The 49,487-nt window shown below is 70.1% G+C and carries 40 protein-coding genes and 1 tRNA gene (1 of these 41 cut by a window edge); 19 read left to right on the forward strand and 22 right to left on the reverse strand.

All coding sequences use genetic code 11. The features are described 5' to 3' along the window. A protein-coding gene (locus tag AC068B_RS39625) for an acyltransferase domain-containing protein (RefSeq protein ID WP_478676353.1) crosses the window boundary here: on the reverse strand, positions 1–554 show its 5' portion. It extends 346 nt beyond the left edge of the window; 554 of the gene's 900 nt are visible here — the first part of the coding sequence; its start codon is at positions 552–554; its stop codon lies beyond the left edge, outside the window. A gap of 129 nt (positions 555–683) precedes the next feature. On the opposite strand from AC068B_RS39625, the gene AC068B_RS39630 reads away from it, so the two are divergent. Further along, entirely contained in the window at positions 684–956 is a 273-nt protein-coding gene (locus AC068B_RS39630) for a DUF6343 family protein (protein ID WP_478676354.1), read from the forward strand. Positions 957–968: 12 nt separating this feature from the next. On the opposite strand, the gene AC068B_RS39635 is transcribed toward AC068B_RS39630, so the two are convergent. The 4 genes from AC068B_RS39635 to AC068B_RS39650 all read right to left on the reverse strand — a co-directional run bounded on the left by AC068B_RS39635 (position 969) and on the right by AC068B_RS39650 (position 3,469). Next, positions 969–1,334, reverse strand: a complete 366-nt coding sequence (locus AC068B_RS39635) for a tetratricopeptide repeat protein (RefSeq protein ID WP_468560372.1) — start codon at positions 1,332–1,334, stop codon at positions 969–971. A gap of 97 nt (positions 1,335–1,431) precedes the next feature. Beyond that, complete coding sequence (locus AC068B_RS39640; protein WP_478676317.1) at positions 1,432–1,815, reverse strand: hypothetical protein; 384 nt, start codon at positions 1,813–1,815, stop codon at positions 1,432–1,434. An 86-nt stretch (positions 1,816–1,901) separates the two neighbouring features. Then, on the reverse strand, positions 1,902–2,507 hold the full coding sequence (gene coaE, locus AC068B_RS39645) for a dephospho-CoA kinase (protein ID WP_478676318.1): 606 nt from the start codon (positions 2,505–2,507) through the stop codon (positions 1,902–1,904). Positions 2,508–2,530: 23 nt separating this feature from the next. After that, positions 2,531–3,469, reverse strand: a complete 939-nt coding sequence (locus AC068B_RS39650; RefSeq protein ID WP_478676319.1) for a PAC2 family protein — start codon at positions 3,467–3,469, stop codon at positions 2,531–2,533. 243 nt (positions 3,470–3,712) lie between these two features. Here AC068B_RS39650 and AC068B_RS39655 point away from each other — a divergent pair, with 243 nt between their 5' ends. After that, entirely contained in the window at positions 3,713–4,684 is a 972-nt protein-coding gene (locus AC068B_RS39655; RefSeq protein WP_478676320.1) for a right-handed parallel beta-helix repeat-containing protein, read from the forward strand. Between the two features lie 197 nt (positions 4,685–4,881). On the opposite strand, the gene rpsA is transcribed toward AC068B_RS39655, so the two are convergent. Next, on the reverse strand, positions 4,882–6,399 hold the full coding sequence (gene rpsA, locus AC068B_RS39660; RefSeq protein WP_055554894.1) for a 30S ribosomal protein S1: 1,518 nt from the start codon (positions 6,397–6,399) through the stop codon (positions 4,882–4,884). 356 nt (positions 6,400–6,755) lie between these two features. On the opposite strand from rpsA, the gene AC068B_RS39665 reads away from it, so the two are divergent. Continuing rightward, positions 6,756–7,577, forward strand: a complete 822-nt coding sequence (locus tag AC068B_RS39665; RefSeq protein WP_478676321.1) for a class I SAM-dependent methyltransferase — start codon at positions 6,756–6,758, stop codon at positions 7,575–7,577. A 4-nt stretch (positions 7,578–7,581) separates the two neighbouring features. Beyond that, positions 7,582–10,107 (forward strand): ATP-dependent helicase HrpB, encoded by a 2,526-nt coding sequence (gene hrpB / locus AC068B_RS39670; protein WP_478676322.1) that lies wholly within the window; start codon positions 7,582–7,584, stop codon positions 10,105–10,107. A gap of 24 nt (positions 10,108–10,131) precedes the next feature. Here the strand turns inward: hrpB and pgfA are convergent, their stop codons facing one another. The 5 genes from pgfA to polA all read right to left on the reverse strand — a co-directional run bounded on the left by pgfA (position 10,132) and on the right by polA (position 17,458). Then, positions 10,132–11,130 (reverse strand): cell envelope lipid trafficking protein PgfA, encoded by a 999-nt coding sequence (gene pgfA / locus AC068B_RS39675; RefSeq protein WP_478676323.1) that lies wholly within the window; start codon positions 11,128–11,130, stop codon positions 10,132–10,134. Between the two features lie 20 nt (positions 11,131–11,150). Further along, positions 11,151–11,285, reverse strand: a complete 135-nt coding sequence (locus tag AC068B_RS39680) for an SPW_0924 family protein (protein WP_107098168.1) — start codon at positions 11,283–11,285, stop codon at positions 11,151–11,153. A gap of 171 nt (positions 11,286–11,456) precedes the next feature. Continuing rightward, positions 11,457–13,229 (reverse strand): lytic transglycosylase domain-containing protein, encoded by a 1,773-nt coding sequence (locus AC068B_RS39685; RefSeq protein ID WP_478676324.1) that lies wholly within the window; start codon positions 13,227–13,229, stop codon positions 11,457–11,459. Between the two features lie 219 nt (positions 13,230–13,448). After that, on the reverse strand, positions 13,449–14,414 hold the full coding sequence (locus tag AC068B_RS39690; protein WP_478676325.1) for a serine hydrolase: 966 nt from the start codon (positions 14,412–14,414) through the stop codon (positions 13,449–13,451). 290 nt (positions 14,415–14,704) lie between these two features. Further along, on the reverse strand, positions 14,705–17,458 hold the full coding sequence (gene polA / locus AC068B_RS39695) for a DNA polymerase I (RefSeq protein WP_478676326.1): 2,754 nt from the start codon (positions 17,456–17,458) through the stop codon (positions 14,705–14,707). 122 nt (positions 17,459–17,580) lie between these two features. On the opposite strand from polA, the gene AC068B_RS39700 reads away from it, so the two are divergent. The 9 genes from AC068B_RS39700 to AC068B_RS39740 all read left to right on the forward strand — a co-directional run bounded on the left by AC068B_RS39700 (position 17,581) and on the right by AC068B_RS39740 (position 27,404). Then, positions 17,581–19,860, forward strand: a complete 2,280-nt coding sequence (locus tag AC068B_RS39700; protein WP_478676327.1) for an FdhF/YdeP family oxidoreductase — start codon at positions 17,581–17,583, stop codon at positions 19,858–19,860. 49 nt (positions 19,861–19,909) lie between these two features. Next, entirely contained in the window at positions 19,910–20,404 is a 495-nt protein-coding gene (locus tag AC068B_RS39705) for a PaaI family thioesterase (protein ID WP_478676328.1), read from the forward strand. A 75-nt stretch (positions 20,405–20,479) separates the two neighbouring features. Further along, the gene (locus AC068B_RS39710) at positions 20,480–20,860 is read left to right on the forward strand and encodes a hypothetical protein (protein WP_478676329.1); all 381 of its coding nucleotides are present in this window, start codon (positions 20,480–20,482) and stop codon (positions 20,858–20,860) included. Continuing rightward, the gene (locus AC068B_RS39715; RefSeq protein ID WP_478676330.1) at positions 20,851–21,444 is read left to right on the forward strand and encodes a Tat pathway signal sequence domain protein; all 594 of its coding nucleotides are present in this window, start codon (positions 20,851–20,853) and stop codon (positions 21,442–21,444) included. The genes AC068B_RS39710 and AC068B_RS39715 overlap by 10 nt, the downstream gene beginning before the upstream one ends. Positions 21,445–21,735: 291 nt before the next feature. Further along, the gene (locus tag AC068B_RS39720) at positions 21,736–22,986 is read left to right on the forward strand and encodes a branched-chain amino acid ABC transporter substrate-binding protein (RefSeq protein WP_478676331.1); all 1,251 of its coding nucleotides are present in this window, start codon (positions 21,736–21,738) and stop codon (positions 22,984–22,986) included. A gap of 98 nt (positions 22,987–23,084) precedes the next feature. Continuing rightward, a complete protein-coding gene (locus AC068B_RS39725) occupies positions 23,085–24,014 on the forward strand; it encodes a branched-chain amino acid ABC transporter permease (RefSeq protein WP_478676332.1) in 930 nt (309 codons plus the stop codon). A gap of 5 nt (positions 24,015–24,019) precedes the next feature. Next, positions 24,020–25,864, forward strand: coding sequence for a branched-chain amino acid ABC transporter permease (locus tag AC068B_RS39730; RefSeq protein WP_478676333.1), 1,845 nt, complete (start codon positions 24,020–24,022; stop codon positions 25,862–25,864). 2 nt (positions 25,865–25,866) lie between these two features. After that, positions 25,867–26,691, forward strand: coding sequence for an ABC transporter ATP-binding protein (locus AC068B_RS39735; protein ID WP_478676334.1), 825 nt, complete (start codon positions 25,867–25,869; stop codon positions 26,689–26,691). Beyond that, a complete protein-coding gene (locus AC068B_RS39740) occupies positions 26,688–27,404 on the forward strand; it encodes an ABC transporter ATP-binding protein (protein WP_055566306.1) in 717 nt (238 codons plus the stop codon). Before AC068B_RS39735 ends, AC068B_RS39740 begins: the two co-directional genes overlap by 4 nt. An 89-nt stretch (positions 27,405–27,493) precedes the next feature. Here AC068B_RS39740 and AC068B_RS39745 read toward each other — a convergent pair whose 3' ends face one another. Beyond that, entirely contained in the window at positions 27,494–28,150 is a 657-nt protein-coding gene (locus tag AC068B_RS39745; protein WP_306333976.1) for an ANTAR domain-containing response regulator, read from the reverse strand. 102 nt (positions 28,151–28,252) lie between these two features. On the opposite strand from AC068B_RS39745, the gene AC068B_RS39750 reads away from it, so the two are divergent. Together AC068B_RS39750 and AC068B_RS39755 are read left to right on the forward strand one after the other, a co-directional pair. Then, a tRNA-Leu gene (locus tag AC068B_RS39750) sits at positions 28,253–28,327 on the forward strand. A 106-nt stretch (positions 28,328–28,433) separates the two neighbouring features. Next, the gene (locus AC068B_RS39755) at positions 28,434–29,096 is read left to right on the forward strand and encodes a hypothetical protein (RefSeq protein ID WP_478676335.1); all 663 of its coding nucleotides are present in this window, start codon (positions 28,434–28,436) and stop codon (positions 29,094–29,096) included. A gap of 13 nt (positions 29,097–29,109) precedes the next feature. Here AC068B_RS39755 and pyk read toward each other — a convergent pair whose 3' ends face one another. Then, positions 29,110–30,546, reverse strand: coding sequence for a pyruvate kinase (gene pyk / locus AC068B_RS39760; RefSeq protein WP_478676336.1), 1,437 nt, complete (start codon positions 30,544–30,546; stop codon positions 29,110–29,112). Between the two features lie 153 nt (positions 30,547–30,699). Continuing rightward, the gene (locus AC068B_RS39765) at positions 30,700–31,434 is read right to left on the reverse strand and encodes an SIMPL domain-containing protein (RefSeq protein ID WP_478676337.1); all 735 of its coding nucleotides are present in this window, start codon (positions 31,432–31,434) and stop codon (positions 30,700–30,702) included. A gap of 142 nt (positions 31,435–31,576) precedes the next feature. Between AC068B_RS39765 and AC068B_RS39770 the strand changes: the two genes are divergently transcribed. Continuing rightward, a complete protein-coding gene (locus tag AC068B_RS39770; RefSeq protein WP_478676338.1) occupies positions 31,577–33,382 on the forward strand; it encodes a bifunctional metallophosphatase/5'-nucleotidase in 1,806 nt (601 codons plus the stop codon). Between the two features lie 11 nt (positions 33,383–33,393). On the opposite strand, the gene AC068B_RS39775 is transcribed toward AC068B_RS39770, so the two are convergent. Further along, a complete protein-coding gene (locus tag AC068B_RS39775; RefSeq protein ID WP_478676339.1) occupies positions 33,394–34,584 on the reverse strand; it encodes a GDSL-type esterase/lipase family protein in 1,191 nt (396 codons plus the stop codon). Between the two features lie 104 nt (positions 34,585–34,688). Here AC068B_RS39775 and AC068B_RS39780 point away from each other — a divergent pair, with 104 nt between their 5' ends. Beyond that, the gene (locus tag AC068B_RS39780) at positions 34,689–35,081 is read left to right on the forward strand and encodes a hypothetical protein (RefSeq protein WP_478676340.1); all 393 of its coding nucleotides are present in this window, start codon (positions 34,689–34,691) and stop codon (positions 35,079–35,081) included. Here AC068B_RS39780 and AC068B_RS39785 read toward each other — a convergent pair. The 5 genes from AC068B_RS39785 to AC068B_RS39805 all read right to left on the reverse strand — a co-directional run bounded on the left by AC068B_RS39785 (position 35,071) and on the right by AC068B_RS39805 (position 42,156). Next, entirely contained in the window at positions 35,071–36,510 is a 1,440-nt protein-coding gene (locus tag AC068B_RS39785) for a lysine N(6)-hydroxylase/L-ornithine N(5)-oxygenase family protein (protein WP_478676341.1), read from the reverse strand. The genes AC068B_RS39780 and AC068B_RS39785 overlap by 11 nt on opposite strands. Next, a complete protein-coding gene (locus AC068B_RS39790; protein WP_478676342.1) occupies positions 36,507–37,958 on the reverse strand; it encodes a pyridoxal phosphate-dependent decarboxylase family protein in 1,452 nt (483 codons plus the stop codon). Before AC068B_RS39790 ends, AC068B_RS39785 begins: the two co-directional genes overlap by 4 nt. A gap of 246 nt (positions 37,959–38,204) precedes the next feature. Further along, positions 38,205–40,739 (reverse strand): aminopeptidase N, encoded by a 2,535-nt coding sequence (gene pepN, locus AC068B_RS39795; protein WP_478676343.1) that lies wholly within the window; start codon positions 40,737–40,739, stop codon positions 38,205–38,207. Between the two features lie 92 nt (positions 40,740–40,831). Continuing rightward, positions 40,832–41,236 carry a chorismate mutase gene (locus tag AC068B_RS39800; protein ID WP_478676344.1) on the reverse strand — a complete coding sequence of 135 codons (405 nt, stop codon included), beginning with the start codon at positions 41,234–41,236 and terminating at the stop codon, positions 40,832–40,834. Positions 41,237–41,247: 11 nt separating this feature from the next. After that, positions 41,248–42,156, reverse strand: a complete 909-nt coding sequence (locus AC068B_RS39805) for an AraC family transcriptional regulator (RefSeq protein ID WP_478676345.1) — start codon at positions 42,154–42,156, stop codon at positions 41,248–41,250. A gap of 141 nt (positions 42,157–42,297) precedes the next feature. Here AC068B_RS39805 and AC068B_RS39810 point away from each other — a divergent pair, with 141 nt between their 5' ends. Continuing rightward, positions 42,298–44,043 carry a glycoside hydrolase family 35 protein gene (locus AC068B_RS39810; RefSeq protein ID WP_478676346.1) on the forward strand — a complete coding sequence of 582 codons (1,746 nt, stop codon included), beginning with the start codon at positions 42,298–42,300 and terminating at the stop codon, positions 44,041–44,043. Positions 44,044–44,106: 63 nt separating this feature from the next. Here the strand turns inward: AC068B_RS39810 and AC068B_RS39815 are convergent, their stop codons facing one another. Together AC068B_RS39815 and AC068B_RS39820 are read right to left on the reverse strand one after the other, a co-directional pair. Beyond that, entirely contained in the window at positions 44,107–47,223 is a 3,117-nt protein-coding gene (locus AC068B_RS39815) for an endo-alpha-N-acetylgalactosaminidase family protein (protein WP_478676347.1), read from the reverse strand. 200 nt (positions 47,224–47,423) lie between these two features. Next, a complete protein-coding gene (locus AC068B_RS39820; protein ID WP_478676348.1) occupies positions 47,424–48,221 on the reverse strand; it encodes a S1 family peptidase in 798 nt (265 codons plus the stop codon). Between the two features lie 238 nt (positions 48,222–48,459). Here AC068B_RS39820 and AC068B_RS39825 point away from each other — a divergent pair, with 238 nt between their 5' ends. Next, positions 48,460–49,398 carry a zinc ribbon domain-containing protein gene (locus AC068B_RS39825; protein ID WP_478676349.1) on the forward strand — a complete coding sequence of 313 codons (939 nt, stop codon included), beginning with the start codon at positions 48,460–48,462 and terminating at the stop codon, positions 49,396–49,398. Positions 49,399–49,487 lie beyond the last annotated feature (89 nt).

The raw sequence follows: 49,487 nt of genomic DNA on the forward strand, positions 1-49,487 counted from the left end.
GTCAACGCGCCCCGGAAATCGGTGATGTGGACGTTCAGGCAGGGGTCTCCGGGGCCTGCCCGGTGCCCGGCCGCCGCCGTCGCGCCGCCCATGCGCTCGCCCAGCACGGCACGCTGGAACTGCAGCCGCCCCAACTGGTAGAGCTCGCCCCGGAAGTGCAGGCCGATCCAGTCCGGCACGAGGAGGCCCCGGCTGCCGCGCGCCCTGCGGTGCACCGCCATGTGGCGCCCGAGGTCGGCAAGGGTGCGGCGCGAGACGTCGTCGGGGATGCCGCGGTCGCGGTGGTACGCCCGCACGTGCTCCAGCGCCGCCACGTACACGTACACGAAGAAGCAGCGCCCGAGCTCTCCCCACGCCTCGGGCAGCAGCGGGAGGCGGCAGCCGCCGACCCTCCCCATGTCGCGCACGACGGAGTCCACACAGCGGTCGAGCAGCCAGCGCGCCTCCGGGTCCGCCCACAGACGGCCGCGCAGCGCCACGAGGGGGTTGATGTCCTCGTGCGGCACGGCGAGGTCGAGGAGCACGTCCGGCAGCTCGTCGGCGTCCGGAAGCACCGCCGCGGCCCGCGGCTCCCCCGCGCCCTCCAGCTCGCCCAGCCACGCGGCGAGCCTTTCGTCGGACCTGAGCGCTTCCAGCACGTTCCCACCCTCTTTATCCTGTGAAGGAGGAGATGACCTCCCATGATGCGCACAGGCAGTGAACCGGTGACCGCACGCAGTCCCCTGCGGATGCGGTTCTGGTTCGGCGTATGGGGCCTGATCTGGGCCGCCTTCGGCACCGTGGCCTTCGCGCTCACCGGCCGGACGGGCTGGGCGGCGGCGTGCGGAGCCCTGCTGATCGTGGTCGTCGCCGACCTGGCGTGGGTCGTACACCGAATCCGGCAGGGCCCGCACTACCAGCCGGGCAGGGACGTCCCTCCGTACGAACCGCCGCACGAACCACCGGACGCCCCTTAGGACGCTGCTCGGCTACTCCTCGTCGAAGCGGGCCGCCGCCAGGTAGTCCGGCTGCGGATCGAGGGCGGCCGCGAGCCGGAAGTGGCGCCGCGCCTGGTCGGGCCGCGAGCCGCGCTCGTAGGTACGGGCGAGGGCGAAGTGCGCGAACGCGTTGTCCGGCTCGCGCTCCAGGACGATGCTGAACTCCAGCTCGGCGGCGCGCAGTTGCGCGGCGGCGAAGAAGGCGCGCGCCCGCAGCAGACGGGCCGCGGTGTTCTCGGGGTGGGCGGCGATGACGTTGTCGAGCAGCTTCACCGCGCCGCGCGGATCCCGGGCGGCAAGAAGCTGCTCAGCCGCCCGGAAATCGATGACATGGGTCTCCGGGGTGGTTTCGGGCACGCCGGACTCCTTCCCTCGCTCCCCCGTGTCAACGCCCGCCGCACACCCGCCTATTCCGCACGGACGTGAAACCGCACCCCACGCGCGCGGGACGGCCTCACCGCACCGCGACGGCGAGGACGGCGCCCAGCACCACGAGGGCCGCGCCCGCGCCGACGAAGGCCCGGTCGAGGCCGGTGCGCTCGCCGCCGATCAGCACGGTCTCGCGCGGATCCCCGATGTCGTACGCGATCCCGACCCGGTCCCCGGCGGCGAGCGGCCTGCGACGGCTCGGCGGCACGGGCGACACCACCTCGACGACGCGTCCGTCGCCCGTCTCGAACTGCAGCGTGGGCCGTTCGGCGCCGGGCAGCGCCGCCTTCACCAGGGCCTGGGTGACGGCTCCCGCGGTGGTGATGCGCCGCGTCTGCCGCAGCCCGTACGCACCGGCAAGCGCCGCGACGAGACCTCCCAGAACCGTGAACGCCGCCAGAACGACCACTGCCCCGCCCTCCCCGAGCGTGCGCGCCCCGCACCGAGGCGCAAGCCCCATCCGCATGCGCCTGCCGCATGCGTCACCCGCGGCTTCTACCGCTGGCCGCGCGCCCTGCGCGCGAGGTCGGCCCAGACCTCTCCGACCCGCTCCGCCAGACCCTCCAGCGGGCCGTCGTTGTCGATCACGATGTCCGCGATCTCCAGACGCTTCTCGCGGGTGGCCTGCGCGGCCATCCGCGCGCGGGCGTCCTCCTCGCGCATGCCGCGCAGCCGCACCAGACGGTCCAGCTGGGTCTCGGGGCTCGCGTCGACGACGACCACGAGGTCGTACAGCGGCGCGAGGCCGTTCTCGGCGAGGAGGGGCACGTCGTGGACGACGACGGCGTCGCCGGACGCGGCCTTTTCGAGCTCGGCGGAGCGGGCGCCCACGAGGGGGTGCACGATCGCGTTCAGGGCGGCCAGCTTCTCCGCGTCCGCGAAGACGACCGCGCCGAGCTTCGGCCGGTCCAGCGAGCCGTCCGACGCGAGGACCTCCCGCCCGAAGGCGTCGACGACGGCCGCGAGACCGGGAGTTCCGGGCTCCACGACCTCACGCGCGATCTTGTCCGCGTCGATCAGAACGGCACCGGACGCGACGAGCAGCCGCGACACTTCACTCTTGCCGGCGCCGATTCCGCCGGTCAGGCCAACCTTCAGCATGACCGGAAGCTTAGGCCCTGGCGTTACGCGTCGCCCTCCCGCTCGGCAAGGAACCGTTCGAAGTCACGGCCGATCTCGTCGGCCGACGGGATGTCCAGCGGCTCGGCGAGCATGTTGCCCCGCTCCTGCGCGCCCGCCGCCGCGTCGTACTGGTGCTCAAGTCCCTGGACGAGCGCGACGAGTTCCTCGTCGCCCTCCTGGATCTGCCGGTCGATCTCGGTCTGCGTCCGGTGCGCCTCGGTGCGCAGTCCGTGGGCGACGGTGGGCAGCACCAGACCGGTCGCGGCCGTGATGGCCTCGAGGACCGTGAGGGCGGCGTCGGGGTACGCGGAGCGCGCGATGTAGTGCGGCACGTGCGCGGCGACGCCGAGCACGTCGTGGCCCGCCTCCAGGAGGCGGTACTCCACCAGGGCGGCGGCGCTGCCCGGCACCTGCGCCTCGTCGAAGGGGCTGCGGTGGCCCGGCACCAGGTCGGTGCGGTTGCCGTGCGGTGTGAGGCCCACGGGGCGCGTGTGCGGTACGCCCATGGGGATGCCGTGGAAGTTCACGGAGAGCCGCACGCCGAGCCGCTCCACTATCTGTTGGACGGCCGCGGCGAACCGTTCCCACTCGATGTCGGGCTCGGGCCCGGAGAGCAGCAGGAAGGGCGCGCCGGTCGCGTCCTGGACGAGGCGGACGTCGAGCGTCGGCACCTCGTAGTCGCTCCAGCGGTCGCGCCGGAAGGTGAGCAGCGGGCGGCGGGCGCGGTAGTCGACGAGCCGGTCGTGGTCGAACGTGGCCACCACCTGCCCGGGGAGGCTGTCCGTGAGCCGCTCGACGATCTGGTCGCCGGTTTCGCCCGCGTCGATGTATCCGTCGAAGTGGTAGAGCATGACAAGTCCGGCCGACTCCTGGGCAAGCGCCATGTCGACGACGGCGAGGCCCTTCGGCTCCCATGCGTACAAACCCTGCGGATCAAGCACTGTGACCGCTCCTCCTCGTGTTCGTAGTGAAGAACACGCGCAGCGTCACGAGCATTCCCGGCCGACCCTTCACAGCCACGGAGTTGAAGAGCTGGTCCATACCTTGACGCGGACATGCCCCAGCTCTACGTTCATAGGCACATCCAGAGTTCATGTACAAGAACACAGAAGTGCCGTGTACACCAAGAACGCCCACTGGACCCACCGGACCCACCGGACCCACCGACGGGAAGGCCACCCCCCATGCGCACCCGACGACCCCTGCTCACCGCCCTGTTCGCCGCGACGGCCGCCACCGGAGGCCTGACCACGGCCTCGGTCGCGACCGCCTCCACCGCACCGGCGCGGACCATCGAGGTCTCCACGGCCGCCGAGCTGAAGACGGCGCTCGCCGACGCCTCCCCCGGCGACACGATCCATCTCGCCGACGGAACGTACTCCGGGAACTTCAAGACCACCGTGGCGGCGAGCGCCAACTCCAGGATCACGCTGACCGGTTCACCGAAGGCCGTGCTCACGGCGGACGGCGGCTACGGCCTGCACCTCAACGGCGCCGCGTACTGGACGGTGAAGGGCGTCACCGTCACCGGCGGCCAGAAAGGCATCATGATCGACTCCGCGAGGGGCGTCGTCGTCGACACCGTCACGGTCCACGGCCTCGACATGGAGGGCGTCCACTTCCGGAAGTCGAGCAGCGACGGCGTGATCAAGAACTCGCGGATCTACGACACCGGGAACGACGACCGCGGCATGGGAGAGGGCGTCTACGTCGGCTCCGCCAACACGCTCTCCGACAAGAGCGACAACGTGCAGATCCTCGGCAACACCATCGGCCCGGACGTGGGCGGCGAGGCGGTCGACCTCAAGGAGGGCACCACGGGCGGCAAGGTCTCGGGCAACACGTTCGACGGCAAGGGCCTGACCGGCAACAACTACGACGACTCGTGGATCGACGTGAAGGGCAACAACTACGTCGTCGAGAACAACACGGGCAAGAACACCACGAACAACGGCTACGAGACCCACTCCCAGCAGTCCGGCTGGGGCTGCGGCACGGTCTTCCGCGGCAACAAGTCGACCTTGACGGGCGCGACGGGCGACAAGCAGCTGGCGATCAACGTGACGAACCACAGCGGCAGCTGCAAGACGACGGTCTACGCGAGCAACACGGTGACGGGCGGCAAGGGCCTGACGAACATAACGGTGACGCCGTAGAAGCGGGTCCCGAAGGGACAAGCTTCTAGGGGCGCGGGGAACTGCGCGCCCAGCCCCCACCGAACCCGCACCCGATCCCGCCCTCGATCCCGATCCCGCACTCGATTCCGCACCCGAAAACAAAGAAGCGGGCCCGCACCTCCGAAGAGGTACGGGCCCGCAACGTTCAACTACCGCCTAGAGAGAGCGACGCGAGGTCAGCTCTGACCGCCGGCAAGCTTCTCACGAAGCGCGGCAAGCGCCTCGTCCGAAGCAAGGGCGCCGGAGTTGTCGTCCGACTCCGAGGAGTACGAACCGCCGCCGCCGCCACCGCCGGTGCCGGCGGCCGGAGCCGCGCCACCGGGCGCAGCCGCACCCTCGGCCTCGGCCTGAGCGTCGGCCTCGCGGGACTTGATGACCTGGGCCTGGTGCTGCTCGAAGCGCGTCTGCGCCTCGGCGTACTGACCCTCCCAAGCCTCACGCTGGGTCTCGAAGCCCTCGAGCCAGTCGTTCGTCTCGGGGTCGAAGCCCTCGGGGTAGATGTAGTTGCCCTGGTCGTCGTAGGACGCGGCCATGCCGTACAGGGTCGGGTCGAACTCGACGGCCGACGGGTCGGCGCCGAAGGACTCGTTGGCCTGCTTCAGGGACAGCGAGATCCGGCGACGCTCGAGGTCGATGTCGATGACCTTGACGAAGATCTCGTCGTTGACCTGGACGACCTGCTCCGGGATCTCCACGTGGCGCTCGGCCAGCTCGGAGATGTGGACCAGGCCCTCGATGCCCTCGTCGACGCGCACGAACGCACCGAACGGAACGAGCTTGGTGACCTTACCGGGAACGACCTGCCCGATCTGGTGCGTGCGGGCGAACTGCTGCCACGGGTCTTCCTGCGTCGCCTTGAGCGACAGGGAGACACGCTCGCGGTCCATGTCCACGTCGAGAACCTCGACGGTGACTTCCTGGCCGACCTCGACAACCTCGGAGGGGTGGTCGATGTGCTTCCAGGACAGCTCGGACACGTGCACGAGACCGTCGACGCCGCCGAGGTCCACGAACGCACCGAAGTTGACGATCGAGGAAACGACGCCGGAGCGGACCTGGCCCTTCTGCAGGGTCGTGAGGAAGGTCTGGCGGACCTCGCTCTGGGTCTGCTCGAGCCAGGCACGGCGGGACAGGACCACGTTGTTGCGGTTCTTGTCCAGCTCGATGATCTTGGCCTCGAGCTCCTTGCCCACGTAAGGCTGGAGGTCGCGGACGCGGCGCATCTCGACGAGGGAGGCCGGCAGGAAGCCACGGAGGCCGATGTCGAGGATGAGACCACCCTTGACGACCTCGATGACGGTACCGGTGACGATGCCGTCTTCTTCCTTGATCTTCTCGATCGTGCCCCAGGCACGCTCGTACTGAGCGCGCTTCTTGGACAGGATCAGACGGCCTTCCTTGTCCTCCTTCTGGAGAACCAGGGCCTCGATCTCGTCACCGACGGCGACGACCTCGTTCGGGTCGACGTCGTGCTTGATGGAGAGCTCGCGGCTCGGGATGACGCCTTCGGTCTTGTAACCGATGTCGAGCAGGACCTCGTCCCGGTCGACCTTCACGATGACGCCGTCGACGATGTCGCCGTCGTTGAAGTACTTGATCGTCTCGTCGATCGCGGCGAGGAAGGCTTCCTCGTTACCGATGTCGTTGACCGCTACCTGCGGAGTGGTGGCGGTGGTCTCGGTGCTGCTCGTCATGTGGGTAAGGGCTCCGGTACGGACATTGAAGTCGTAGGTACTGCAACGCGCCGGAGCCGATTTCGCTCTGAAGAAGCCGGACAGCCTAGGAAGCGCGACCCCCGCGAAACGGAAGGCGCCTCGACAACCGAGGGGACATACAACAGACGCGAGCGCAGCCTGCTATGTCTGAGGAGCGCAGGCTCGCAGCGCAACTTGTAGCATACGGGGGCAGCCGGACAGGGTCAATGCGCGAAGGCGCACACCCGGGGCGGATCGCCGCATACCCGGCACAAAACCTGTCGCATGAGGCCACACGGGCCGCACTGCGCCCCCTTCGCGACGAGGTTCAAGGGAAGACACGGAAGATTACGACCATGGAGACGATCATCCAAGACTCCGAGCCGTCCGAGCCCGAGGCCACCAGGCGTGACGCCAACGTCACGGAGAGCAGCCGCGCGAACCGCGGCTGGTGGGACCGGAACGCCGACGACTACCAGATCGAGCACGGCACGTTCCTCGGGGACGACCGCTTCGTGTGGGGTCCCGAAGGGCTCGACGAGGTGGAGGCGGAGCTGCTCGGCCCGCCCGAGGAGCTGAAGGACAAGGACGTCCTGGAGATCGGCGCCGGTGCCGCGCAGTGCTCGCGCTGGCTGGTCTCGCAGGGCGCCAGGCCCGTCGCGCTCGACCTCTCGCACCGCCAGCTCCAGCACGCGCTGCGGATCGGCGGAAACGTTCCGCTGGTGCAGGCCGACGCGGGAGTGCTGCCCTTCAAGGACGGCTCCTTCGATCTGGCCTGTTCCGCCTATGGGGCGCTGCCCTTCGTCGCCGACCCCGTGCAGGTCTTCAAGGAGGTGCGGCGCGTGCTGCGGCCCGGCGGCCGCTTCGTCTTCTCCGCGACGCACCCCATCCGCTGGGCGTTCCCGGACGAACCGGGCCCGGAGGGCCTCTCCGTAGGGGCCTCCTATTTCGACCGCACTCCTTATGTGGAGCAGGACGAGCAGGGCAACGCCGTATATGTGGAGCACCACCGGACGATCGGCGACCGGGTGCGGGACATCGTGGGCGCCGGGCTCCGGCTCGTCGACATCGTGGAGCCGGAGTGGCCCGCCTGGAACACCCAGGAGTGGGGCGGCTGGTCCCCGCTGCGCGGAAATCTGATCCCGGGGACGGCCATCTACGTGTGCGTACGAGACTGAGTACGTGATCGGTCTCCGCAACGAAGCCCTGGATCTGCCGGTACGCGACGCGCTGCCCGCCCTCCGTTCCGCTCTGGAGGGGCCGGGCAGCGCCGTGCTGTGCGCCCCGCCGGGGACGGGCAAGACGACGCTGGTGCCGCTGGCGCTGGCCGGTCTGCTCGATGCCTCCCAGGAGGTGCGTCGCGTCGTCGTCGCCGAGCCGCGGCGGATCGCCGCACGGGCGGCCGCGCGGCGGATGGCGTGGCTGCTCGGCGAGCAGGTGGGCGACAGCGTCGGGTACACGGTGCGCGGTGAGCGCGTGGTGGGTCCACGCGCGCGCGTGGAGGTCGTCACGACCGGTGTCCTGCTGCAGCGGCTGCAGCGGGACCAGGAGCTGGCCGGGGTGGACGTCGTCATCCTCGACGAGTGCCACGAGCGGCACCTGGACGCGGACACCGTGGCGGCGTTCCTGGTGGACGTGCGGGCGGCGCTGCGCCCCGAGCTGCGTCTGGTGGCTGCCTCGGCGACGACCGACGCGGCGGGCTGGGCGCGGATCCTCGGGGACGCGCCCGTGGTGGAGGCTCAGGGAACCGCGCACCCCGTGGAAGTGGTGTGGGCGCCGCCGCCGCGCGCGGTGCGGCCGCCGCACGGGATGCGGGTGGATCCGGCGCAGCTCTCCCACGTCGCGTCGGTGGTGCGGCGGGCGCTGGCCGAGCGGGACGGGGACGTCCTGTGCTTCCTTCCCGGGGTCGGCGAGATCGCGCGGGTGGCCGGGCAGCTGACGGGCCTCGGCGACGTGGAGGTGCTGCAGGTGCACGGGCGGGCCCCGGCCGCGGTGCAGGACGCGGTGCTTGCCGGGTCGGAGCGCCGACGGGTGGTGCTCGCCACGTCCGTGGCCGAGTCGTCGTTGACGGTGCCCGGGGTGCGGGTGGTGGTGGACTCGGGGCTCGCGCGCGAGCCGCGGGTGGACCACGCGCGCGGGCTGAGCGCGCTGGCGACCGTGCGGGCCTCGCAGGCGTCGGGGCGGCAGCGGGCGGGGCGCGCGGGGCGGGAGGCTCCGGGGGCCGTGTACCGGTGCTGGGCCGAGGCCGAGGACGGGCGTCTGCCGCGCTTTCCCGCGCCGGAGATCAAGGTGGCCGACCTCGCCGCGTTCGCGCTGCAGACGGCATGCTGGGGCGATCCGGACGCCACCGGGCTCGCGCTCCTCGACCCGCCGCCGGGCGGCGCGATGGCGGCGGCCCGGGAGGTCCTCACGGCGGTCGGCGCGGTGGAGGCGGGCACGGGCCGGGCGACGGAGCGGGGCACGCGGATGTCCCGGGTGGGCCTGCATCCGCGCCTCGCGCGGGCCCTGCTGGACGCGGCGCCGCGCGTGGGCGCCCGGCGGGCCGCGGAGGCGGTGGCGCTGCTGAGCGAGGAGCCGCCCCGCGAGTACGGCGACGACCTGGCGGGTGCCTGGCGGGCGGCCCGGAGCGGCAGGGACGCCTACGGGGCGCGGTGGCGGGCCGAGGCCAAGCGGCTCGCCTCGTCGGTCACCGGGTCCTCCGGAGGCGGCGGCGGGGAGGGCAGCGACGAGCACGTCGCGGGTCTGGTGGCCGCGCTGGCGTTTCCGGAGCGGGTGGCCCGGAGCGTGGGCGGCGGGACGTATCTGATGGCGGGCGGGACCCGGGCCGAGGTCCGGCAGGGGTCCGCGCTGTCGGGGGCGCGGTGGCTCGCCGTGGCCGTGGCCGACCGGCCGGTGGGCGCGGGGCACGCGCGCGTGCTCCTGGCCGGGCACGTCGACGAGGGCGCCGCGCGCGATGCAGCGGCGCCGCTGCACTCCGAGGGCGACGAGGTGGCCTGGAGCGGCGGCGACCTCGTGGCGCGGCACGTGGAGCGGCTCGGCGCCGTGGAGTTGGCGGTGCGCCCCTTGAAGACACCCGCTCCCGGGCTGGTGCGGGAGGCGCTGCTCACCGGGCTGCGGGAGGAGGGGACGGCGCTCCTGAAGTGGTCACGGGACGCGCGGGAGGTACGGGAGCGGCTCGCGTTCCTGCACCGGCATCTCGGGGCGCCCTGGCCCGACGTAGCGGAGGACGCGCTCCTCGCGCGCGTGGACGAGTGGCTGGAGCCGGAGCTCTCCCGGGCCGTGCGCCGGGCCGATTTGGCGCGGATCGACGCCGGGCAGGCCTTGGGGCGGCTCCTGCCGTGGGCGGGCGGCGAAGCCGGGCGCATGGACGAACTCGCCCCTGAGCGGCTCGAAGTACCGAGCGGGTCCAGGATCCGGATCGACTACGCCGACCCCGAGCAGCCGGTGCTCGCCGTCAAGCTGCAGGAGATGTTCGGGCTCGCCGAGACCCCGCGGATCGCGGACGGCCGCGTACCGGTACTGGTGCACCTGCTGTCCCCCGCGGGCCGCCCCGCGGCCGTCACCGCCGACCTCGCGTCCTTCTGGCAGTCCGGCTACCGCGCGGTCCGGGCGGACCTGCGCGGCCGCTACCCGAAGCATCCGTGGCCGGAGGACCCGGCGACGGCGGCGCCCACTCGCCACACCAACGCCCGCCTGAAGGGGCGCTGAGCACCGGAAAGCGCCGGCTGGGGCTCACGCGTTGACCGGCTCGGGCTCCGGATCCCGCTCCGTCGTCGGGGAGGGGTCGCCGGGGCGGCGGCTGCGGGCCTCCAGCCAGAGGGAGAGGGCCAGCAGGAGGATGCCGAGGCCGAGGAAGCCCCACGGGAGGTAGGAGGTCAGCAGGAGGACCAGGACGCGCTGGGACTTGACCAGGTCGACGGTGTCCTTGATGTAGTCCTCGCGCATCTTCACGTGCCCGGAGAAGACGGTGACCTTGTCGCGGTCGCCCAGGAGGGTGCCGCCGCGCAGTTCGTTGTTCTGGATCTCCTCTCCGTAGACGGGTGCTCCGGTGGTCGGTTCGACCCAGAACTTGCGGACGGTGGTGTACCAGCGGGTGGTGCCCGTCTTGGCGAGGGACTCCGGAGTGATGCCCTTGACGGGCATCGTCTTCGGGAAGGGCACCTTGGTCCAGGGAATGGTCTGCTCGAAGTAGTAGACCTTCAGGCCGCGGAAGTTCTGGGTGCCCTTGTAGTGGATGGGGCGGGTGATGCGGGCCTGCGCGTCGAAGTACTCATAGTCCCGCTTCTCGGTCAGGAAGGGCCACTTGAACTCGATACCCTCGCGTTTGACGGGGTCGCCGTCGACCGATTCGCCGGTGGCGTGCACGGGTTCCTGGCTGTGCGCGTCGAAGATGTAGCGCTCGGGGATCTTGGAGACCATCTTGCCTTCGGCGTCCTGGACGTAGGAGAGCGCGTCCCAGACCACGACGTCGCGGTCTGCGCTCTTCTCGATCTTCTCGGAGGCCTCGACGTTGCCCTTGAGGGTCTGCACGATGGTGACCTTGTCGATCTTCTTGGCCTTCATGGAGCCGTAGTCGATGAGGGTCGGATCGTGCGCCTCGAGGACGGCCTCCTGGTACTGGCTCGGCGGGATCTTCGCGAGCCGCGGGAAGGCGTACCAGCGCATGAGCGGGGACATGGCCGTGAAGAACACGGCGAAGGCGAGCAGGACGAGGCTGGCCTTGCGGCGCATCGCGGCGGCCCTCCCTACGTCTATGGGTGCTTGGGGACAGTGGTGAGGAGCGGCTCGGGGGACGTCTCGCCCGGTGGGGCGCCGATCGCCGTGATCGTCAGGACCAGGGCGAGCGCGACGGCGAGGCCTGCGGCGGCGGCGATGAGGGCGCGCATGCGGGGCCTCCCGATTCGGCGTACGGCCGGAACTGATAGGGCGTCAGGTCGGGCACCGTAGCAACGGACGGGCGAGATGAGAACACGTTGCACAACACAGGACCGCCCCTTCGCCGTGCGTGGCGGAGGGGCGGTCCTGTGGAGTCGCGGGTCGGCCGGACGGCCGCCCGGTCAGGCGCCGGGAGAAGCGCTCGCGGACGCGCTCGTCGAGGCGCTCGGAGAAGCGCTCGGGGAGGCACTGGAGGAGTCCGACGGCGACGGCGTCGCGTCGGGCTCCGGCGCGCTCACCTTCAGTTCGAGGGTCAGCGTGCCGCCGCCCTCCGTGACGATGCGCAGCAGGTACGTGCCCGCCGCGTCGTCCGCGTACATCTTCGGGAGCTTCAGCAGCCCGTTCGGGCCGGTCTTCAGACCCGTCAGGGTGCGGACCGGCTTGCCGTCCGCGCCCTTGAAGTAGGGGCCCTTGTCGTTGGCGGTCGCGTCCGTCGCCGACTTGATCATCGTGGCGGTCGCCACGACGCCGTCCGCGATCTTGCCCTTGTGGGTCGCCTTGACCTCGACCCGCTCGCCGAACTCCTTGCCCGGCTCGCAGACCAGCGGCTTGTCACCGGTCCTGGCGAGCGCGTCGGCCACGCGTGCGACGGTCTGCGCCTCGAAGTCGACACGGGACGAGGCGTGGCCGAGGACCCTGGCCTGCACGACGAAGTCGCCGGGCTTCTGCCCCGCTTCGAGGACCGGCGCGGTGGCCTTGCCATAGGCGTTCGTGGTGACGGTGACACCCCTCGCGCCGCCTTCGAAGCGGGTGTCCGTGTCGCCGGAGACGGTGAACCGCACCTTCACCTTGGGCACGAAGTCGCCCGACTTGGTCAGGGCGCGCACCGCGACGCGCTCGGTGAAGGCGTCGCCCGTCTTCGCGACGAGGTCTCCCGTCCCGGCGTTCGCCAGCGCGTCGACCTCCGAGGGCGCGGGGTCGGGCTTGTGGGAGCCGCCCCCGCCCGGCGGCTTCGGCTTGGTGCTGCCACCGCCATGGCTGCCCGACTCGTTCTTGCCGGGGTCCGGCTTCGGCTTCTTCGAGTGCGACGGGTTCGGGTTCGGGGTCGGGCTCGTGCCGACACCCGGGTAGCGCGTGTCGGTGCGGTCGTCCGGCAGCACGCCCTTGCCGTCGGGAACCTCGTGGGTGCCCTTGCGGTAGTACTCCAGCCACGACAGGACCGTGTTCAGGTACTCCGTGGACCGGTTGTAGCTCAGGATCGCCTTGTGCAGATCGGCCTCGACGGAGAGGTCCCGGTCGTTCGCGCACAGATAGCGGCCCGCGGCGAGCGCCGCGTCGTAGATGTTGTTGGGGTCCTTCTCGCCGTCGCCGTTGCCGTCCTGGCCCCAGGTCGCCCAGGTGGACGGAATGAACTGCATGGGGCCGACGGCACGGTCGTGCGTGCTGTCCCCGTCGTACGCGCCCTTGTCGGTGTCGGTGATCTTCGCGAAGCCGTTGCCGTTCAGGACCGGGCCGAGGATCGGCTTGATCGTCGTGCCGTTCGCGTCGACACGGCCGCCGCGCGCCTGGCCGGACTCGACCTTGCCGATGGCGGCGAGGAGTTGCCAGGGCAGGTTGCAGCCCGGCTGCTCGGTGGTGAGGGAGGCCTCGGCCTTCTTGTACGCGTCGAGGACCGTGGCGGGCAGACCCGCCTCGTCCTCCTTGTCGCCGCCGTTCGGAGCGCCGGTCGGCGGGACGGGGCTCTGCAGGGGCGGCAGGTCGGTGAAGTACGGGGAGTCACCGGTCGCGGAATCGCCGGACGGCGGTGTGGTGTCCGAAGCGCCCGCCGCCTGACCGTCGCGCGGCACGTCCGTCACACCAGGGGCCTGCGACGCGGCGAGGGCCGCCACCGCCGCCGCGGCCACCGCAGCGGTCACCGTTCCTCTGCGCAGCCGCCTGCCGAATACCGGCGCCATGACCGAGCCACCCCTCCCCATTGACCACTGTTGCGCGCCGACCCACCCCCCGGTGCACGCTTTCTTCACTCCTGCGCGCATTCCGGTACGTACACACTTGCCTACGCACGCACGTACTCCCAGTGGACCGACCCAGCCGACACTACGACAACTTCCCGCGCCCAGGCACCCGTTCGTGCCCGGTTTTTACCAGTTGGCCGGGGGTCCGCGACAGGTCTGTTACGCAGTGGGGTCCCAGGTCTCCCCCTCCGGTGGCGCCGAGCCGTCCGGGACCTCGCTGATCTCGCTCTCCGGGGTCAGCCCCTGGCCTGCGGCACGCCCCTTGTTGAGGCCGCGGTGCACGGCCTGGGCGATGCGTTCGATGGTCCGGACCCCGTACGCCATCGAGGGGTTCCCGTGCGAGAGGACGACGATGCGGTACGTCCGGCCGCTGCCGGTGAACACACCGACGCTGTGCACGCGCCAGCCGAGGGTGGCGCGGGGCAGCCAGCCGTTCTTGAGGTGGGCACGGACGCCGCGCGGCATGCCCGCGGGCACCCCCCAGCGCTGGTCGCGCCGCACGTCGGCCATCTGCCGCAGGCCGTACTCGCGCGCACTCGGCTTCAGTACGCCACCTCCGCCACGGGCCCCCGTCAGCACACCGAGCAGCCGCATCTGGTCGGCCGCGGTGGTCCGGGTCAGGCCCCAACGGCCGTACGAGCCGAGCGTGGTGGCCGAGGTGCCGACGCGACGCAGGAAACGGGAGAGGTAGGGGTGGCCGAGGTCGTTCCACAGGCGCCGGGCCGCGTCGTTGTCCGACGCGGTGATCATGGGCCGGATCCTTCGGCGCTCCCAGCCGGTGAGGTCGCGGCGCCAGTCCTGCGCGCGGCGCAGCGCCGCCTCCATCATCAGGACCTTGGTGACGCTCGCCGCGTCGTAACGCTGCTGGCCCGCGAGCTCACAGACGAGGCCGGTGCGGGTGTCGTGGACGGCGACGGAGATGCTGCCCGCCCGGGACGACAGCGCCGCCCGGATGTCCTTGGACATCCGGGCGGCGAGAGTGCGGTCCTGGCCCGCCGTGCAGAGGGCGGCGCTGCCCTGCTGGGGCCGACTGGCTTCGGCGGCGGTTACGGGTATGGGGGCCAGAAGGACCGTCGTGAGCGCCGCGGCGAAGGCTGCGCGGCAGTTCCGCAGGTGAGGAGCCATGCGGTCATCCTGACCCGGGGGGTGGGGCGGGGCGCCCCCTTGGGGGCCAAGTGGGTGTCTTCGGCTGCGGCCGCGTCGTGGCTTGTCGCGCAGTTCCCCGCGCCCCTGGGGAGCCGTGGTGCTCCTGCCCAGGGGCGCGGGACGAACGGGCGGCCTCCGGATGGACGGCTCAGGGGCGCGGGGTACCGCGCGACCAGCCACAGCGGACCCGCACCCGAACCCCCCGCGGAGCGGAGCCCCAGCACCGATTCCCCGCCCGGGAGGGCAGCCCGTTCCCCGGCCCGGGAGGGCTAGTGCGCCGCGGATTCCCAGTCCGGGCCCACGCCCACCGACACATCGAGCGGCGCCCGCAGCGTCACCGCGCCCGCCATTTCCCTGCGGACCAGCTCCTCCACCTTCGCGCGCTCGCCCGGCGCGATCTCCAGGACGATTTCGTCGTGGACCTGCAGCAGCATGCGGGAGTCGAGCTTCGCCTCGGTGAGCGCGCCGTGCACGTTCAGCATGGCGATCTTGACGATGTCCGCTGCCGTGCCCTGGATCGGCGCGTTCAGCGCCATCCGCTCGGCCATCTCGCGGCGCTGGCGGTTGTCGCTGTTGAGGTCGGGGAGGTACCTCCGGCGGCCGAGCATCGTCTCCGTGTAACCCGTGGCGCGGGCCTCGTCGACCGCGCGGCGCAGATAGTCCCGGACACCGCCGAACCGCTCGAAGTACGTGTCCATCAGCGCACGCGCCTCGCCCGCGTCGATGTTCAGCTGCTGGGAGAGGCCGAACGCGGACAGGCCGTACGCCAAGCCGTACGACATCGCCTTGATCTTGCGGCGCATCTCCGCGTCGACGGCCGGACCCGCCACGCCGAACACCTGCGAGGCGACGGTCGTGTGCAGGTCCTCGCCGGACGAGAACGCCTCCAGGAGGCCCTCGTCCTCGGAGAGGTGCGCCATCACGCGCAGTTCGATCTGGCTGTAGTCCGCGGTCATGAGGGACTCGAAGCCCTCGCCGACCACGAAGCCGCGGCGGATCGCCCGGCCCTCGTCCGTGCGGACCGGGATGTTCTGCAGGTTCGGGTCCGTGGAGGAGAGGCGGCCCGTCGCCGCCACCGTCTGGTTGAACGTGGTGTGGATGCGGCCGTCCGCGGCGGTCGTCTTGATCAGGCCCTCGACCGTGACGCGGAGCTTCGCCTGCTCGCGGTGGCGGAGCATGATGACCGGCAGCTCGTTCTCCGTCTGGGCCGCGAGCCAGGCCAGGGCGTCCGCGTCCGTGGTGTACCCGGTCTTCGTCTTCTTCGTCTTGGGGAGGTTCAGCTCGCCGAAGAGGACTTCCTGGAGCTGTTTGGGCGAGCCCAGGTTGAACTCATGGCCCGCCGCCGCGTGCGCCTCCTTCACGGCCTGCTGCACCGCGCCCGCGAACTGCTGCTCCATGGACTGCAGATGCTCGCGGTCCGCCGCGATGCCGTGCCGCTCCAGGCGGGCCAGGAGCACGGACGTCGGCAGCTCGATGTCGGCGAGCAGATCGCTCGCGCCTACCTCTGTCAGCTTCTCCCCGAAGGCGGTGCCGAGGTCGAGGATGGTGCGGGCCTGCGACATCAGGGAGTCGGCCTCGGCCCGGTCGTCCTCCTCCGTACCGAAGGCGAGCTGGCCGTCGGCGGCGGAGGCGGGCGCAAGCTCACGGCCCAGGTACTCCAGGGACAGCGCGTCCAGGGCGAAGGAGCGGCGGCCCGGCTTCACCAGATACGCGGCGAGGGCGGTGTCCATGGTGACGCCGTCCACGGTCCAGCCGTGCTCGGGGAAGACCCGCATCGCGCCCTTGGCGTTGTGCAGGACCTTCGGCTTGGCGGCATCGGAGATCCAGGCCGCGAAGGCGTTCTCGTCGGCCTCGTCCAGCGTCGCCGGGTCGAACCAGGCAGCCGCTCCCCCGGCCGCGGCCAGCGCGACCTCGGTGACCGTGCCCGTGCCGAGCTGCCAGGTGTCGACCGTGGCCAGGCCGAGGACCGCCGCGCCGTGCTCGGCCAGCCACGGCGCGAGCTCGCCCGCGCCGAGGACCGTGCCGTCCAGTTCCACGCCCGGCTCGGCCGGGGTCTGCTCGGCCTCCTCCGCGCCCGGGTCGACGGCGAGCAGCCGCTCCCGCAGCGAGGGGTTACGGATCTCCAGGGTGTCCAGGACCATCGCGAGCGCCGTGCGGTCGTACGGAGCGCGCTCCAAGTCGACGACCGTCTTCGGCAGTTCGACGTCGCGCACCATCTCGGTGAGGCGGCGGTTGAGCTTCACCGACTCCAGGTGGTCGCGGAAGTTCTGCCCGGCCTTGCCCTTGACCTCCTCGGCACGCTCGACGAGGTCGGCGAACGAACCGAACTGGTTGATCCACTTCGCGGCCGTCTTCTCACCGACGCCCGGGATGCCCGGCAGGTTGTCCGACGGGTCGCCGCGCAGCGCCGCGAAGTCGGGGTACTGACTCGGGGTGAGGCCGTACTTCTCCTGGACCTTGTCCGGGGTGAAGCGCGTCAGCTCCGAGACGCCCTTCGTCGGATACAGCACCGTCACGTGGTCGGTGATCAGCTGGAAGGAGTCACGGTCGCCCGTGACGATCAGCACGTCGAAACCGGCCGCCTCCGCCTGCGTGGCCAGGGTGGCGATGACGTCGTCCGCCTCGAAGCCGTCGACCGCGAAGCGCACCGCGTGCATCGCGTCGAGCACCTCGCCGATCAGCTCGACCTGCCCCTTGAACTCGTCCGGGGTCTTGGAGCGGTTCGCCTTGTACTCCGGGAACTCCGTGGAACGCCACGTCTTGCGCGAGACGTCGAACGCCACCGCGAAGTGCGTGGGCGCCTCGTCGCGCAGGGTGTTCGCCAGCATCGACGCGAAGCCGTAGATCGCGTTCGTCGGCTGGCCCGTCGCGGTCGTGAAGTTCTCCGCGGGCAGCGCGAAGAACGCCCGGTACGCCAGGGAGTGCCCGTCCATGAGGAGCAGGCGCGGGCGCTGCTCACCGCCCGGCTTCCCGTCCTTCGTCGCCGCGGTCTCGGACTTCTTCTTCGCTGCTGTTTCTGCCACGTCCCCGATCCTGCCACGCCCCACTGACACTCAGGCCCAACCCTCACCCGCGACGGCTCCGACCGTGCCGCGTGGGAGGATCGAAGACGTAGCTCACGTACGCGCTCGAAGGGGAGCCGACCATGGCAAGCAAGCCGCCCAAGGGCGATCCGGTCCAGGACGCGCCGCAGGTCGCCGAGGCGCAGCACGCGGCCGCGGGACTGCCCGCCATCGGTCACACGCTGCGCATGGCGCAGCAGCAGATGGGCGTGCGCCGCACCGCCCTCACCCTGCTCCGCGTCAACCAGAAGGACGGCTTCGACTGCCCCGGCTGCGCCTGGCCCGAGCCGGACCACCGGCACAAGGCCGAGTTCTGCGAGAACGGCGCGAAGGCGGTGGCCGAGGAAGCCACGCTGCGCCGCGTCACGCCCGACTTCTTCGCCGCGCACCCCGTCGCGGACCTCGCCACCCGCAGTGGGTACTGGCTGGGCCAGCAGGGCCGCCTCACCCACCCCATGTACCTGGCGCAGGACGCGGAGCGCTACGAGCCGGTTTCCTGGGAGCGGGCCTTCGGCATCATCGCCGAGGAGATCGCCGCGCTCGACTCCCCCGACGAGTCCGTCTTCTACACCTCGGGCCGCACCAGCAACGAAGCCGCGTTCCTGTACCAGCTGTTCGCCCGCGAGCTCGGCACGAACAACCTGCCCGACTGCTCGAACATGTGCCACGAGTCGTCCGGCTCGGCGCTCACCGAGACGATCGGCATCGGCAAGGGCAGCGTCCTCCTGGAGGACCTCTACAAATCGGACCTGATCATCGTCGCCGGGCAGAACCCGGGCACGAACCACCCGCGCATGCTCTCCGCCCTGGAGAAGGCGAAGAACAACGGTGCGAAGATCATCACGGTCAATCCGCTGCCCGAGGCGGGCATGGAGCGCTTCAAGAACCCGCAGACCGCACAGGGCATGCTCAAGGGCACCGCCCTCACCGACCTCTTCCTGCAGATCCGTCTCGGCGGCGACCAGGCCCTCTTCCGCCTCCTCAACAAGCTCATCCTGGAGACGGAGGGAGCCGTGGACGAGGAGTTCGTCCGCGAGCACACCCACGGGTACGAGGACTTCGTCGGGGCCGCACGGGCCGCCGACTGGGACGACACCCTTCAGGCCACCGGCCTCGGCCGCGAGGACATCGAGGAGGCACTGCGCCTGGTGCTCGCCTCCAAGCGCACCGTCGTGTGCTGGGCGATGGGCCTGACCCAGCACAAGCACTCCGTGCCGACCATCCGCGAGGTCGTCAACTTCCTGTTGCTGCGGGGCAACATCGGCCGCCCCGGCGCGGGCGTCTGCCCCGTGCGCGGCCACTCGAACGTGCAGGGCGACCGCACGATGGGCATCTTCGAACGGCCCGCGCCCGCCTTCCTCGACGCCCTGGAGAAGGAGTTCGGCTTCGCGCCACCCCGCCACCACGGCCTGGACGTCGTCCGCGCCATCAGGGCCCTGCGGGACGGCGAGGCGAAGGTGTTCTTCGCGATGGGCGGCAACTTCGTCTCCGCATCCCCCGACACCGACGTCACGGAAGCCGCGATGCGCCGGGCCCGGCTCACCGTGCACGTCTCGACGAAGCTCAACCGCTCGCACGCCGTCACGGGCGCCCGCGCCCTGATCCTGCCGACGCTCGGCCGCACCGAGCGCGACCTCCAGGGCAGCGGCGAGCAGGTCGTGACCGTCGAGGACTCCATGGGCATGGTGCACGCCTCACGCGGCCGCCTGGAGCCCGCGGGCAAGCAGCTCCTGTCCGAGCCCGCCATCGTGTGCCGCCTCGCGCGCCGCGTGCTGGGCGAGGCGTCCCGCACGCCGTGGGAGGAGTTCGAGAAGGACTACTCCACCGTGCGCGACCGCATCGCGCGCGTGATCCCCGGCTTCGAGGACTTCAACGCGAAGATCGCCCGCCCCGGCGGCTTCGCCCTGCCGCACGCGCCGCGCGACGAGCGCCGCTTCCCCACGGCCACCGGCAAGGCCAACTTCACGGCGGCCCCCGTCGAGTACCCGGCCGTCCCGAAGGGACGGCTGCTGCTGCAGACCCTGCGCTCCCACGACCAGTACAACACCACGATCTACGGCCTCGACGACCGCTACCGCGGCATCAAGAACGGCCGCCGCGTGGTCCTCGTCCACCCCGAGGACGCCGCGGAGCTCGGCTTCGCCGAGGGGACGTACGCCGACCTCGTCAGCGAGTGGCAGGACGGCGTGGAGCGCCGCGCGCCGGGCTTCCGCATCGTGCACTACCCGACGGCCCGCGGCTGCGCCGCCGCGTACTACCCCGAGACCAACGTCCTGGTGCCGCTGGATGCCACCGCCGACACCAGCAACACCCCTGCCAGCAAGTCCGTGGTCGTACGCCTGGAACAATCGGCCGTCGACTGAGCGTTTGCTCAGCGACAGGTGCGACGACGAACGAACGGAGCCTGGCCCCATGGGTGAGCAGCACGGCGTGAAGTTCCCGCAGGAAGTCATCGACGAGTACGCCTCGCTCGGTGTCGACCTGCCCTCCCTGTTCTCGGCCGGGCACCTCGGCACCCGCATGGGCGTGCAGGTCCTCGAGGCCTCGGCGGAGCGTGTCGTCGGCACGATGCCGGTCGAGGGCAACACACAGCCGTACGGCCTGCTGCACGGCGGCGCCTCCGCGGTGCTCGCGGAGACCCTCGGCTCGGTCGGCGCGATGCTGCACGGCGGCCCGCACAAGCTGGCCGTCGGCGTCGACCTGAACTGCACGCACCACCGCGGCGCCCGCTCCGGCCTGGTCACCGGGGTGGCGACGCCCGTGCACCGGGGCCGCTCCACGGCCACGTACGAGATCGTGATCAGCGACGAGCGGGACAAGCGGGTGTGCACCGCGCGGCTGACGTGCATGCTGCGGGACGCGCCCGCGCAGAGCGATTCGACCGGCTCGGCGGGCGCCGCGGGCTGACCGCTGAAGGACCCGGCGGCGAGGACCGGTGCCCGTGCATTGTCGGAGCGTAAGGCTCCGGTCTAGCGTCTCTGCATGAGGCACCGGATATCGCTCTGTGCGCTCGCCCTTGCCGCAGTCGTCGCCGCCGGATGCGGAAGTTCCGGCTCCGACGAACCGGACGCGGCCCGCAGCCCTTCCCCCGGCACCACGTCCCCCGCCGACCTGTGCACCACGATCATCACCAAGTGGGCCCGGGAGATCTACGACTCGGGCGACACGACCTACGGCGACTACCAGTCGATGGCCCTGTCGAACGGTCAGTACACGATCCTGCGCGACGTCCTGGACGCCACGCGCGCCGAGCGCAGCCGCGAATCGGCCGCTTCGGGACGGAAGTTGATCGGCCATCAGGTCCGCAAGCGGTGCGCCGAGCGCTACCGCGACGGCGGACCGAGCGGCGGGCCGTGGACGTGAACGCCATCGGCCCGGTCGAACCGGGCGAGGACACCTACGACCGCGAGTCCGCGCTCCCCCGAAGAGCCCGGCCGCGCCCGCTCCGCTTCCGCCGCACCACCCTCGCCGCCACCGCGGCCGCGATCATCGGCGCCGCCGGGATCGGCTTCTATCTGACGCGACCGGAACCGCCGCCCCCCGCGCCCCCGTCGTGGCCGTCACAGAGCGTCTCGGTGACGTACGAGGGCGGGATGTCACGGCCCCGGGCCGGGGACCGGACGTTCACCTTCACCGTCGCGTTCACGCAGGAGTCGGGGCCGCCCGCGACCGTCCGGCGGGTCGGTCAGCCCTCCGCGGCCCTTTCGGTCAGCACATCCCCTCTCACCCCTTTCGAGGTCAAATCGGGATCACCCCGGAAGTCGATCATCACGATGCACATTCGCGAATGCGGCGAAGTGTCCCGGAATGCGGGACTCCCTTTCCTGGAAGTAACACTGCGTAATGTGCGCGCAATCGAGAAGCAGAGTTACATCCTGGGTCCGGAATACGCGAATGATCTTTCTGCCGCCCTGACGGCCGCATGCCCGCGAACACCGGTGTCATGAGTAAAACGGCTTTACAGTCCTGCAAGTTGCCCTGGGGATTCTCACCATGCGGATACGTCGAGATCCACCTAACAGGGCCATATTCAGCCTCAACCGCCCCCTGCGTTCCAGCCCGGAATACTCCATGGCATAACAAGAGCGTCACAGCCTTGGTCCGACCACTCCACCAAGAACAAAGGCACCCTTAGAGTCACGGCCAGTCACCGCGCCCACCGGATTCCTGTCAGTTCGGTTCCGCGCTCGACTCGGCATCCCAACAAGGGACAGCCGTGCCAGGGGAAAGGACTGATCGTGCGTCAACGTTCGCTCATAGCCATCACCGCTGCACTCACCGCGGGGGCTCTCACCCTCACCGCCTGTGGCTCGCGCGACGACAAGGACGACGGAGACGAGGCCGGTGGCGGCACCACCGTGGTCATCGGCGTCGACGCGCCACTGACCGGCGAACTCTCCGCGCTGGGCCTCGGCATCCGCAACTCCGTCGACCTCGCCACCAAGCAGGCAAACTCCAAGAACTACGTCGACGGGGTCAAGTTCAAGATCGAAGCCCTCGACGACCAGGGCCAGCCCTCGTCCGGCCAGACCAACGCCACCAAGCTCGTCGCCGACAAGGACGTCCTCGGCGCCGTCGGCCCCCTGAACTCCTCCGTCGCCGAATCGATGCAGAAGGTCTTCGACGACGCGAAACTCGTCCAGGTCTCCCCCGCCAACACCAACCCCGCCCTCACCCAGGGCCCGGACTGGAACGGCGGCAAGAAGGCACGCCCGTACAAGTCGTACTTCCGCACCGCCACCACCGACGCCATCCAAGGCCCCTTCGCGGCCCAGTACCTGTACAACAAGGCCAAGAAGAAGAAGGTCTTCGTCGTCGACGACAAGAAGACCTACGGCGCCGGACTCGCCGCCACCTTCAAGGACGAGTTCACCAAACTCGGCGGCAAGGTCGTCGGAACCGAACACATCAACCCCGACACCAAGGACTTCGGCGCCGTCGCCACCAAGATCCGCAACTCCGACGCGGACCTCGTCTACTACGGCGGCGAATACCCCCAGGCCGGACCCCTCAGCAAGCAGATGAAGCAGGCCGGATCCAAGGCCCCCCTCGTCGGCGGCGACGGCATCTACAGCGCCGACTTCATCAAGCTCTCCGGCAAGCAGGGCGTCGGCGACTACGCCACCTCCGTCGGCCAGCCCGTCGAAGAACTGCCCTCCGCCAAGGAGTTCATCGCCAACTACAAGAAGGCAGGCTTCAAGGAAGCCTACGAAGCCTACGGCGGCTACTCCTACGACAGCGCCTGGGCGATCATCGAAGCCGTCAAGAAGGTCGTCGACGACAACGACGGCAAGCTGCCCGACGACGCCCGCGCCAAGGTCATCGACGCCATGAAGGGCGTCTCCTTCGACGGCGTCACCGGCAAGGTCTCCTTCGACGAATACGGCGACGCGACCAACAAGCAGCTCACCGTCTACCAGGTCAAGTCCACCGACCCCAAGAGCGGCTGGAAGCCCGTCGAGTCCGGCACCTACTCCGGGACCAACTGACACCCGGCACGTAGCCCACGACAACCCGCGCGGGGCGCCGCAGACGAGCGCCCCGCGCGGCGTCGCATCCGTCGCACGAAAGACTCGGAGGACCTGCGGTGCACGAACTGCCGCAACAGCTGGTCAACGGCCTGCTATTGGGATCCATGTACGGCCTCATCGCCATCGGCTACACAATGGTCTACGGCATCGTCCAGCTCATCAACTTCGCCCACGGCGAGATCTTCATGACCGGCGGCTTCGGCGCCCTCACCGTCTGGCTCTGGCTCCCCGCCGGCACCAGCGTCTGGGCCGCCCTGCCCCTCATGCTCATAGGCGCCATCTTCGTCTCCACCACCATCGCCATCGGCGCCGAACGCTTCGCCTACCGGCCCCTGCGCGGAGCACCACGCCTCGCCCCGCTCATCACCGCCATCGGCCTCTCCCTCGCCCTCCAGCAAGCGGTCTGGGCCTGGTACCCCGAGGCCAAGTCCGCCCGCTCCTTCCCCGAACTGCCCGGCGGCTCCATCCACATCGGCTCCGTCACCATGCAGCCCGGCGACGTCTTCCTGCTCATCACCGCCCCCATCTGCATGGTCGCCCTCGGCTACTTCGTCATGAAGACCCGCATCGGCCGCGGCATGCAAGCCACCGCGCAGGACCCCGACACCGCCAAACTCATGGGGATCAACACCGACCGCGTCATCGTCGTCGCCTTCGCCATCGGCGCCGCCTTCGCCGGCATCGCCGCCGTCGCCCGCGGACTCAAATACGGCCAGATCGACTTCCGCATGGGATTCATCCTCGGCCTCAAAGCCTTCACCGCGGCCGTACTCGGCGGCATCGGCAACATCTACGGCGCCATGATCGGCGGCGTCGTCCTCGGCCTCGCCGAATCCATGGCCACCGCCTACATCAACGACGTACCCGGCATGGACAAGCTCGGCGGCCAGTCCTGGGCCGACGTCTGGGCGTTCGTACTCCTCATCGTCGTACTCCTCGTCAGGCCCCAAGGCCTCCTCGGCGAGCGCGTCGCGGACAGGGCGTGACAACCATGACCACACACACCACCACGGCCGACAACGCCCAGCCGCACAAGGAAAAGCCCCCCACCGGGCTCATCCACCTCCCCGTCGGCCCCGCCCGCGCCCTCGCCACCGGCGGCGGAATCCTCACCGTCATCTCCGCGTTCCTCGCCTGGACCTGGACCTCCGCCTTCCCCGGCGACCTCACCGTCTACGGCTACCCCGGCGGCCTCCAATGGCTCGTCCTCATCGCCGGCGCCCTCACCACACTCCTCGGACTCGCCTCCTACGGAGTCAAGGGCATCCGCGCCATCGCCCCCGCCGGAACCGACGCCGCCCTCAAATACTCCGCACTCGCCGCCTTCGCCACCTCCTGGTACACGATCTTCGCCATCAGCAAGAAGCTCGGCGGCCTCGCCAACCTCGAACCCGGCGGCTGGATCGCGGGCGTCGCCACCCTCACCGCCCTCATCGGCGCCCTCGCCCTGCCCTTCAAACGACCCCACACCTACCCGGTCGACGAAGAAGACAGCGCCTGGGAACAGTTCAAACACCGCACCCGCAACGCCAGCACCACCTTCAAGGGCGCCTTCGCCGCGGAAACCCCGCCCCCACCCCGCAAACTCAACTCGTACCTCGAGATCCTGGTCATCATCGCGGCACTCGCCACCGGCCTGCTCGTCTTCACCTACGGCATCGGCACCGAATACGACGAACTCTTCATCGGGTTCCTCATCACCGTCAGCTTCTGCTTCGCCGCACTCGCCAAAGCAGGCCTCGTCGCCCAGGTCTCCACCTACACCGCACGACACCGCCACGTCACCCTCGTCGGCGCCTTCCTCGCCGCCGCCGCATTCCCCTTCACCCAGAACGACGACCAGTACGCCACCATCGGCGTCTACATCCTCATCTTCGCCACCGTCGCCCTCGGACTGAACATCGTCGTCGGCCTCGCGGGACTCCTCGACCTCGGATACGTCGCCTTCCTCGGCGTCGGCGCCTACGCCGCATCCATGGTCTCCGGAACACCCTCCTCACCCTTCGACATCCACCTCCCCTTCTGGGGCGCCATCCTCGTCGGCGCCGGCGCATCCCTCGTCTTCGGCGTCCTCATCGGCGCCCCCACCCTGCGCCTGCGCGGCGACTACCTCGCCATCGTCACCCTCGGATTCGGCGAGATCTTCCGCCTCGCCGCCAACAACTCCGACGGCTCCTCCGGACCCGACATCACCAACGGATCCAACGGCATCTCCTCCATCCCCAACCTCAAGATCCTCGGCTTCGACTTCGGCGTCGAACACACCATCGCGGGCTTCACCATCGGCCGCTTCGCGAACTACTTCTTCCTGATGCTGCTCATCACCCTCGTCGTCGTCCTCGTCTTCCGACGCAGCGAGAACTCCCGCATCGGACGCGCCTGGGTCGCCATCCGCGAAGACGAGACCGCGGCACTCGCCATGGGCATCAACGGCTTCCGCGTCAAGCTCATCGCCTTCGCCCTCGGCGCCTCGCTCGCCGGACTCGCAGGCACCGTCCAGGCCCACGTCACCTACACCGTGACACCCGAGCAGTACCAGTTCGCCAACTCCGTACCGCCCAACTCCGCGTTCCTCCTCGCGGCCGTCGTCCTCGGCGGCATGGGCACCATCAGCGGCCCCCTCGTCGGCGCCGCGCTCCTCTACCTCATCCCCAACAAACTCCAGTTCCTCGGCGACTACCAACTGTTCGCCTTCGGACTCGCGCTCGTACTCCTCATGCGCTTCCGCCCCGAAGGCCTCATCCCCAACCGCCGCCGCCAACTCGAGTTCCACGAGGCCGAACTCAGCCCCGGCGAGACGCCGCCACCCGCAGCCCTCAGCAAGACAGGGGTCTGACCATGACCACCGACACGACCAAAGAGGACCGCACCCCCGCCACCCCGGCAGGCGAGAACGTCCTCGACGCCCGCGGCGTCACCATGCGCTTCGGCGGCCTCACCGCCGTCCGCTCCGTCGACCTCACCGTCAACAGCGGCGAAATCGTCGGCCTCATCGGCCCCAACGGCGCAGGCAAGACCACCTTCTTCAACTGCCTCACCGGCCTCTACATCCCCACCGAGGGCGAGGTCCGCTACAAAGGCAACATCCTGCCCGCCAAGTCCTTCAAGGTCACCGCGGCAGGCATCGCCCGCACCTTCCAGAACATCCGCCTCTTCGCCAACATGACGGTCCTGGAGAACGTCCTCGTCGGCCGCCACACCCGCACCAAGGAAGGCCTCTGGTCCGCCCTCCTGCGCGGCCCCGGCTTCCACCGCGCGGAAGCCGCCTCCAAGGCCCGCGCCATGGAACTCCTCGAATTCGTCGGCCTCGCCGAGAAGGCGGACCACCTCTCGCGCAACCTCCCCTACGGAGAACAGCGCAAGCTCGAAATCGCCCGCGCCCTCGCCAGCGAACCCGGCCTGCTCCTCCTCGACGAGCCCACCGCCGGCATGAACCCCCAGGAAACCCGCGCCACCGAAGAACTCGTCTTCGCCATCCGCGACATGGGCATCGCCGTCCTCGTCATCGAGCACGACATGCGCTTCATCTTCAACCTCTGCGACCGCGTCGCCGTCCTCGTCCAGGGCGAAAAACTCGTCGAAGGATCCAGCGAGACAGTTCAACAGGACGACCGCGTCATCGCCGCATACCTCGGCGAGCCCTTCGAGGAGAACAAATCATGACCGCACTCCTTGAGGTCGAGGACCTCCGCGTCGCCTACGGCAAGATCGAAGCCGTCAAAGGCATCTCCTTCAAAGTCGACGCAGGCGAAGTCGTCACCCTGATCGGCACCAACGGCGCGGGCAAGACCACGACACTCCGCACCCTCTCGGGGCTCCTCAAGCCGGTCGGCGGATCCATCAAATTCAACGGAAAACCGATCCGCAAATACCGCGCCGACCAAATCGTCGCGCAAGGCCTCGCCCACTCCCCCGAAGGCCGCCACATCTTCCCCCGCATGACCATCGAGAACAACCTCCGCCTCGGCGCCTACCTCCGCTCCGACAAAGCAGGCATCGAAAAGGACATCCAACGCGCCTACGAACTCTTCCCCATCCTCGGAGAACGGAAGAAACAGGCCGCGGGCACTCTCTCGGGCGGCGAACAACAAATGCTCGCCATGGGCCGCGCCCTCATGTCCCAGCCCAAACTCCTCATGCTCGACGAGCCCTCCATGGGCCTCTCGCCGATCATGATGCAGAAGATCATGGCGACGATCTCCGAGCTCAAGGCCAACGGCACGACGATCCTCCTCGTCGAACAGAACGCCCAGGCCGCGCTCTCCCTCGCCGACCACGGCCACGTCATGGAAGTCGGCAAGATCGTCCTCTCCGGCACAGGTGGGGACCTCCTGCACGACGAGTCGGTGCGCAAGGCGTACCTGGGCGAGGACTAGGCGCCGCTCGCCCTACCCGCACACACGACGAGGCCCGCACCCCATACCGGGAGTGCGGGCCTCGTCGTACGTCTGTCTCTACTGGGCGCTCAGCCCTTCGACGCCTTCTTCTCCTCGGCGTCCTCGATGACCGCCTCCGCGACCTGCTGCATCGACAGACGCCGGTCCATCGACGTCTTCTGGATCCACCGGAACGCGGCGGGCTCCGTCAGGCCGTACTCCGTCTGCAGGATCGACTTAGCCCGGTCCACGAGCTTCCGCGTCTCCAGACGCAGCGAAAGGTCCGCGACCTCCTGCTCCAGCGCCTTCAGCTCCGTGAAGCGGGACACGGCCATCTCGATCGCCGGGACCACGTCCGTCTTGCTGAACGGCTTCACGAGGTACGCCATCGCACCGGCGTCCCGCGCGCGCTCGACGAGGTCGCGCTGCGAGAACGCGGTCAGCATGAGCACGGGGGCGATGGACTCCTCGGCGATCTTCTCGGCCGCGGAGATCCCGTCCATGACGGGCATCTTCACGTCCAGGATCACCAGATCCGGCTTGTGCTCACGGGCCAGCTCGACGGCCTTCTCACCGTCACCGGCCTCACCGACGACGCTGTAGCCCTCTTCCTCGAGCATCTCCTTGAGGTCGAGCCGGATCAGGGCCTCGTCCTCGGCGATGACGACACGGGTCGTCAGCGGAGGAACGTGCGACTTGTCGTCGTCCGACGCGTCGGTGGGCTGGGGCGACTCGGGGGCGGTCACGGGGGCTCCTCGTTGCGGGCCGGTCAGGTACTGCTCCCCAGAGCCTACCTAGCTGCGGTAAGGTGGTGGCGCGAGGGGGCTAGACTACCCTTCCTTTCGAAGGCCCCAGTACTCCAACTGGTTAGAGAGGCCGCTCTCAAACAGCGGACAGTGTGGGTTCGAATCCCACCTGGGGCACTTTTCCTTCATTTCCAAGGTCACCATTTATAAGCGGATGTTCCCGTTCCCGTGAACATCCGCTTTTTGCTGCGCGCCGAAGTCCGAAGCCCCGCACAGTGAGCCCATGTACGACATGGGCACACGCAAGCGGGCACGGAACGGCTGCGCCCGACCTTGCCCACGGTGTCATGACACTCCAGGCGAGCCGGACGAGCCCGCCGCCTACGCGTACCTCCTGGGCCTGTACCTCGGCGACGGCTGCATCAGCCCTCACCGGCGCGGTGTCCACTCCTTGCGCATCGCTTGCGCGGACGCCTGGCCGGGCCTCATCGACGCCTGCGCGGACGCCATCCGGGCGGTACGCCCCGACAACAAGGTGTGCCGAGTGCGGAGTCAGGGGTGCCAGTACGTCACCTCGTGGAGCAAGCACTGGCCCTGCCTCTTCCCCCAGCACGGCCCCGGCAAGAAGCACGAGCGGGAGATCGCCCTGGCCCCCTGGCAACAGGAGATCGTCGACGCCCACCCGTGGGAGTTCATCCGCGGGCTCATCCACTCCGACGGCTGTCGCACCACGAACTGGACGACCCGCCTCATCGCCGGGGAAATGAAGCGCTACGAATACCCCCGCTACTTCTTCACCAACCGGTCCGCGGACATCATCCGCCTCTTCACCGACACCCTCGACAGGGTCGGAGTCGACTGGAAGGTGGCGAACAGCCGGAACATCTCCGTCGCCCGCAAAGCCTCCGTCGCCCTCATGGATCTCCACGTGGGCCCGAAGCACTGACCGCCCCGGCCCGCTACTTCGGGCTGTCGTCCTCGCCGATGTGGTGGATGCGGACCAGGTTCGTGGAGCCGGGGACTCCGGGCGGGGAGCCTGCCGTGATGACGACCGTGTCGCCCTTCTGGCAGCGGCCGATCTTGAGGAGGAGCTCGTCGACCTGGTCGACCATCGCGTCGGTGGAGTCGACGTGCGGGCCGAGCAGGGTTTCCACGCCCCACGTGAGGTTCAACTGCGCGCGCGTCGCCTTGTCGGGGGTGAAGGCGAGGAGCGGGATGGGTGAGCGGTAACGGGAGAGGCGGCGGACCGTGTCGCCGGACTGGGTGAAGGCGACGAGGAACTTGGCGCCGAGGAAGTCGCCCATTTCCGCGGCCGCGCGGGCGACCGCGCCGCCCTGGGTGCGGGGCTTGTTGCGTTCCGTCAGCGGGGGCAGGCCCTTGGCGAGGATGTCCTCTTCCGCCGCTTCGACGATGCGGCTCATCGTCCTGACGGTCTCGATGGGGTATTTGCCGACGCTGGTCTCGCCGGAGAGCATCACCGCGTCGGTGCCGTCGATGACGGCGTTGGCGACGTCGGACGCCTCGGCGCGCGTGGGGCGGGAGTTGTCGATCATCGAGTCGAGCATCTGCGTGGCGACGATGACCGGCTTCGCGTTGCGCTTGGCGAGTTTGATGGCGCGCTTCTGGACGATCGGGACTTGTTCCAGGGGCATTTCGACGCCGAGGTCGCCGCGGGCGACCATGATGCCGTCGAATGCGGCGACGATGTCCTCGATGTTGTCGACGGCCTGGGGCTTTTCGACCTTGGCGATGACGGGGAGGCGGTGGCCTTCTTCGTCCATGATGCCGTGGACGTCTTCGATGTCGCGTCCGCTGCGTACGAAGGAGAGGGCGATGACGTCGAATCCTGAACGCAGGGCCCAGCGGAGGTCTTCGCGGTCCTTTTCGGAGAGCGCGGGGACGGAGACGGCGACGCCGGGGAGGTTGAGGCCCTTGTGGTCGGAGACCATGCCGCCTTCGATGACGGTGGTCGTGACGCGGGGGCCGTCGACGGCGGTGACCTCGAGGGTCACCTTGCCGTCGTCGACGAGGATGTGTTCGCCGGTGGTGACGTCCTGGGCGAGGCCGTCGTAGGTGGTGCCGCAGATCTGGCGGTCGCCTTCGATGCCGTCTTCGACGGTGATGGTGAACTCGTCGCCGCGTTCGAGTAGTACGGGTCCTTCGCGGAAGCGGCCGAGGCGGATCTTCGGGCCTTGAAGGTCGGCGAGGATGCCGACGCTGCGGCCGGTCTCCTCGGAGGCCTTTCGCACGCGCTGGTAGCGCTCCTCGTGCTCGGCGTAGGTGCCGTGGCTGAGGTTGAAGCGGGCCACGTCCATTCCGGCTTCGACCAGTGCCTTGATCTGGTCGTACGAGTCGGTCGCGGGTCCCAGGGTGCAGACGATTTTTGCTCGGCGCATGGTTCGACCCTAGGCCTTACCCGTGGGTAGAGAATTGGCCGGGGGTGACTACTCAACAACCTTTGCATGAAGGGTTATTGACAAGTGTTGAATTGTGCGGGGCACCGCTCCGATGAGCGTTGCGGGGGTGTCTGGTGGGGGTGTTCGGGTGTTCTAGGACCGTAGGTCCGGTGGGGTCATGGTGAATCGGGCGTTGACGGTTGCGTAGACGTGCTGGCGTTGGGGTTCGAGGTCGAGGGGTGGGGCTTCCGTGAGGTCGGGGGCGCCTCCGTAGGAGACGGCGGAGCGCATGCCGCCGGCGAATCCTCCGTAGCCGGGGGCGGGGGCGTTCTCGGCGCCGAGGTCGGCGAGTTCGACGAGGGCGGCTAGGTCGGTGCCGAGTGCTTCGGCGTATTCGCGGGCGCGTTGGACGGCTTCGCGGACGGCTTGCTGGCGGGCCCGGCGGTGGATGGGCGAGTCGGAGCGCAGGGCCCACCAGGGGCCTTCGACGCGGGTGAGGTCGAGGTCGGCGAGGCGGGTGGTGAGTTCGCCGAGGGCGGTGAAGTCGGTGAGTTCGGCGGTGGTGTGGACGCGGCCGTGGTAGGCGCGGATGCGTTCGCCGCGGCCGTGTTTGGTGAGTTCGGGGCTGATGGAGAAGGCGCCGGTCTCGATTTTTTCGACGGCTTCGCCGTAGGTCTTGATGAGGTCGAGGACGAGGCTGTTGCGGCGGGTGAGGTCGTTGAGGGCGTCGCGTCGGTCGGTGCCGCGGGCGTGGACGGTGATGCCGATGCGGGCGATTTCGGGGTCGACTTCGAGGTGTGCTTCGCCGCGGACGGCGAGGCGGGGTGCGTCGGGGGTGCCGTAGGGCGTGGAGGCGGGGGCCTGGGTGGTGGCCGGGTCTGTGTCCATGGGGTCACTCTCGCATCGCGTGGACGTACCGGACAGTCACCGGATCGCAACCTGCGGGGTCTGTTGCGCGTGTGTGCGGCGGGGACAGAATCTACGCGCGTTAACCATGCATGTTTGACCTTGGCGACCGAGGAGTACAGAGATGCCGTTGAACCGCAGGAAGTTCCTGGGCACGTCCGCCGCCACCGGCGTGGGCGTGGCTGTCACGGGTGCGGCCGTCGCGCCGTCCGCCGCGTCCGCGCACGGCTCCGGGAAGCCGCGGCGCAAGCGTCGGTACTCGTTCACGGTGCTCGGCACGACGGATCTGCACGGCAATGTCTTCAACTGGGACTACTTCACGGACAAGGAGTTCGACGACAAGGACCACAACGACGTGGGCCTGGCGAAGATCTCGACGCTGGTGAACCGGATCCGCAAGGAGAAGGGCCGCGGGAACACGCTTCTGATCGACGCGGGCGACACGATTCAGGGCACGCAGTTGTCGTACTACTACGCGAAGGTCGATCCGATCACCGCGAAGCACGGTCCGGTGCATCCGATGGCGCAGGCGATGAACGCGATCGGGTACGACGCGGCGGCGCTCGGCAATCACGAGTTCAATTACGGCATTCCGGTGCTGCGGAAGTTCGAGGAGCAGTGTGATTTCCCGCTGCTTGGGGCGAACGCGCTGGATGCGAAGACGCAGAAGCCCGCTTTCCCGCCGTACTTCATGAAGCGCATGCGCACGCCGCACGGCCGTGATGTGAAGGTGGCGGTGCTTGGTCTGACGAATCCGGGGATCGCCATCTGGGACAAGGTGAACGTGCAGGGGAAGATGACGTTCCCGGGGCTTGAGGAGCAGGCGGCGAAGTGGGTGCCGAAGCTGCGGTCGATGGGTGCGGACGTCGTGATCGTGTCGGCGCACTCGGGTTCGAGCGGCACGTCGTCGTACGGTGATCAGCTGCCGTATGTGGAGAACGCGGCCGGTCTGGTGGCGGAGCAGGTGCCGGGTATCGACGCGATCCTGGTGGGGCATGCGCACACGGAGATTCCCGAGTACTTCGTGGAGAACAAGGCGACCGGCAAGAAGGTCGTCCTGTCGGAGCCGTTGAAGTGGGGGCAGCGGCTGACGCTGTTCGACTTCGATCTGGTGTGGTCGAAGGGCCGCTGGACGGTCGAGAAGGTCGGTGCGAAGGTCCTGAACTCGAAAACGGTCGAGGAGGACAAGAAGGTCACGCGGCTGCTTGCGGACGAGCACAAGAAGGTCGTGACGTACGTGAACCAGGTGATCGGTTCGTCGACGGCGGCGATGAGCACGGCCGAGGGCCCGGTCAAGGATGTCGCGATCATCGATCTGATCAATCTGGTGCAGCAGGAGACGGTTGCGGCGGCGCTGAAGGGCGGCGCGTATGCGGCGCTTCCGGTGTTGTCGCAGGCTTCGTGTTTCTCGCGCACGGCGCAGATTCCCGCGGGTGATGTGACGATCAGGGATGCGGCGGGTCTGTATCCGTTCGAGAACACGCTGGAGGCGCGGCTGCTCACGGGTGCGCAGTTGAAGGAGTATCTGGAGTTCTCGGCGCGGTATTACGTGCGGACGCCCGCGGGTGGTCCGGTGGACCCGGCGAAGCTGACGAACGCCGAGAACATTCCGGACTACAACTATGACGCGGTGAGCGGTCTGACGTACGAGATCGATATCGCGAAGCCGGTGGGGTCGCGGATCGTGAAGTTGTCCTTCGAGGGCAAGGCGCTCGATCCGAAGGCGGAGTTCGTGTTCGCGGTGAACAACTATCGGGCGAGTGGTGGCGGGAACTTCCCGCACATCGCGGGTGCCAAGCAGTTGTGGGCGAATTCGGAGGAGATCCGGAACACGATCATTGGTTGGGTGAAGGCGAAGGGGACGGTGGACCCGGGGCAGTTCGCGTCGGTGGACTGGAAGCTGACCCGGGACGGCACGCCCGTCTTCTAGTTCCTCGGGTTCTAGATCTTGAGGGTGGCGAGGTCGACGCTGTCGGCGAGGGCCTGGGCTCCGGCGTCGTTGACGTGCAGGCCGTCGCCGCTGTCGTAGTCGTCGTGGATCCGGTCGGGGTCGGCCGGGTCCGCGACGGCGGCGGCGAAGTCGGCGTAGAAGTCGAAGGGACTGTCGGCGCCGCGGATCCAGTCGTTGACCTCGCGGGCGACGGCGATGCCTTCGGGGGTGGAGTAGCCCTCGTAGACCGTGTCCTTGTAGGGGCCGACGGTGGTGGCGGTGGCGGTGAGCCCGGCCGCGTGGATGCGGTCGGCGAGGGTGGTGAGGCCCGTGATGAGGTCGGCCGCGGTGGGGATGGGGGCGGGCTCGGGGTAGGCCTCCTGGCCGGGTATGCCGAGGTCGTTGAGGCCGAAGTGGATGAGTACGTGGGTGACGCCGGGTATGTCCAGGGCGTCGCGTTCCAGTCGGGCCAGGGCGTGTTCGCCGACCTCGTCGGTGAGCAGGCGGTTGGCGGAGAGGCCTTGGTTCACCACCCAGCCGGTGCTTCCGGCGTCGCGCAGGCGGTTGTTGAGCAGGTCGGGGAAGCGCCGGTCGGTGTCGTTCGTGGTGCCGGTGCCTTCGAACCAGGAGTCGCCGAAGGCGACGGCGATGCGGGTGCCGGTGGGGGCGAGGACGTCGGCGCCGCTGATGAAGTGGCGGGTGGCGAGCTCTTCAGCGGCGTCGGTGCCTGCGGTGCCGTCGAGGGTGGGTGCGGTGAGGGCGTTGCCGGGGACGGCGTAGCCGGTGCGCAGGGGGACGACGGAGTAGGTGGAGAGGCCGGTGTCGTCGGGCAGCCAGAGGGTGAGGGCGAGTTCGTCGTCTGCGGCGAAGGCGCGTTCGACGGGGTCGCTGATGGCTTCCTCGCCCGCCGGGACGGTGAAGTCCTCGGCGCCGCCGAAGCGGAGCGGGGTGTCGCTGCCGGATTCGATGCCGCTTCCTTCGGTGCGCCTGGCGAGGCGGGCGCCGCCGATGTGGAGGGGGTCCTTGCCGTAGCGGTTGCTGAGGCGGATGCGCAGGGCGCTGCCGCCGCCGTCGAGGCGGATGATCTGGCGGAGGGTCTGTCCGGCGAAGCCGCGGAGTTCGACGAGGTCGATGGATTCGTGGGGGCTGACGACGGCGGAGCGGAAGGCTGCGGTCCAGGAGGCCGTGGAGTCTGTGGTCATGGTGGTCCGAACCGGTTCGGGGTGCTTGGTATTTCGGGGATCGGCCCTTTTCGTGAAGGAATATTCGGAGGCGTCGGGGCGCTTGGGGCCGGACAATTCAGGTCATGAATGAGGAACTTGCTGCGGCTCTGGACCCGGTGCTCCGTGATCTGAGGGCCACGTGTGCGGTGCGTCCGGTGGTGCGTGAGGAGCGGGACGACACGATCGGGGAGCTGGTCATGCTGTATGAGCCGGACGGGTCGGGTGCGGGGCTCGTCCCGCGTTTCGGCGGGAGTGCGGCGGAGCGGACGGCGGACTTCGCGGATCAGGCGCAGGACTGGGCGGTCGAGGCGCTGTGTGCGGTGTTGAAGCCCGCCGTGTGGCCGGAGTGTCCGGAGCACCCCGACTCCCATCCGTTGGCGGCCGGGGTGGTGCGGGGCGTCGCGGTGTGGTCGTGCCCGCGGTCGCGCCGGGTGGCGGCGCCGGTCGGGGAGCTCGGGGGTCCTGTCACGTCTTGAGGCGTACGAGGTTTCCGCGTTGTTCGCCGATGCGTCCCGCGGTGCCGGGGTGCCGGTCGGGGGTCTGGAGGCCGAAGCTGGTGAAGGCGGTGCGCTGCGGCAGGGGGTAGGGGTCGCGGCCGGTGAGGGAGTTGAGGATGGTGGCGCTGCGCCAGGCGGCGAGGCCGAGGTCGGGGGCGCCGACGCCGTGGGTGTGGCGTTCGGCGTTCTGTACGTAGACGGAGCCGGTGACGGAGGGGTCGAGGACGAGGCGGTACTGGTCGTCGATGCGGGGGCGGGCTGAGGAGTCCTTGCGGATGTAGGGGTCGAGGCCGGCGAGGAGTTGGTCGAGGGGGCGCTCGCGGTAGCCGGTGGCGAGGACGACGGCGTCGGTGGTGAGGCGGGAGCGGGTGCCTTGTTGGAGGTGTTCGAGGTGGAGTTCGACGCGGGTGGTGGCGACGCGGCCCGCGGTGCGCACGGAGACGCCGGGGGTGAGGACGGCGTCGGGCCAGCCGCCGTGCAGGGTGCGGCGGTAGAGCTCGTCGTGGATGGCGGTGATGGTGTCGGCGTCGATGCCTTTGTGGAGCTGCCACTGGTGGGGGACGAGGCCGTCGCGGACGGCTTCGGGCAGGGCGTGGAAGTAGCGGGTGTAGTCGGGGGTGAAGTGTTCGAGGCCGAGCTTGGAGTACTCCATGGGGGCGAAGGCTTCGGTGCGGGCGAGCCAGTGGATCTTTTCGCGTCCGGTGGGGCGGGCGCGGAGCAGGTCGAGGAAGATTTCGGCGCCGGACTGTCCTGAGCCGATGACGGTGATGTGGTCGGCGGCGAGCAGGAGTTCGCGGTGGTCGAGGTAGTCGGCGGAGTGGATGACGGGGACGGTGGGGGCTTCGGCGAGGGGTTTGAGGGGTTCGGGGACGTAGGGGGCGGTGCCGATGCCGAGGGCGATGTTCTTGGTGTAGGTGCGGCCGAGTGCTTCGGCTTCGCCGTCGGTGTCGAGTTGGGTGAAGTCGACTTCGAACAGGTCGCGTTCGGGGTTCCAGCGGACGGCGTCGATCTGGTGTCCGAAGTGGAGTGCGGGGAGGTTCTCGCTGACCCAGCGGCAGTAGGCGTCGTATTCGGCGCGCTGGATGTGGAAGCGCTCGGCGAAGTAGAAGGGGAAGAGGCGCTCGCGGGTCTTGAGGTAGTTGAGGAAGGACCAGGGGCTCGCGGGGTCGGCGAGGGTCACCAGGTCGGCGAGGAAGGGGACTTGGAGGGCGGCGCCGTCGATGAGGAGTCCGGGGTGCCAGTGGAAGCCGGGGCGCTGTTCGTAGAAGGCGGTGTCGAGTTCGCCGAGGGGGTGGGCGAGGGCGGCGAGGGAGAGGTTGAACGGGCCGATGCCGATGCCGACCAGGTCGCGGGGGTCTTCGGGTGTGGTGGGCGGCCGGGGGGCGGGGTGGTCGGGTGTGCCGGTCATCGGGGGTCGGTTCCTTCCGTGTGGTCGGCGGCGGCCGCGGTGGCCTCGGTGGTGGGTGCCGCGGCGGTCTCTTCGACGAGTTTGAGGAGCGCGGCGAGGTCGCCGGGCCGGGTGTGCGGGTTGAGGAGGGTGGCCTTGAGCCATCGGCGGCCGTCGAGGTGGGCGCGGCCGAGGACGGCGGTGCCTTCGGTGAGCAGTCGTCTGCGGACGTGGGCGATGTGGTGGTCGGTGGCGCCCGCGGGGCGGAAGAGGACGGTGCTGATGGCGGGGGTGTCGTAGAGCTCGAAGGCGGGGTGGGCGTCGATGAGGTCGGCGAACTCGTGTGCCTGGTCGCAGACTTGGTCGACGAGGTGGCCGAGTCCGGTGCGGCCGAGGGCTTTCAGGGTGACGGCGATCTTGAGTACGTCGGGGCGGCGGGTGGTGCGCAGGGAGCGGCCGAGGAGGTCGGGCAGTCCGGCGTCGGTGTCGTCGTCGGCGTTGAGGTAGTCGGCGCGGTGGTTCAGGGCGTGCAGGTCGTGGGGGTCGCGGACGGCGATGAGGCCTGCGGCGGCGGGCTGCCAGCCGAGTTTGTGGAGGTCGAGGGCGACGGTGTCGGCGCGGTCGATGCCGTGCAGCTGCGCCTTGCGGGTGTCGCTGAAGAGGAGCCCTCCGCCGTAGGCGGCGTCGATGTGGAGGCGGGCGCCGTGGGCGGCGCACAGGTCGGCGATGTCGTCGAGGGGGTCGATGAGGCCCGCGTCGGTGGTGCCCGCGGTGGCGGCGACGAGGAACGTGCCAGGGGGGCCGCCGAGTTCGGTGAGGGCTTCGTCGAGCGCCGCGGGGTCGAGGGTGCCTGCGGGGGCGGGCACGATGACGGGTTCGGGGAGTCCGAGGAGCCAGGCGGCGCGGGTGAGGGAGTGGTGGGCGTTGGCTCCGGCGAGGAGGCGTACGGGGCCGCGGGTGGCGGGGGCTTCGCGGGCGAGGAGCAGGGCGAGCTGGTTGGCCTCGGTGCCGCCGGTGGTGATGAGGGCGTCGCCGCCGTCGTGGATCTCGGCGGCGAGGGCGCGGGTGACGAGTGCTTCGAGTGCGGTCGCTGCGGGCGCCTGGTCCCAGGAGTCCATGGAGGGGTTGAGGGCGGACGCGGCGAGGTCGGCGACGGTGGCGACGGCGAGCGGCGGGCAGTGCAGGTGGGCTGCGCAGAGCGGTTCCGCGGGGTCGGCGGCGCCTTCGGTGAGGGCGTGGACGAGGGTGCGGAGCGCTGTTTCGGGTCCTGTGCCGTGGTCGGGGAGGACGGGGTGGGCCGCGGCGTGGATGCGTTCGGCGACGGCTTCGGGGCCGCCAGCGGGGAGGGGCCCGCGGCGGGCGGTGGCCCCTTCGCGGAGTGCGTCGAGCGCGACGGCGAGCAACGGCCGCAGCGCATCGGCTCCTTGGGTGCCTCCGGCGAGGGGCGGCGGGGTGCGCGGGGTACTCATGCTGCTGTCCTTCGGGTGCGCGCGTACAGGGGCACCAGCCTGTACGCCGCGTGGGCGGTTCGCCCGATTTCCCCGGCGAAGGGAACCCGAAAGTGGTACTGCCGTGCGGAGAAAACGTGTTGGGGGTGCGCGGGGTGCTAGGGGGTTACGGGCGGCCGTGGCCGTGTTCTCGATCGGGGAAGCCGGGGGGGTAAGCGCTGCGGCTCACGCCCCGCCCCCCGGCCCCAGCCGGTCACCCCGCGCCCGTCAGCGCCCCTCCCCGCTCCCCCGAACCCTCAACGCCCTTGCCAGGTCGTCGAGTTGGTCGACGAGCTTGCGGCGCAGGGCCGGTGTGGGATCGGCGTCGCGCAGGCACCGTTCGCCGAGGCTGAGCGTCTCGGCGTCCACGAGGGCGGCGGGGAAGGCGTACCGTCCGGCGGCCTCGGCCATGGCGGGTCCGCGGCGTCCTGCGAGGGCGACGGCGTCCTCGTAGTAGCGGGGGACGTACTCCCGGACGAGGTCGGCCTGTTCGGGCTGCCAGAAGCCCTGCGCGGTGGCGGTGAAGAGGTAGTTGGAGAGGTCGTCGGAGCCGAACATGGCGTCCCACGCGGCCCGCTTGGCGGCGGCGTCGGGCAGTGCGGCGCGGCAGCGTGCGGCGCCTTCCTGTCCGGTGGCGCTCGGGTCCCGTGCCAGTTCCGCGGCGATGGCGGCCTCGTCGGCGGCGTCCAGGACGGCGAGCCTGGCGAGGATGCGCCAGCGCAGCTCGGGGTCGAGTTCGGGGCCGCCGGGGACGGTGCCTTCGCCGAGCCAGTCCTGGAGGGGCGCCGCCTGGGTGGCGACGTCGATGAAGCCGCGGACGGCGGTGAGGCGCAGGCCGGGGTTCGAGCCGTCCTCGGTGCGGCGGATCAGGTCGCGGCAGAGCTCGCCGAGGAGGGCGAGGGCGGCGGGCCGCTGTTCGGGGGTGGTGAAGCGGTCGGCGATGTGGAGGGTGGCGAAGGTGAGGACGCCCTGGACGATGGCGAGGTCGGTCTCCTCGGGGAGGTGGGCGCGGGCGGTCTCCAGGTAGGCGGCGCCTTCGAGCTCGCCGTCGCGGACCATGTCGCGCAGGCTGTTCCACAGGACGGCGCGGGTGAGGGCGTCGGGGACGCCGGAGAGGACGCGCAGGGCGGTCTCCTGGGACACGTCGTCGAGGCGGATCTTGGCGTAGGTGAGGTCCCCGTCGTTGGGGACGATCAGGGCGGGGCGGCCGCCGTCGCGTGCGGTGTCGGCGCCGGTGGCGGGGACGTCCGTCTCGAAGCGTTCGCGCAGGACGAGGGCGCCGTCGCCGGAGAGGTCGCGGTCGTAGACGCCGACGGCGATGCGGTGGGGGCGGCCGTCGTCCTTTCCGGGTCCGCCGTCGCGGTCGACGGCGAGCGTCCAGGTACGTCCGTTGTGGGTGACGGCCGAGGTGAGGGTGTCGACGCCGGTGGTGCGCAGCCAGGCTTCGGCCCAGGCGTGGACGTCGCGGTCGGTGGCGTGGGCGAGGGAGTCGATGAAGTCGGCGAGGGTGGCGTTGCCGAACTTGTGGCGGGCGAAGTGGGTGTTGATGCCCGCGAGGAAGTCCTTCTCGCCGAGCCAGGCGACGAGCTGGCGCAGGGCGCTGGCTCCCTTGGCGTACGAGATGCCGTCGAAGTTGAGCATCGCGGACGCGGTGTCGGGCACGGCGTCGGGGTCGGGGGCGACGGGGTGGGTGGAGGGGCGCTGGTCGGCGTCGTATCCCCAGGACTTGCGGGCGATGCCGAAGTCGGTCCAGGGGTCGGTGAAGCGGGTGGCTTCGGCGGTGGTCTGGAAGCCCATGTACTCGGCGAAGGACTCGTTGAGCCAGATGTCGTCCCACCAGCGGAGGGTGACGAGGTCGCCGAACCACATGTGGGCCATTTCGTGGGCGATGACCATGGCGCGGGTCTGGCGCTCGGTGTCGGTGACGGCGGAGCGGTAGATGAACTCGTCGCGGAAGGTGACGAGTCCGGGGTTCTCCATGGCGCCCGCGTTGAATTCGGGGACGAACGCCTGGTCGTAGGAGTCGAAGGGGTAGGGCTCCTCGAACTTCTCGTGGTAGCGGTCGTAGCAGGCGCGGGTGGTGTCGAGGATCTCCTCGGCGTCGGCGTCCATGAAGGGGCCGAGTGAGCGTCGGCAGTGGATGCCGAAGGGCAGGCCGCGGTGTTCGGTGCGGACCGAGTGCCAGGGGCCTGCGGCGACGGCGACGAGGTAGGTGGAGATGAGGGGGGTGGGGGCGGCCCGCCAGGTGCCGTCGCCGAGGTGTTCGGTGACGCCGTTGGCGAGGACGGTCCAGTCCTTCGGGGCGGTGACGGTCAGCTCGAAGACGGCCTTCAGGTCGGGCTGGTCGAAGGCGGCGAAGACGCGCTGTACGTCTTCCATGAAGAGCTGGGTGTAGGTGTACGTCTCGCCGTCGGTGGGGTCGGTGAAGCGGTGCATGCCTTCGCCGGTGCGGGAGTAGCGCATCGCGGCGTCGACCACGAGTACGTGTTCGCCTGCGGTGAGTGCGTCGAGGGCGAGACGGTTGTCGACGAGTGCGGAGGGGTCCAGAGGTTGCCCGTCGAGGGTGACGGTGCGCAGCTCGGCGGGCTTCAGCTCGACGAATGTGGCGCCTTCGGTGCGGGCGCTGAAGCGGATGACGGTCCGGGAGCCGAAGGTGTCACGGGCGGCGTCGGCCGCCCGGTTCAGATCGAGCTCGACCGTGTACCGGTGGACGTCGATGAGCTGGGCTCGGGTCTGCGCTTCGTCGCGCGTCAGTACGGGCATGGGCCCATGCTGCCCGATGGTGCGGGCAGGGGTGTAGGGCTGTCCCCCTCGGGCCTGCACCGCCCAGCGCATCGCCTGCGGCGCTCACTGCTTCACGCAGGGAGGTTTCCGTCGATGGTCAGGGGCTGCTCGGCGATCTGCTCGTGGTGCCTGATCACTTCGGCGATGATGAAGTTGAGGAGCTTTTCCGCGAAGGCCGGGTCGAGTTTGGCGCTTTCGGCGAGCTCGCGGAGGCGGGCGATCTGGCGGGACTCGCGGGTCGGGTCGGCGGGCGGCAGCTGGTGCTGGGCCTTGAGGTGGCCGACCTGCTGGGTGCACTTGAAGCGCTCGGCGAGCATGTGGACGACGGCGGCGTCGATGTTGTCGATGCTGTCGCGCAGGCGGGACAGCTCGGCGCGGACGGCCTCGTCCGTCGCCGCGGAGGGGCTCGTGCCCGCGCTCGCGGCGCCGCTCGTGCCGTTCACGCTGTTGTCGTCACTGGTGTGGCTGGTGGTCATGGTCCACGAGCCTACGTGGCGGGTCCGGAGCCGCCACCGGCGGAAGAGCGCAAAACGGGTGGGTGCTCGGGGTCGGGTATCTGGTGCGACCAGCCGCCGGGTACGGCCCTTCCCTGTTGGTCGCGGAAGCGTACGGGGGCCATGCCGACCCGGCGGGTGAAAAGGCGTGAAAAGTACGCCGGGTCGTCGTATCCCACGCGTCGGGCGACGGCGGCGACGGGCAGTTCGGTGGCGGCGAGGAGTTCCTTGGCGCGGCCGAGGCGGATGCCGAGGAGGTAGTCCTTGGGGCTGCATCCGGCGCCGCGGCGCACGGCGGTGCGCAGTTCCGCGGGGGTCATGCCGTGCCGGGCGGCGTGCTCGGCGACGGACAGCGGCTGGAAGGCGTCGCGGGCCAGGGCTTGCAGGACGGGGTCGCCGTCGGGGGCGATGTCGGCGCGGGCGCGGCGCAGCGCGACGAGGAGTTCGTGGACGGCGGCGCCGGTCTCCACCTCCAGGAGGGGGTTGCCGCGGCGGGCCGCGCGGGCGATGCGGGCGACGACGGCGCGGGCGCCCGCGGCGTCGGAGAGCGGCACGACGGGCCGGGTGGGTTCGATGTAGCCGAGTTCGGTGTACGTGGCGGTGGCGGGCCCGGTGAAGTCGACGAAGCACTCGTCCCAGCCGGTGTCGGGGTCGGGTCCGTAGTGGTGGCGTGTGCCGGGGGTGAGCCAGATCAGGGCGGGCGCGGTCACGGTGGTGCGGCGTCCGTCGGGGCCGCGGAACCAGCCGCCGCCGGAGCTGACGACGACGGCGACGTGGTGGTCGAGGGTGCGCGGGCCCACGGTCGGCAGGATGCCGTGCTGCAGGCCGACGCCGAGGCAGGCGAGGCCGAGCTTGTGGTGGGCCGGGCTGGGGGTGAAATACCGCATCCATGTGTGGTACATCCGCGTATGTCCTTTCCTGGATGCGTTCAGTTCCGCGCCGCGTCCCGTTCCCTCGCTGCGTCCAACCGGACCCGATCTTTGTCCATGGACCCTGCCGCCCGCCAGAGGTGATCGTGGGCGAGACGTGAGCGAGAGGACGCGATGAACGGGTTCAGGGTCGGCGAGGACGATTTCGAGGTGGCCGGGCGGCCGGTGCGGCTGCTCTCCGGTGCGCTGCACTATTTCCGGGTGCACGAGGCGCAGTGGGGGCACCGGCTGGCGATGCTGCGGGCGATGGGGCTCAACTGTGTGGAGACGTACGTCCCGTGGAACCTGCACGAGCCGCGCCCGGGCACGTACCGCGACGTCGAGGCACTCGGCCGGTTCCTGGACGCGGCGCACGAGGCGGGCCTGTGGGCGATCGTGCGGCCGGGCCCCTACATCTGCGCGGAGTGGGAGAACGGCGGGCTGCCGCACTGGCTGACGGGTGCGGTGGGGGCGCGGGCGCGGACGCGCGACGAGGAGTACCTGGGGCATGTGAGCCGCTGGTTCCGTCGGCTCCTGCCGCAGGTCGTGGCGCGCCAGCAGCAGCTCGGCGGGCCGGTGATCATGGTGCAGGTCGAGAACGAGTACGGCAGTTACGGCTCGGACCAGGTGTACCTGCGCAGGCTGGCGGACCTGCTGCGTGCGGAGGGCGTGGAGGTGCCGCTGTTCACCTCGGACGGGCCCGAGGACCACATGCTGACCGGGGGCTCGATCCCCGGCGTCCTGGCGACGGCCAACTTCGGTTCGGGGGCCCGTGCGGGCTTCGGCACGCTGCGCAGGCACCGCCCCAAGGGCCCGCTGATGTGCATGGAGTTCTGGTGCGGCTGGTTCGACCACTGGGGTACGGAGCACGTCGTGCGGGACGCCGAGGACGCCGCGGCGGCGCTGCGCGAGATCCTGGAGTGCGGGGCGTCGGTGAACCTGTACATGGCGCACGGCGGCACGAACTTCGCGGGCTGGGCGGGGGCCAACCGGGGCGGCGGCTCGCTGCACGACGGGGAGCTGCAGCCGGACGTCACGTCGTACGACTACGACGCGCCCGTCGACGAGTTCGGCCGGGCCACGCCCAAGTTCTGGGCGTTCAGGAAGATCCTCGCGCGGTACGCGTCCGCTCCCCTGCCCGAGCCGCCCCCGCCGCTGCCGTCCCTGGAGGAGCCCGCGTCGGCGGAACTGACGGACTGGTCCCCGCTGGACGCGGTCCTTGACGCGTTGGGCGGCCCGGAGTCGGAGCACGCGGTGCCGCCCACGTTCGAGGAGCTCGACGTGGACCGCGGTCTGGTGCGGTACGCGGTGACGGTGCCGGGTCCGCGTGAGCCGTATCCGCTGAGCGTGCGGGGGCTGCGGGACCGGGCGGTGGTGTACGTCGACGGGGAGCGGGCCGGTGTCCTGACGGAGGGCACGCCGACCCTGCTGGCCCCCGTGGCCGGGCACGCGCGCGTGGAGCTGTGGGTGGAGTCGCTTGGGCGGGTCAACTACGGTCCGCGGACGGGTGAGTGCAAGGGGATCACCGGGGGGATCCTGCACGAGCGGCAGTATCTGCACGGGGTGCGGGCGAGCGCGCTGCGGCTGGACGCGTTCGACGTGCCGTCGGCGGTGCGGGCGGTTCCCTCGGCGGGCCCCGGGGCGGGGCGTCCGGGTCTGTACCGGGGCACGGTCGAGGTCGCCGCCCCCGGCGACGCCTCCCTGGAGCTGCCCGGCTGGACGCGCGGCTTCGTGTGGGTGAACGGCTTCAACCTGGGCCGCTACTGGTCGGCGGGCCCGCAGACGACGCTGTACGTGCCCGGTCCGGTGCTGCGGGCCGGGGCGAACGAGGTGTGGGTGCTCGAGCTGGAGGAGGGCGGGGAGCGGATCGCTCTTGCGTGAGGACGAGGACGACCGGGCACGCTCCCTTCTTGAGGGGGCGGGCCCGGTCGTGGGTGGGGGGAATCAGGCCTCTCGGACGTCGAACGCGTCGAGCACGAACTCCGCCTTGCCGTCGTCGCCGGTCTTGCGCAGGCCGACCCAGGCCTCGCCCTCGGCGGGGGCGGTGAACTCGTAGGTGAGGGTGGTGGGTCCGGTGGCGACCGGGAGCTCCTTGCGGTCGAGTTCGCGGGGTGCCGGTTCGTCGACGGCGGTGATCCAGGCGTACTGGCCCGCCTTCTCGTTCTCGTAGCGGAAGGAGACGCGGTAGCGCTTGCCCGGGGTGAAGCGGGCGGTGTGCTGCACGGTCCGGTAGACGAGGCCGGTGTTCTCGCCGCGGGACTTCAGGGAGTTCGATCCGTCGATGACGTCGTCGATCGTCTTGCCGTTCCAGCCGCGCTGGGTGAAGGGGGCGTGGCGCTGGGCGATGTGGGTGCGCGGGTCGGTGACGTCGCCCGCGTCGCCCTTCACGAAGGGGCCCCAGCCCTGCGGGACGTGTTCGAAGTCCTCGTGGACGAGGGTGGCGCGGGGCAGCTTGTCAGGGCGCGCGGTCGCGGCGATCCGTACGTTGTCGAAGCGCACGCGCGCCCGGCCCGCCTCGGCGCGCAGCGTCAGCTCGGCCGTGCCGCCGCCTTCGGGGACGGTGAAGTACGTGAACATGCGCTGGAAGCGGGTGCCGTGCTTGCGGTCGGCGGCGACGTAGTTGCCCGCGGTGGACGTCCGGGTGGAGTTGGTGGCGGTGATGCCGTCGGCGGTGCGCACCTCAAGGGCGGCCGTGCGGCTCTCCCCCGGCTTCTCGCCGACCTCGACCTGCACGGAAGCGACGTAGGTGCCTGCCTTGAGGCGGGCGAGGCGCTGGCCGACGGCTGCCGCGCCGCCCTCGCCGATGACGAGTTCGTGGTCGCCGAGGGTGCTGAGCTGCACGGCGGCGGGTCCGCTGACCTTCCAGCCGTCCAGGGAGCCGGAGTGGAAGCCCGGGTCGTGCAGCGGGGTGCCCTGGCCCCACTGCGGGTCGGGCAGGGCGGCGGCGCGCTCGCGGTAGAGGACGTAGGGCTGCTTCGGCTCCGCCTTGAGGGTGACCTTTCCGCTCGCTACGGAGACGTACGAATCGAAGACGCGCCCTTGGTCGGTGAGCCGGTAGAGCGCCACGCGGGAGCGGCGGGCCCACGCGCGGGGGAGCTGCCAGCTGCTGGTGCCGCCCGCCGGGTTGTAGTGGTAGAGCTTGGCGGGGTCGTGCGCCTTGCGGGGTTCCCAGGGGAGCAGGTAGCGGCCGTCTTCGTAGACGACGTTTCCGTCGGTGGTGATGCGGCGCTTGCCTGAGGCGTCGGAGACCGTCGTCGCGGCTCCGGACCGGGTGTCTCCGAAGAAGGCGATCTCGTGCTCGCCCCAGGTCTTGATGGGGTACGCCTGGAGGTACTTGGCGGGCAGCGAGTGCGTCCAGATCAGGTCGTAGAACGCGTGCCAGTCGGTCTTGCCGACCCAGCCCTCGAAGTTGCCCATGCGGGCGATGCCGAGGAGGGTGGGCCACTTGTCGGCGAAGACGTCCTTCTGGTGGTTGCGGACGAAGCGGATGAGGCGGGAGTTGATGCCTCGGGAGGTGTCGCCGCCGTAGTCGGGTTCGGTGGCCCAGTGGGACCAGATCGCGGAGCGCTCGAAGCCGTGGCCCCACTCCGTGGTGATCGTCCAGCCCTGTTCGCGGAAGGCCCGCTGGAGGCGGTCGGAGGTCCAGCCGGACTCGCGGAACACGTCGATGTAGAGGGTGTTGAGGCCCTTGTGGGTCTGGGCGCGCAGGTCGGCGAAGCGCTTGACGATGTCTCCGGAGACCAGGTCGCGGCGCTGGTCGATGCGGTAGCTCTGGTCGAGCCAGTCCCACTGCTCGTTCTTCTTGTCGACGAGCTTGTCGGAGAAGGCGTTCGCCACGGGGTACGACTCGGTGGTGTTGACGTGCACGCTGAAGTCGCTGTTCCACTTCTTGCCCTCGCGGACCAGTGCGTTGAGGTCGTCGAGGCCGCCAGCGCGGATGTTGTAGTTGTCCGCGTAGTCGGGGTGGGCGGAGTCGTGGCCCTCGGACTGGTAGCCCTTGAGGAGCGTGTACTGGCGCAGGCCGTCGGTGGCCAGGTGGATCCGCTTGACGTTGTCGAGCGTGGCGAGGAACGGGTTGGTGGCCTGCGAGGCGAAGTTGAAGGGGATGTGCGGGACGACCCGCAGGTGCTGCTCGTCGGCGCCGAGCGGGGTGACCATGATGTCCCGGAAGGCGATCGCGGCGTCCTGCCAGTCGACCTTGCCGTCGCCGTTGCGGTCGCCGGTGATCACGACGGTGGCGTACGGGAGGGGTTCGGTGGCGTCGACGGGGGCGGTCGCGGCGCGGTGCGTCCACTGGCCGGGGCTCAACCGGGCCTCTACGTAGTCGGCGTTCCCGGTGGGTCGCACCGTCTCGCGCCACAGGCGGCCGTTCTCCCAGGTGGTGCCCGCCTCCGAGGTGGGCTTGTCGTAGACCGTGTTCGTCTCGAAGGCGCCGCCGAGCCGGTCGTGCGCGACGACGGCGTACGCGCATCCGGTCGGCGCTTCCGCGGGGGTGTCCTTGGCGGGCCGGACGAGGGTGTCGCCGCTCTTGGCCTTGTCGAGCTGCACCTTGGCGGCGAGGAGGGCGGCGCCGGGCTGGTCGCTGCGCACGGCGAGCAGGGTGAGGCCGGGGATCCGCAGGGTGCCGACCCGCAGCGCGGCCGTGTCCGCGATCTTCGTGACGCGCCAGTGGACCTGCCTGCCCTCGACCGCGATCTCGACGTCGATCCGGGTGCCGCCCTCGAAGGCCAGCACGTACGCGGCGCGTGACCTGCCCGTCGTGACGGTGACCTGCGGGGTGTGCTCGGCCTCGTCGATGAGGACGGTGGTGACGGCGTCCGCGCGGCCGTGCAGCACGGCGCCGCTCGCGCGGTCGGTGTACGAGACGACGCTCGGGAAGGCGGTGGCGACGCGCACGTCCAGGTCGGCCGAGCGCAGGACCGCCTCGGCCGCGGGGCGCTTTCCGGCGGCGGGCGCGGCGAACGCGCTGCCGCCCGCACCGAGGGCGACGCCCATTCCGGCGATCGCGCCCGTCGCGACCACGGCTCTGCGGCTCGGTCCGGACGTGTCTGACGGCAGCATGGGAGCACCCCTCCATGGACGGAAATTCGTGCCGCTCACGATGCGCCGGGCGGGACGAACGCGCCCATGGACAAAGGAGGGGGAGGTGTTGGACTAACCGTCGGGCGGTGCCCCTGGGGGGCATCTTTTGGAGGACGCATGGCGAAGCGGGGCGCCCGCAAGTGCAGGCGCCCCGCCACAGAACGTCGGACGTCAGGCTCTCAGAGCTCCGCCGCCGCCTTCTCTATGTCGCCCGCGAAGGTCGACACCTCGGTGTAGACACCGGGGTACTTGGCCTGCGCGCAGCCGTTGCCCCAGCTGACGATGCCGACCTGGACGTACTCTCCGGCCTCGTCCTTGCGGAACATGGGGCCGCCGGAGTCGCCCTGGCAGGTGTCCGTGCCGCCCTCGTTGAGCTTGCCCGCGCAGAGCTCCTCGCCGGGCGTGAGGTCGGCGCCGTACGCGGCCTCGCAGTCGGCGTCGCTGACGAACGGGACCTTCGCCTTGAGGAGGTAGCGCTGCTGGTCGCCACCCTCCTTGTCGGCACCCCACCCAGCGATGTCGAACTCGCCCTCGTTGTACTTGGTGTCCTTGGCGATCTTCAGCGTGGGCTGGTCGATCGGCTTCTCGAGCTTGATGAGAGCCCAGTCCTTGCCCTTGCCGTTGTAGCCGGGGGCCTGCAGGACCTTGGTGGACTTCACCTTGATCGCGTCGGAGCTCTCCAGGTCCACGACGCCACCGGTGGCGGTGATGCCGGTGTTGTCACCGGAGCCGTCCACACAGTGGGCGGCGGTCAGCACGATGTCCTGGGCGTACAGAGCGCCGCCACAGCCCATCGACAGCCGGACCATGAACGGGAATTCGCCCTGCTCGGCGGGGGTGCCGCCGACGACGCGCTCGCTCGGGTCGGGGCCCGGGTGGGGAGCCGCCTGAGCGGCCACGGGCTGAAGGCTCACAGTGGCCAGAGCGATCACACCGAGGGTGGCGGCTCTCTTCACTCCACGCAGCTTGGTCTTCAACTGACTTCCCTTCGTGGGGGGTTCGTGGGGGTGGCGCATCCGGCTGGCATGAGCCCGCCAAAAGCGTTGTTGCGGATTATGGAGATCGGTGTCCGCTCAGGACAAGGGGCGGTTTCCAGCCACGGCGTGTCGCGCCGGTCCGGTCAGGGGGCGGTGACCGCCGTACAGTGGGGGCCGGTTGCGGTGTCCGGGCGGGGCGGGTCGCGGTGTCCGGTGGGCGGCGTCAGGAGGTGCGGACGTGACGGTCGGCGGCGGTCCAGTCGTGCACGGCTACCCCCATCTGGAGACGGTGCGCGCCGCCATCACGGCGCTCTACAAACGCCTCTCGTACGACACCGTGCACTCCTTCGAGACCAGCGTGCCCCCCGCGGACGTGGCCTTCAGCGACCAGGACGACCTGCATCTCGGCGCCCAGCGGGTGGCCCGCGAGATGGTGCGGCACCTGCACCTGCCCGACGCCCGGATGATCGTGGGCTTCCGCGAGATGCAGCATGCCGCGTCCGTCGAACTCGCCGCGGGGCCCGAGTACTTCATCGAGCTGAACGACCGCTTCCGGAGTCATCGCAGGGACATCGGCGCGGCCCTAGCCCACGAAGTCATGCACGTGTATCTGCACCGGCTCGACCTCTCGTTCCCCGGCACGCGCGACAACGAGATCCTGACCGATACCGCCACCACCTACCTCGGCGCGGGCTGGCTGCTGCTCGACGCCTACCGCGAGGACGGCGCCTCGTCGCAGAAATTCGGCTATCTGACCCCGGAGGAGTTCGGATACGTCCTAGCCAAGCGGGCGTTGGCGTTCGGCGAGTCGCCGGAGACGTGGTTCACCAGCGCGCAGGCCTACACGGCGTACACGAAGGGCCTCGCCCAGGCCCGCCGCGACGAGCAGCAGCCGCCGCTGACGGCCGCCGGGTGGGCGGGGCGGCGGCGGTACGCGAAGGACCGGCGGTACGCGCAGGAGCACGGGGCTGCGGCGCGGGGCGGGACGGCAGGGGCGAACGGAGGGGCCGGGGCGCCGGGTGCCGCGGGGGCGTACACCTTCTCCGGCGACGGCCTGGGCGCGCTGCGCGTGACGTTCCCCTGCCCCACCTGCCACCAGCGGATCCGGGTGCCCGCGCGGGGGCGGGTACGGGTGCGGTGCACGCTCTGCCGGACGGTGCTGGAGTGCGACACCTAGGTGTATTGACCCGCGGGGTTGTTGACGCGGGTGATGGGTGGGTGGCCGCCGAGTGCGGTGTGGCTGCGGTGGTGGTTGTAGGTGTGCAG

It is taken from the genome of Streptomyces sp. NPDC042371 (genome assembly GCF_056437465.1).

Excerpts from the sequence above, each read along its gene's own strand:
- AC068B_RS39630 (WP_478676354.1), top strand. The coding sequence starts at position 684 with ATGCGCACAGGCAGTGAACCGGTGACCGCACGCAGTCCCCTGCGGATG.
- coaE (WP_478676318.1), bottom strand. The coding sequence starts at position 2,507 with ATGCTGAAGGTTGGCCTGACCGGCGGAATCGGCGCCGGCAAGAGTGAA.
- AC068B_RS39655 (WP_478676320.1), top strand. The coding sequence starts at position 3,713 with ATGCGCACCCGACGACCCCTGCTCACCGCCCTGTTCGCCGCGACGGCC.
- rpsA (WP_055554894.1), bottom strand. The coding sequence starts at position 6,399 with ATGACGAGCAGCACCGAGACCACCGCCACCACTCCGCAGGTAGCGGTC.
- AC068B_RS39665 (WP_478676321.1), top strand. The coding sequence starts at position 6,756 with ATGGAGACGATCATCCAAGACTCCGAGCCGTCCGAGCCCGAGGCCACC.
- pgfA (WP_478676323.1), bottom strand. The coding sequence starts at position 11,130 with ATGCGCCGCAAGGCCAGCCTCGTCCTGCTCGCCTTCGCCGTGTTCTTC.
- AC068B_RS39680 (WP_107098168.1), bottom strand. The coding sequence starts at position 11,285 with ATGCGCGCCCTCATCGCCGCCGCCGCAGGCCTCGCCGTCGCGCTCGCC.
- AC068B_RS39685 (WP_478676324.1), bottom strand. The coding sequence starts at position 13,229 with ATGGCGCCGGTATTCGGCAGGCGGCTGCGCAGAGGAACGGTGACCGCT.
- AC068B_RS39690 (WP_478676325.1), bottom strand. The coding sequence starts at position 14,414 with ATGGCTCCTCACCTGCGGAACTGCCGCGCAGCCTTCGCCGCGGCGCTC.
- AC068B_RS39700 (WP_478676327.1), top strand. The coding sequence starts at position 17,581 with ATGGCAAGCAAGCCGCCCAAGGGCGATCCGGTCCAGGACGCGCCGCAG.
- AC068B_RS39705 (WP_478676328.1), top strand. The coding sequence starts at position 19,910 with ATGGGTGAGCAGCACGGCGTGAAGTTCCCGCAGGAAGTCATCGACGAG.
- AC068B_RS39710 (WP_478676329.1), top strand. The coding sequence starts at position 20,480 with ATGAGGCACCGGATATCGCTCTGTGCGCTCGCCCTTGCCGCAGTCGTC.
- AC068B_RS39730 (WP_478676333.1), top strand. The coding sequence starts at position 24,020 with ATGACCACACACACCACCACGGCCGACAACGCCCAGCCGCACAAGGAA.
- AC068B_RS39735 (WP_478676334.1), top strand. The coding sequence starts at position 25,867 with ATGACCACCGACACGACCAAAGAGGACCGCACCCCCGCCACCCCGGCA.
- AC068B_RS39740 (WP_055566306.1), top strand. The coding sequence starts at position 26,688 with ATGACCGCACTCCTTGAGGTCGAGGACCTCCGCGTCGCCTACGGCAAG.
- AC068B_RS39755 (WP_478676335.1), top strand. The coding sequence starts at position 28,434 with ATGTACGACATGGGCACACGCAAGCGGGCACGGAACGGCTGCGCCCGA.
- pyk (WP_478676336.1), bottom strand. The coding sequence starts at position 30,546 with ATGCGCCGAGCAAAAATCGTCTGCACCCTGGGACCCGCGACCGACTCG.
- AC068B_RS39765 (WP_478676337.1), bottom strand. The coding sequence starts at position 31,434 with ATGGACACAGACCCGGCCACCACCCAGGCCCCCGCCTCCACGCCCTAC.
- AC068B_RS39770 (WP_478676338.1), top strand. The coding sequence starts at position 31,577 with ATGCCGTTGAACCGCAGGAAGTTCCTGGGCACGTCCGCCGCCACCGGC.
- AC068B_RS39775 (WP_478676339.1), bottom strand. The coding sequence starts at position 34,584 with ATGACCACAGACTCCACGGCCTCCTGGACCGCAGCCTTCCGCTCCGCC.
- AC068B_RS39780 (WP_478676340.1), top strand. The coding sequence starts at position 34,689 with ATGAATGAGGAACTTGCTGCGGCTCTGGACCCGGTGCTCCGTGATCTG.
- AC068B_RS39785 (WP_478676341.1), bottom strand. The coding sequence starts at position 36,510 with ATGACCGGCACACCCGACCACCCCGCCCCCCGGCCGCCCACCACACCC.
- AC068B_RS39790 (WP_478676342.1), bottom strand. The coding sequence starts at position 37,958 with ATGAGTACCCCGCGCACCCCGCCGCCCCTCGCCGGAGGCACCCAAGGA.
- pepN (WP_478676343.1), bottom strand. The coding sequence starts at position 40,739 with ATGCCCGTACTGACGCGCGACGAAGCGCAGACCCGAGCCCAGCTCATC.
- AC068B_RS39800 (WP_478676344.1), bottom strand. The coding sequence starts at position 41,236 with ATGACCACCAGCCACACCAGTGACGACAACAGCGTGAACGGCACGAGC.
- AC068B_RS39805 (WP_478676345.1), bottom strand. The coding sequence starts at position 42,156 with ATGTACCACACATGGATGCGGTATTTCACCCCCAGCCCGGCCCACCAC.
- AC068B_RS39810 (WP_478676346.1), top strand. The coding sequence starts at position 42,298 with ATGAACGGGTTCAGGGTCGGCGAGGACGATTTCGAGGTGGCCGGGCGG.
- AC068B_RS39815 (WP_478676347.1), bottom strand. The coding sequence starts at position 47,223 with ATGCTGCCGTCAGACACGTCCGGACCGAGCCGCAGAGCCGTGGTCGCG.